At 71.5% G+C, this 53,067-nt stretch carries 63 protein-coding genes and 1 riboswitch (2 of these 64 cut by a window edge); of the genes, 21 read left to right on the top strand and 42 right to left on the bottom strand.

The genetic code is table 11. From position 1 onward, the window contains the following. The 3 genes in view from DEJ01_RS08515 to DEJ01_RS17900 are tightly spaced (at most 31 nt apart) and all read right to left on the bottom strand, a layout consistent with a single transcriptional unit that may run on beyond the window. Positions 1–489 carry the beginning of an AMP-binding protein gene (locus tag DEJ01_RS08515; RefSeq protein WP_111092725.1) on the bottom strand. The gene continues 651 nt to the left of window position 1, outside the view, so the window shows 489 of its 1,140 coding nt (coding positions 1–489); its start codon is at positions 487–489; its stop codon lies off the left edge, out of view. After that, complete coding sequence (locus DEJ01_RS08510; protein WP_111029377.1) at positions 489–1,418, bottom strand: 1,4-dihydroxy-2-naphthoyl-CoA synthase; 930 nt, start codon at positions 1,416–1,418, stop codon at positions 489–491. The genes DEJ01_RS08515 and DEJ01_RS08510 overlap by 1 nt, the downstream gene beginning before the upstream one ends. A 31-nt stretch (positions 1,419–1,449) precedes the next feature. Next, entirely contained in the window at positions 1,450–1,995 is a 546-nt protein-coding gene (locus DEJ01_RS17900; RefSeq protein ID WP_146245060.1) for a hypothetical protein, read from the bottom strand. 118 nt (positions 1,996–2,113) lie between these two features. On the opposite strand from DEJ01_RS17900, the gene DEJ01_RS08500 reads away from it, so the two are divergent. Then, positions 2,114–3,106: an o-succinylbenzoate synthase gene (locus DEJ01_RS08500; RefSeq protein ID WP_111092724.1), complete on the top strand. Its 993-nt coding sequence runs from the start codon at positions 2,114–2,116 to the stop codon at positions 3,104–3,106. Positions 3,107–3,383: 277 nt separating this feature from the next. On the opposite strand, the gene ccsB is transcribed toward DEJ01_RS08500, so the two are convergent. The 6 genes from ccsB to DEJ01_RS08470 form a co-directional block, all read right to left on the bottom strand. Continuing rightward, positions 3,384–4,403 (bottom strand): c-type cytochrome biogenesis protein CcsB, encoded by a 1,020-nt coding sequence (gene ccsB / locus DEJ01_RS08495; RefSeq protein ID WP_111092753.1) that lies wholly within the window; start codon positions 4,401–4,403, stop codon positions 3,384–3,386. 5 nt (positions 4,404–4,408) lie between these two features. Further along, positions 4,409–6,133 (bottom strand): cytochrome c biogenesis protein ResB, encoded by a 1,725-nt coding sequence (locus tag DEJ01_RS08490; RefSeq protein ID WP_258375665.1) that lies wholly within the window; start codon positions 6,131–6,133, stop codon positions 4,409–4,411. After that, on the bottom strand, positions 6,117–6,815 hold the full coding sequence (locus tag DEJ01_RS08485; protein WP_111092751.1) for a cytochrome c biogenesis CcdA family protein: 699 nt from the start codon (positions 6,813–6,815) through the stop codon (positions 6,117–6,119). The genes DEJ01_RS08490 and DEJ01_RS08485 overlap by 17 nt, the downstream gene beginning before the upstream one ends. A gap of 45 nt (positions 6,816–6,860) precedes the next feature. Continuing rightward, positions 6,861–7,499 (bottom strand): TlpA disulfide reductase family protein, encoded by a 639-nt coding sequence (locus DEJ01_RS08480; RefSeq protein WP_111038112.1) that lies wholly within the window; start codon positions 7,497–7,499, stop codon positions 6,861–6,863. Continuing rightward, complete coding sequence (locus tag DEJ01_RS08475; RefSeq protein ID WP_111038113.1) at positions 7,496–8,152, bottom strand: histidine phosphatase family protein; 657 nt, start codon at positions 8,150–8,152, stop codon at positions 7,496–7,498. Before DEJ01_RS08475 ends, DEJ01_RS08480 begins: the two co-directional genes overlap by 4 nt. Positions 8,153–8,219: 67 nt before the next feature. Further along, positions 8,220–9,713, bottom strand: coding sequence for a SulP family inorganic anion transporter (locus tag DEJ01_RS08470; RefSeq protein WP_111029374.1), 1,494 nt, complete (start codon positions 9,711–9,713; stop codon positions 8,220–8,222). A gap of 69 nt (positions 9,714–9,782) precedes the next feature. On the opposite strand from DEJ01_RS08470, the gene DEJ01_RS08465 reads away from it, so the two are divergent. After that, on the top strand, positions 9,783–10,157 hold the full coding sequence (locus DEJ01_RS08465; RefSeq protein WP_071406340.1) for a MerR family transcriptional regulator: 375 nt from the start codon (positions 9,783–9,785) through the stop codon (positions 10,155–10,157). Here DEJ01_RS08465 and DEJ01_RS08460 read toward each other — a convergent pair. Together DEJ01_RS08460 and DEJ01_RS08455 are read right to left on the bottom strand one after the other, a co-directional pair. Then, positions 10,134–10,379, bottom strand: coding sequence for a hypothetical protein (locus DEJ01_RS08460; RefSeq protein ID WP_111233288.1), 246 nt, complete (start codon positions 10,377–10,379; stop codon positions 10,134–10,136). The two genes, DEJ01_RS08465 and DEJ01_RS08460, sit on opposite strands and share 24 nt — an antisense overlap. Beyond that, complete coding sequence (locus tag DEJ01_RS08455) at positions 10,379–10,717, bottom strand: hypothetical protein (RefSeq protein WP_111092723.1); 339 nt, start codon at positions 10,715–10,717, stop codon at positions 10,379–10,381. The genes DEJ01_RS08460 and DEJ01_RS08455 overlap by 1 nt, the downstream gene beginning before the upstream one ends. Positions 10,718–10,888: 171 nt before the next feature. On the opposite strand from DEJ01_RS08455, the gene aspS reads away from it, so the two are divergent. Next, positions 10,889–12,229 (top strand): aspartate--tRNA(Asn) ligase, encoded by a 1,341-nt coding sequence (aspS, locus tag DEJ01_RS08450; protein WP_111092722.1) that lies wholly within the window; start codon positions 10,889–10,891, stop codon positions 12,227–12,229. Positions 12,230–12,344: 115 nt separating this feature from the next. On the opposite strand, the gene DEJ01_RS08445 is transcribed toward aspS, so the two are convergent. The 5 genes from DEJ01_RS08445 to DEJ01_RS08425 form a co-directional block, all read right to left on the bottom strand. After that, a complete protein-coding gene (locus DEJ01_RS08445; protein ID WP_111038117.1) occupies positions 12,345–12,638 on the bottom strand; it encodes a Dabb family protein in 294 nt (97 codons plus the stop codon). Continuing rightward, the gene (locus DEJ01_RS08440; protein ID WP_071247435.1) at positions 12,635–12,889 is read right to left on the bottom strand and encodes a glutaredoxin family protein; all 255 of its coding nucleotides are present in this window, start codon (positions 12,887–12,889) and stop codon (positions 12,635–12,637) included. The genes DEJ01_RS08445 and DEJ01_RS08440 overlap by 4 nt, the downstream gene beginning before the upstream one ends. A gap of 87 nt (positions 12,890–12,976) precedes the next feature. Next, the gene (locus DEJ01_RS08435) at positions 12,977–13,075 is read right to left on the bottom strand and encodes a 30S ribosomal protein bS22 (protein WP_003792170.1); all 99 of its coding nucleotides are present in this window, start codon (positions 13,073–13,075) and stop codon (positions 12,977–12,979) included. Positions 13,076–13,184: 109 nt separating this feature from the next. Next, positions 13,185–13,379, bottom strand: coding sequence for a helix-turn-helix domain-containing protein (locus DEJ01_RS08430; protein ID WP_017888579.1), 195 nt, complete (start codon positions 13,377–13,379; stop codon positions 13,185–13,187). Between the two features lie 157 nt (positions 13,380–13,536). Then, positions 13,537–14,052, bottom strand: coding sequence for a helix-turn-helix transcriptional regulator (locus tag DEJ01_RS08425; RefSeq protein WP_051596885.1), 516 nt, complete (start codon positions 14,050–14,052; stop codon positions 13,537–13,539). A 74-nt stretch (positions 14,053–14,126) separates the two neighbouring features. Between DEJ01_RS08425 and DEJ01_RS08420 the strand changes: the two genes are divergently transcribed. Both DEJ01_RS08420 and DEJ01_RS08415 read left to right on the top strand, forming a co-directional pair. After that, positions 14,127–15,560, top strand: coding sequence for a TrkH family potassium uptake protein (locus DEJ01_RS08420; RefSeq protein ID WP_071406293.1), 1,434 nt, complete (start codon positions 14,127–14,129; stop codon positions 15,558–15,560). Then, positions 15,553–16,248 (top strand): TrkA family potassium uptake protein, encoded by a 696-nt coding sequence (locus DEJ01_RS08415; protein WP_217499818.1) that lies wholly within the window; start codon positions 15,553–15,555, stop codon positions 16,246–16,248. Before DEJ01_RS08420 ends, DEJ01_RS08415 begins: the two co-directional genes overlap by 8 nt. A gap of 69 nt (positions 16,249–16,317) precedes the next feature. Here DEJ01_RS08415 and proC read toward each other — a convergent pair whose 3' ends face one another. Next, entirely contained in the window at positions 16,318–17,148 is an 831-nt protein-coding gene (proC, locus tag DEJ01_RS08410; RefSeq protein WP_111092721.1) for a pyrroline-5-carboxylate reductase, read from the bottom strand. A gap of 64 nt (positions 17,149–17,212) precedes the next feature. Between proC and DEJ01_RS08405 the strand changes: the two genes are divergently transcribed. Continuing rightward, the gene (locus tag DEJ01_RS08405; protein ID WP_111092720.1) at positions 17,213–18,169 is read left to right on the top strand and encodes a cation diffusion facilitator family transporter; all 957 of its coding nucleotides are present in this window, start codon (positions 17,213–17,215) and stop codon (positions 18,167–18,169) included. On the opposite strand, the gene DEJ01_RS08400 is transcribed toward DEJ01_RS08405, so the two are convergent. Continuing rightward, positions 18,150–18,584 carry a nucleoside deaminase gene (locus tag DEJ01_RS08400; protein ID WP_071247896.1) on the bottom strand — a complete coding sequence of 145 codons (435 nt, stop codon included), beginning with the start codon at positions 18,582–18,584 and terminating at the stop codon, positions 18,150–18,152. The two genes, DEJ01_RS08405 and DEJ01_RS08400, sit on opposite strands and share 20 nt — an antisense overlap. 76 nt (positions 18,585–18,660) lie before the next feature. Here DEJ01_RS08400 and upp point away from each other — a divergent pair, with 76 nt between their 5' ends. The 5 genes from upp (at position 18,661) to DEJ01_RS08375 (ending at position 24,350) form a co-directional block, all read left to right on the top strand. Then, positions 18,661–19,296 (top strand): uracil phosphoribosyltransferase, encoded by a 636-nt coding sequence (gene upp / locus DEJ01_RS08395; RefSeq protein ID WP_071406290.1) that lies wholly within the window; start codon positions 18,661–18,663, stop codon positions 19,294–19,296. Positions 19,297–19,996: 700 nt separating this feature from the next. Further along, positions 19,997–20,764: a winged helix-turn-helix domain-containing protein gene (locus DEJ01_RS08390; protein WP_111092719.1), complete on the top strand. Its 768-nt coding sequence runs from the start codon at positions 19,997–19,999 to the stop codon at positions 20,762–20,764. A gap of 258 nt (positions 20,765–21,022) precedes the next feature. Next, entirely contained in the window at positions 21,023–21,535 is a 513-nt protein-coding gene (locus tag DEJ01_RS08385; RefSeq protein ID WP_171907864.1) for a MarR family winged helix-turn-helix transcriptional regulator, read from the top strand. Next, positions 21,532–22,881, top strand: coding sequence for a deoxyribodipyrimidine photo-lyase (locus DEJ01_RS08380; RefSeq protein WP_111092718.1), 1,350 nt, complete (start codon positions 21,532–21,534; stop codon positions 22,879–22,881). The genes DEJ01_RS08385 and DEJ01_RS08380 overlap by 4 nt, the downstream gene beginning before the upstream one ends. Continuing rightward, positions 22,878–24,350 (top strand): serine hydrolase, encoded by a 1,473-nt coding sequence (locus tag DEJ01_RS08375; protein WP_181438394.1) that lies wholly within the window; start codon positions 22,878–22,880, stop codon positions 24,348–24,350. Before DEJ01_RS08380 ends, DEJ01_RS08375 begins: the two co-directional genes overlap by 4 nt. Before the next feature lie 30 nt (positions 24,351–24,380). Here DEJ01_RS08375 and DEJ01_RS08370 read toward each other — a convergent pair whose 3' ends face one another. After that, the gene (locus DEJ01_RS08370; RefSeq protein WP_111032020.1) at positions 24,381–25,352 is read right to left on the bottom strand and encodes a carbohydrate kinase family protein; all 972 of its coding nucleotides are present in this window, start codon (positions 25,350–25,352) and stop codon (positions 24,381–24,383) included. 158 nt (positions 25,353–25,510) lie between these two features. On the opposite strand from DEJ01_RS08370, the gene DEJ01_RS08365 reads away from it, so the two are divergent. Next, positions 25,511–26,092, top strand: coding sequence for a TetR/AcrR family transcriptional regulator (locus DEJ01_RS08365; protein ID WP_111092716.1), 582 nt, complete (start codon positions 25,511–25,513; stop codon positions 26,090–26,092). 166 nt (positions 26,093–26,258) lie between these two features. On the opposite strand, the gene DEJ01_RS08360 is transcribed toward DEJ01_RS08365, so the two are convergent. The 5 genes from DEJ01_RS08360 to DEJ01_RS08340 all read right to left on the bottom strand — a co-directional run bounded on the left by DEJ01_RS08360 (position 26,259) and on the right by DEJ01_RS08340 (position 32,426). Beyond that, a complete protein-coding gene (locus DEJ01_RS08360; RefSeq protein WP_027466323.1) occupies positions 26,259–26,873 on the bottom strand; it encodes a superoxide dismutase in 615 nt (204 codons plus the stop codon). A gap of 44 nt (positions 26,874–26,917) precedes the next feature. Continuing rightward, on the bottom strand, positions 26,918–27,427 hold the full coding sequence (locus DEJ01_RS08355; protein WP_027466322.1) for a flavin reductase family protein: 510 nt from the start codon (positions 27,425–27,427) through the stop codon (positions 26,918–26,920). A gap of 239 nt (positions 27,428–27,666) precedes the next feature. After that, positions 27,667–29,190 (bottom strand): MFS transporter, encoded by a 1,524-nt coding sequence (locus DEJ01_RS08350; RefSeq protein WP_027466321.1) that lies wholly within the window; start codon positions 29,188–29,190, stop codon positions 27,667–27,669. Positions 29,191–29,403: 213 nt separating this feature from the next. Continuing rightward, positions 29,404–30,411: a LacI family DNA-binding transcriptional regulator gene (locus DEJ01_RS08345; RefSeq protein ID WP_111092715.1), complete on the bottom strand. Its 1,008-nt coding sequence runs from the start codon at positions 30,409–30,411 to the stop codon at positions 29,404–29,406. After that, a complete protein-coding gene (locus DEJ01_RS08340; protein ID WP_111092714.1) occupies positions 30,390–32,426 on the bottom strand; it encodes an aldo/keto reductase in 2,037 nt (678 codons plus the stop codon). The genes DEJ01_RS08345 and DEJ01_RS08340 overlap by 22 nt, the downstream gene beginning before the upstream one ends. 155 nt (positions 32,427–32,581) lie before the next feature. Here DEJ01_RS08340 and DEJ01_RS08335 point away from each other — a divergent pair, with 155 nt between their 5' ends. Continuing rightward, a complete protein-coding gene (locus tag DEJ01_RS08335; RefSeq protein WP_071406283.1) occupies positions 32,582–33,130 on the top strand; it encodes a TetR/AcrR family transcriptional regulator in 549 nt (182 codons plus the stop codon). Between the two features lie 66 nt (positions 33,131–33,196). After that, a complete protein-coding gene (locus DEJ01_RS18110) occupies positions 33,197–33,367 on the top strand; it encodes a hypothetical protein (RefSeq protein WP_017888559.1) in 171 nt (56 codons plus the stop codon). A gap of 88 nt (positions 33,368–33,455) precedes the next feature. Here DEJ01_RS18110 and ribH read toward each other — a convergent pair whose 3' ends face one another. The 5 genes from ribH to DEJ01_RS18100 form a co-directional block, all read right to left on the bottom strand. Then, the gene (gene ribH / locus DEJ01_RS08330) at positions 33,456–33,935 is read right to left on the bottom strand and encodes a 6,7-dimethyl-8-ribityllumazine synthase (protein ID WP_071406282.1); all 480 of its coding nucleotides are present in this window, start codon (positions 33,933–33,935) and stop codon (positions 33,456–33,458) included. Continuing rightward, entirely contained in the window at positions 33,932–34,621 is a 690-nt protein-coding gene (gene ribB / locus DEJ01_RS08325) for a 3,4-dihydroxy-2-butanone-4-phosphate synthase (RefSeq protein ID WP_111029361.1), read from the bottom strand. Before ribB ends, ribH begins: the two co-directional genes overlap by 4 nt. Then, positions 34,621–35,274 carry a riboflavin synthase gene (locus DEJ01_RS08320; protein ID WP_111092713.1) on the bottom strand — a complete coding sequence of 218 codons (654 nt, stop codon included), beginning with the start codon at positions 35,272–35,274 and terminating at the stop codon, positions 34,621–34,623. The genes ribB and DEJ01_RS08320 overlap by 1 nt, the downstream gene beginning before the upstream one ends. A gap of 94 nt (positions 35,275–35,368) precedes the next feature. Continuing rightward, positions 35,369–35,503, bottom strand: a riboswitch (FMN riboswitch). 318 nt (positions 35,504–35,821) lie between these two features. Continuing rightward, complete coding sequence (locus tag DEJ01_RS18105) at positions 35,822–37,663, bottom strand: cell wall anchor protein (protein WP_181438393.1); 1,842 nt, start codon at positions 37,661–37,663, stop codon at positions 35,822–35,824. An 87-nt stretch (positions 37,664–37,750) separates the two neighbouring features. Beyond that, entirely contained in the window at positions 37,751–39,085 is a 1,335-nt protein-coding gene (locus DEJ01_RS18100; protein WP_181438400.1) for a hypothetical protein, read from the bottom strand. A gap of 111 nt (positions 39,086–39,196) precedes the next feature. Here DEJ01_RS18100 and DEJ01_RS08305 point away from each other — a divergent pair, with 111 nt between their 5' ends. After that, on the top strand, positions 39,197–39,628 hold the full coding sequence (locus tag DEJ01_RS08305) for a GNAT family N-acetyltransferase (protein WP_027466313.1): 432 nt from the start codon (positions 39,197–39,199) through the stop codon (positions 39,626–39,628). A 16-nt stretch (positions 39,629–39,644) separates the two neighbouring features. Here the strand turns inward: DEJ01_RS08305 and DEJ01_RS08300 are convergent, their stop codons facing one another. Then, positions 39,645–40,172, bottom strand: coding sequence for an Lrp/AsnC family transcriptional regulator (locus DEJ01_RS08300; protein WP_027466312.1), 528 nt, complete (start codon positions 40,170–40,172; stop codon positions 39,645–39,647). A 9-nt stretch (positions 40,173–40,181) separates the two neighbouring features. After that, entirely contained in the window at positions 40,182–40,748 is a 567-nt protein-coding gene (locus DEJ01_RS08295; RefSeq protein WP_071405114.1) for a TetR/AcrR family transcriptional regulator, read from the bottom strand. Positions 40,749–40,867: 119 nt separating this feature from the next. Between DEJ01_RS08295 and DEJ01_RS08290 the strand changes: the two genes are divergently transcribed. Together DEJ01_RS08290 and DEJ01_RS08285 are read left to right on the top strand one after the other, a co-directional pair. Further along, entirely contained in the window at positions 40,868–42,343 is a 1,476-nt protein-coding gene (locus tag DEJ01_RS08290; protein ID WP_111092712.1) for an MFS transporter, read from the top strand. A 174-nt stretch (positions 42,344–42,517) separates the two neighbouring features. Continuing rightward, positions 42,518–42,967 (top strand): phage holin family protein, encoded by a 450-nt coding sequence (locus tag DEJ01_RS08285; protein ID WP_111092711.1) that lies wholly within the window; start codon positions 42,518–42,520, stop codon positions 42,965–42,967. A 56-nt stretch (positions 42,968–43,023) separates the two neighbouring features. Here the strand turns inward: DEJ01_RS08285 and DEJ01_RS08280 are convergent, their stop codons facing one another. Further along, a complete protein-coding gene (locus DEJ01_RS08280; RefSeq protein WP_017888550.1) occupies positions 43,024–43,530 on the bottom strand; it encodes a hypothetical protein in 507 nt (168 codons plus the stop codon). A gap of 40 nt (positions 43,531–43,570) precedes the next feature. Beyond that, a complete protein-coding gene (locus DEJ01_RS08275; protein ID WP_111092710.1) occupies positions 43,571–43,960 on the bottom strand; it encodes a DUF5997 family protein in 390 nt (129 codons plus the stop codon). A 33-nt stretch (positions 43,961–43,993) separates the two neighbouring features. Here DEJ01_RS08275 and DEJ01_RS08270 point away from each other — a divergent pair, with 33 nt between their 5' ends. Further along, a complete protein-coding gene (locus DEJ01_RS08270; RefSeq protein ID WP_220038672.1) occupies positions 43,994–44,815 on the top strand; it encodes a LysR family transcriptional regulator substrate-binding protein in 822 nt (273 codons plus the stop codon). Further along, complete coding sequence (locus DEJ01_RS08265; protein WP_111092708.1) at positions 44,812–45,282, top strand: GNAT family N-acetyltransferase; 471 nt, start codon at positions 44,812–44,814, stop codon at positions 45,280–45,282. The genes DEJ01_RS08270 and DEJ01_RS08265 overlap by 4 nt, the downstream gene beginning before the upstream one ends. Before the next feature lie 213 nt (positions 45,283–45,495). Here DEJ01_RS08265 and DEJ01_RS08260 read toward each other — a convergent pair whose 3' ends face one another. The 5 genes from DEJ01_RS08260 to DEJ01_RS08240 form a co-directional block, all read right to left on the bottom strand. After that, the gene (locus DEJ01_RS08260) at positions 45,496–46,176 is read right to left on the bottom strand and encodes a DJ-1/PfpI family protein (protein WP_111092707.1); all 681 of its coding nucleotides are present in this window, start codon (positions 46,174–46,176) and stop codon (positions 45,496–45,498) included. A gap of 51 nt (positions 46,177–46,227) precedes the next feature. Continuing rightward, a complete protein-coding gene (locus DEJ01_RS08255; protein WP_111092706.1) occupies positions 46,228–46,848 on the bottom strand; it encodes a DNA-3-methyladenine glycosylase I in 621 nt (206 codons plus the stop codon). A 37-nt stretch (positions 46,849–46,885) separates the two neighbouring features. Beyond that, positions 46,886–47,302, bottom strand: coding sequence for a VOC family protein (locus tag DEJ01_RS08250; RefSeq protein WP_111092705.1), 417 nt, complete (start codon positions 47,300–47,302; stop codon positions 46,886–46,888). A 391-nt stretch (positions 47,303–47,693) separates the two neighbouring features. After that, positions 47,694–48,029, bottom strand: coding sequence for a hypothetical protein (locus DEJ01_RS08245; RefSeq protein ID WP_027466303.1), 336 nt, complete (start codon positions 48,027–48,029; stop codon positions 47,694–47,696). A 22-nt stretch (positions 48,030–48,051) separates the two neighbouring features. Further along, entirely contained in the window at positions 48,052–49,722 is a 1,671-nt protein-coding gene (locus tag DEJ01_RS08240) for a sodium:solute symporter family protein (protein ID WP_071405106.1), read from the bottom strand. A 142-nt stretch (positions 49,723–49,864) separates the two neighbouring features. Here DEJ01_RS08240 and aroQ point away from each other — a divergent pair, with 142 nt between their 5' ends. Next, positions 49,865–50,308 carry a type II 3-dehydroquinate dehydratase gene (aroQ, locus tag DEJ01_RS08235; RefSeq protein WP_111092704.1) on the top strand — a complete coding sequence of 148 codons (444 nt, stop codon included), beginning with the start codon at positions 49,865–49,867 and terminating at the stop codon, positions 50,306–50,308. A 257-nt stretch (positions 50,309–50,565) separates the two neighbouring features. Here aroQ and DEJ01_RS08230 read toward each other — a convergent pair whose 3' ends face one another. Next, on the bottom strand, positions 50,566–51,162 hold the full coding sequence (locus tag DEJ01_RS08230; protein WP_042538253.1) for an NAD(P)H-dependent oxidoreductase: 597 nt from the start codon (positions 51,160–51,162) through the stop codon (positions 50,566–50,568). Between the two features lie 88 nt (positions 51,163–51,250). Here DEJ01_RS08230 and DEJ01_RS08225 point away from each other — a divergent pair, with 88 nt between their 5' ends. After that, positions 51,251–51,718 (top strand): MSMEG_6728 family protein, encoded by a 468-nt coding sequence (locus DEJ01_RS08225; RefSeq protein ID WP_111092703.1) that lies wholly within the window; start codon positions 51,251–51,253, stop codon positions 51,716–51,718. 22 nt (positions 51,719–51,740) lie between these two features. Here the strand turns inward: DEJ01_RS08225 and DEJ01_RS08220 are convergent, their stop codons facing one another. From DEJ01_RS08220 to DEJ01_RS08210, 3 genes are all read right to left on the bottom strand, one after another. Continuing rightward, complete coding sequence (locus tag DEJ01_RS08220) at positions 51,741–52,031, bottom strand: hypothetical protein (RefSeq protein WP_110863438.1); 291 nt, start codon at positions 52,029–52,031, stop codon at positions 51,741–51,743. Between the two features lie 218 nt (positions 52,032–52,249). Beyond that, positions 52,250–52,516 carry a hypothetical protein gene (locus DEJ01_RS08215; RefSeq protein ID WP_111233264.1) on the bottom strand — a complete coding sequence of 89 codons (267 nt, stop codon included), beginning with the start codon at positions 52,514–52,516 and terminating at the stop codon, positions 52,250–52,252. 79 nt (positions 52,517–52,595) lie between these two features. Continuing rightward, a protein-coding gene (locus tag DEJ01_RS08210) for a cysteine desulfurase family protein (RefSeq protein WP_111092702.1) crosses the window boundary here: on the bottom strand, positions 52,596–53,067 show its end. Its footprint extends 668 nt past the window's final position; the window shows 472 of its 1,140 coding nt (coding positions 669–1,140); its start codon lies off the right edge, out of view — the gene reads right to left on this strand; the stop codon is at positions 52,596–52,598.

Genomic DNA, 53,067 nt, shown 5'->3' with positions numbered 1-53,067 from the left:
GTCCGGGTCGTCGAGGACCCGGGCGAGCTGCACCGGCACCAGCGAGGTGTAGCGACGCGGCGCGGCCGGACCGGTGACGAGCCGTTCTGCGGCCTCGGTGAACGCGGCGGCCGCGAAGTGCCCGGGTGGCACGACGACGGGTTCGGTGCCCGCGGTGATCGAGCGGGTCAGGACGTTGATGCCCGCGATGTAGTGCGTCGGCAGCGCGAGGACCCAGCGCCCGGGCCCACCCAGTGCCGCGTCCGCCGCGGCGGCACCGGCGAGGAGCGCCTCGGACGAGAGCGCCACGCGCTTGCCGGTGCCGGTGGACCCGCTCGTCTCGACCACCAGGGCGACCGCCTGCCGGACCTCGGCCGGAGGTGGCGTCGGCAGGGCCGGTGCCCCCTCGGCGACGGGGAGCAGTGCGGGGCCGCCGGCGAGTGCTGCCTCCAGGCCGCGCAGCACGGCCGTCGGGTCCGACGTGCCGGTCGCGACCAGCGGACGGGGCATCAGTAGTGCCAGGGGAACGCGGTCCACTCGGGAGCGCGCTTCTCGAGGAACGAGTCGCGGCCCTCGACGGCCTCGTCGGTGCCGTAGGCCAACCGCGTCGCCTCGCCCGCGAACACCTGCTGGCCGACCATGCCGTCGTCCACGGCGTTGAACGCGTACTTGAGCATCCGGATCGCCGTCGGCGACTTGCCGAGCACGATCTCGCCCCAGCGGATCGCCTCACGCTCCAGGTCCTCGTGCGGCACCACGGCGTTCACCGCACCCATCTCGTACGCGCGCTGGGCGGAGTACTCCTGGGCGAGGAAGAAGACCTCGCGGGCGAACTTCTGCCCGATCTGCTTGGCGTAGTAGGCGCTGCCGTATCCACCGTCGAACGAGCCGACGTCGGCATCGGTCTGCTTGAACTTCCCGTGCTCGGCGCTCGCGATGGTGAGGTCGCAGATCGCGTGCAGCGAGTGCCCACCGCCCGCAGCCCAGCCCGGGACGACCGCGATGACGACCTTGGGCATCATCCGGATCAGGCGCTGGACCTCGAGGATGTGCAGCCGCCCCATCGATGCCTGGGCGGCCGCGGGGTCCACACCCTCGGGCGGTGCACCCTCGTCGCCGACGTACTGGTAGCCGCTCCGCCCCCGGATGCGCTGGTCGCCGCCGGAGCAGAACGCCCACCCGCCGTCCTTCGGGCTCGGGCCGTTGCCGGTGAGCAGCACGACGCCGACACGGGGGTCCTGCCGCGCATCGTCGAGGGCACGGTAGAGCTCGTCGACCGTGCGCGGGCGGAAGGCGTTGCGGACCTCGGGACGGTCGAAGGCGACCCGGACGATGCCCTTGGAGACGTGCTTGTGGTACGTGATGTCGGTGAACTGCTCCGCGATCGGAGCGGTGGTCCAGACGTCGGGGTCGAACAGGTCGGAGACGGGAGCAGCCATGCTCCCAACGTACCGCCGGGCGTCTGGCGGGTCAGGCGCCCATGTCGGTCAGGATCTCCGGCGCGACGAACACCATGATCACGATGAGGATCACGGGGTTCGCGAAGAACGCCAGGACGACCCCGACAGCGCCGTACCAGCGTCCGAACGAGCCGACGGCGGCGACGAACCCGAGCACGGCGGCGACGAGCGTCAGGAACACGACGACGAAGCAGATCCCGAAGGCGAAGTTCGTGTCACCGCCCATGAACACGGCGAAGGCACTGGCGTCCACAGCGGCGGACACCACGGCCAGGCCGAGGGCGATCTTGCCGACGACGGGGTTGCGGCGCTTGGTGCCACCCGTCTGCCGGACGTCGACGGTGTTGCGCTGCATGAGGCGGGCGAAGTCGTCGGAGTCGCGCCCGGGAGCCGCCGCGGATCGAGCGCCCGCTGCCGGGCGGGTCGCCGCCGAGGGTCGCGCTGCAGCTGCCGGACGAGCCGAGGCCGCCGGGCGTGCTGCTCCGGCGCTCGACGGGTCGGACGGGCGCTGCGATGCACGCTGCTGTGCTGCGCGCTGCCGCGGATCCACCGCCACCGAGCCTCCCTCGTTCCGGGTCGTTCCCCTGCCGACCGAGGCCGACCGATGCATGCTAGTGCCCTGCCCTGGCGGTCCCCTCCGAGGAACCGGCAGGGCCCCTGGGTGCGGTGGGAGGATGGCGGACGTGCTCCCCGACCTCGCCGACCTCCTCGCCGACGCCCACGTGGTGGCCCTGCCCATGCGGGTGCGGTTCCGCGGCATCACCACGCGCGAGGCGCTCGTGCTGCGCGGTCCCGCAGGCTGGACCGAGTTCTCGCCGTTCGTCGAGTACGACGACGCCGAGGCCGCCGCCTGGCTACGGGCCACCGTCGACTTCGGGTGGACGGACCACGAACCCGCCGCCGACTCCGTGCCGGTCAACGCCACCGTCCCGGCGATCGCCGCCGACGACGTCGCCGACCTGCTCGCGCGGTACCCCGGGTGCACCACCGCCAAGGTCAAGGTCGCCGAACCCGGCACGACCGTCGACGACGACGTCGCCCGGGTCGCCGCGGTCCGCCGGGTGATGGGGCCCGAGGCCGCGGTCCGGATCGACGCCAACGGGCTGTGGAGCGTGGAGCAGGCCGCCGCGGCACTCGAGCGGCTCGCACCGTTCGACCTGCAGTACGCCGAGCAGCCCTGCGCGACGGTGCCCGAGCTCGCGGAGCTCCGGTCGCGGATCGCCGGCCTCGGCGTCCGGGTCGCCGCGGACGAGAGCGTCCGGAAGGCGAGCGACCCCCTCGCCGTCGCCCGGGCCGGCGCCGCCGACGTCCTGGTCGTGAAGGCCCAGCCGCTCGGGGGGATCACCGCGGCCCGTGCCGTCATCGCCGACGCCGGGTTGCCGTGCGTCGTCTCCAGTGCGCTCGACACCTCGGTCGGGCTCGGGATGGGAGCGTTCCTGGCCGCCGCGGCGATGACGCCCGGGTACGCCGCCGGGCTCGGGACGGCGGCCATGTTCGCCGGGGACGTCACGACCGATCCCCTGCTGCCGGTCGGCGGTCGGGTGCCGGTGCGCCGCGTCGACGTCGCGCCGGAGCTGGTGGACCGGTACGCCGCGTCTCCGGAGCGCACGGCGTGGTGGCGCGAGCGGGTGACGCGCGTGCACGACCTGCTCGCAGCCGCCGGGTAGCGCGACCGCCGCTCGGTCGGGTCCGTCGAGGATGCACGACACGCCACTCGCGTTCGCCGAGGTCACCCGTTCCGTCGTTCGAACGGCCCCGGAACGACGGTTCGTGCGACCACGCCGCTCCGCACACGGCATGTCGTGACCGCTGGCGGGGTCCCGCCGGACCGGTCTCGGCTCTCGACGCACCCCGGACGACGGACGGGAGGCACGGTGCCAGCTGGCACCGTGCCTCCCGTCCGGTCGTGGTCGCGACCAGGGCCGCGTCAGCGACCCGCGTGACTCACAGACCCGAGTAGCTGTGCAGGCCCTTGAAGAAGACGTTCACGACCGAGAAGTTGAACATCACCGCAGCGAAGCCGATGAGGGCCAGCCAGGACGACCGCGCACCGCGCCAGCCGCGGGTCGCACGGGCGTGGATGTAGCCCGCGTAGACGACCCAGATGATGAAAGTCCAAACCTCCTTGGTGTCCCAGCCCCAGTAGCGACCCCAGGCGCGCTCGGCCCAGATCGCACCGGCGATGAGCGTGAACGTCCAGAGGACGAAGCCGACGAGCAGGACGCGGTAGGTCAGGACCTCGAGCCGGTCGGCGTCGGGCAGCGTCGCCATGAAGCGGAGCTTGCCGGAGGCCGTGCGGCCCTGGCGGTACGTCTGCACGAGCTGCGCCACCGCGAGCCCCGCGCCGAGCGCGAAGAACCCGGTGCCGGCGATCGCCACGAAGACGTGGATGACCAGCCAGTACGACTGCAGGGCCGGCTGCAGCGGGACGACGGGGACCCAGTAGTTCACGGTTGCGATGCCGAGCAGGATGATCGTCAGGCCCGTGATGAAGACACCGAGGAACTTCAGGTTCTGCCAGAACTGCACGAGCAGGAAGATCAGGGTGATCAGCGCCGTGCCGGTCAGCGAGAACTCGAACATGTTGCCCCACGGCACACGGTCGGCCGCGATGCCGCGGAGGACGACCGACGCGACGTGCAGGACGAGCGCGAGGATCGTCATCGCCATGCCGACGCGCTCGAACTTCGTGCCGCGGCCGGCCGAACCGCCCGACGGCGGTGCGGCGACCTGCTCGAGCACGACGGTGCCGCCGCGGACGGTCGCGACCGTCTTCGCGCCGGGTGCTGCCGCAGCGCTGGCCGCGTCGGCCGAGCTGTCGTCGGCGCGCGCGTTCTTCGCGGCGGCCGTGACGTCGCCGGAGCGTTTGGCCATGTCGAGGGCGAACGAGATGAACGCGACCACGTACACCGCCATCGCGGAGTACGTGAGCACGACCGAGTAGGTCGCGAGGTTCGTGGTCATGTCGTTCACTGGGGCATCCTAACTCCGAGGTCCGACGTGTGGCGCTGTGCGATGTCCGCGACGGCCCGTTCGAGGTTCGGGTCCTCGCCGCGTGCGAGTCCGGCGTACTCGAGGTCGTACTCGCCGCCCGCCGTGTCCGTGCGCGGGACGACCTTCACCCAGACGCGGCGGCGCGGGACGAACAGCGAGGTGAGCAGGCCGAGGGTGGAGAGCAGGGCGAACCCGCCCACCCAGAGCTGCGAGGGGTCGTGGTGCACGTCGAGGGAGACGTACCGCTTGACGCCGTCGAACGTGATCGACCCGGCGCCCTCCGGGAGCTTCTTCGTCTGGCCGGGCTTCAGCGCGATGCTCGCGGTGTCCGACTGCCGACCGGCGATCTGGTCGAGCCCCTTGGTGCTGAGCGTGTACACGCTCTGCGGGACTCCGCTGTCGAGCCCGAGGTCACCCGTGTAGACCTGCAGCGTCAGCAGCGGGTTCTGGGTGTCCGGGTAGGCACTCGAGTAGGCGCCGCTCGCGAGCTTCGATGCGGTGGGGTAGAAGAACCCGACCATGCCGAGCTGGTCCGGCTTCGCGTCCGGCACCTTGATGACGCCGGTGGAGGTGTAGTTCGCATCCTCCGGCAGGAACGGCACGACGTCCTTGAAGGCCACGTTGCCGTCGCCGTCGCGCACCGTGACCTGCATCGCGTAGCCGTTGCCGAGCAGGTAGACGTTGGTGCCGCCGACGTGCAGCGGATCGTTCACGCCGAGGCGGCTCGTCTTCGGCTCGCCGCCCTTCTCGGTGCTCGTGACCGTGGCCGAGTAGTCGAGCGCCTGCCCGAGGGCGTCGAGGTTGCGCTCCTCGTACTTCGTCACGAACTTGTCAAGGGTCAGGTTGTAGCCCTTGAGGTCGGTCTGCTGGAACCAGCGACCGGGGTTGAACGAGTCGTACGAGCCGAGCACGTTCGAGAACGTCTGGCCCTCGACCAGCAGGCGCTGACCGGTGAAGCCGAAGCCACCGCCGACCCCGACCGCCAGGAGCACCCCGACGAGGGCGGCGTGGAACACCAGGTTGCCGGTCTCGCGCAGGTAGCCGCGCTCCGCGCTCACCGAGTCGCCGAACCGCTCGACGCGGTACCCGGACCGCTTCAGGATCGCCATCGCGCGCGTCACCGCGTGCTCGGCGGACGGGAGGCCCGTGGTCGCGTCGATCCCGGTCGTCCCGTCGATCATCGCGTCCGGCTGCACCGCCACCGTGCGGAAGCCCGCCAGTCGCGTCAGGCGCGCGGGGGTCTTCGGCGGACGGGTCCGCAGTGCCTGCCAGTGGTGCTTCGTGCGGGGCACGATGCAGCCGATGAGCGAGATGAAGAGCAGCAGGTAGATCGCGGAGAACCACACCGAGGTGTAGGTGTCGAACACCTGCAGCTTGTCGAGGACCGGGTAGAGCTGCGGGTGGTCCGCCTTGTACTGCACGACGCCGTTCGGGTCGGCGGTGCGCTGTGGGACAAGGGAGCCCGGGATCGCCGCGAGGGCGAGCAGCATGAGCAGGAACAGCGCCGTGCGCATGCTCGTCAGCTGCCGCCAGAAGAAGCGGAGGTACCCGACGAAGCCGAGCTTCGGCTGGTTGATGCCACCGTCGGTGGGGCCGGAGCCGTCGACGTGGTCGGACGGTCGCTGCGGGTCGGAGGCGCTGTCGGCCCCGTCGCCTGCGCCCGTCGGGATGTGCTCGTTCAGGTCAGACCGCGGGGACAAAGCTCTGGATCACCGCCCCGACGCTCGACATGACGGCCGACCAGATACCGGTGACCATGAGCAGACCGATGACGATCAGGATCGCTCCTCCGATGATGTTGACGGTGCGCATGTGACGCTTCACCGCCGCGATGGCCCCCGTGGCCCAGCCGGCGCCGAGGGCGACGAGGACGAACGGGATGCCGAGCCCGAGGCAGTACGCCACCCCGAGCCACATGCCCTGCCAGGCGCTGCCCGACTGGACGCTGAGCAGGTTGATGGCCGCCAGGGTCGGGCCGAGGCACGGGGTCCAGCCGAGGCCGAACACGATGCCGAGCAGGGGAGCGCCGAGGAGCCCGGTGGCCGGGGTCCAGCCGGGCTTGATGGTGCGCTGCAGGAAGGTGAACCGACCGACGAACACCAGGCCCATCGCGATCACGACGACCCCGAGGATCTGCGTGATGAGGTCACGCCACCGCACGAGCCAGAAGCCGAGCGCGCCGAACACCGTCGTGTACGCCACGAACACCGCGGTGAACCCGGCGATGAACAGCAGCACGCCGAGCACCACACGACCCCGACGCTGCCCGCCCTCGGCGACACCGCCGACGTACCCGAGGTACCCCGGCACGAGCGGCAGCACGCAGGGGGACAGGAACGACACGAGCCCGGCGAGCGCCGCCACGGGCAGCGCGACGGCCATCTGGCCGCTCAGGATCGCGTCGGCGAAGGGGTTGGAGGTCACGGGTCAGGAGGCCTTGCCGGCGTCGAGCTCGTCGCTGACCAGGGTCTGCAGGATGCTCGTGCCGTCGATCGCGCCGAGGACCCGGGCGGCCACGCGACCCTTGGTGTCGAGGACGATCGTGGCCGGCACCGCGTTCGGTGCGATCTGCCCGGACATCGCGAGCTGCATCGTGCCCGTGCGCTGGTCGAGGACCGTCGGGTACTGCACGTCGAAGGTGCGCTCGAAGGCGGCCGCGGTCGCTGCTTCGTCGCGGACGTTGACACCGACGAACGCGACGTCGTCGGCGTCGGCGTACTCGTCGTGCACCTGGTTGAGGTACTTCGCCTCGGCACGGCACGGGGGGCAGCTGGCGTACCAGAAGTTCAGGACGACGACCTTGCCGCGGAGGTCCTTCGACGAGACCGTGTCACCGTTCGAGTCCTCGGCCCGGAAGGTGACCGGGTCGGTGCGGTCCTTCGCGGAGACCTCGGTCACGGCACCGTCACCGGAGATGTAGTTCTGCGTCGTGCCGTTGCCGTACTGCTTCGCGATGCCGCCGCTGTCCGACGAGCAGCCGGACAGGACGAGCACGGCGGCGACGGCCGTCGCTGCGAGGACCGCGAACCGCTTGCTGATGACGCGCGCACGCTTCGTGCTGTTCACACTGCTCCTTCGTCGACGGCGGTCGCGCGCAGTTCCTGCGCGGGGTCCGCGTACCCGACCTCGGTGAACCGACCGGTCGACGTGGCGGGCACACGTTCGACGGTGGTGATGCTCGACAGGTCACAGCGGCGCTTGCGCGGGTCGTGCCACAGGGGCTCCCCCGCGAGCTTCCGGTGGACCATCCAGATCGGCAGCTGGTGGCTGACCAGGACGACGTCGCCCTCGTCCACGCTCTCCCACGCCGTGGTCATCGCCGCGAGCATGCGGTTGGCGATCGACTCGTACGCCTCGCCCCAGCTGGGACGCAGCGGGTTCGCGATCCACGGCCACTCCGCCGGGCGGCCGAGCGAGCGCTTCGTGAACCCGGGGGGCTGCCCCTCGTAGCGGTTCGTCGGTTCGATCAGGCGCTCGTCGAGCGTCACGTCGAGCCCGTAGGCGGCCGACCAGGGTGCGGCGGACTCCTGCGTGCGCTGCAGCGGGGACGCGACGATCCGACGCACGTCGACGCCGGCGTCCTTCCAGGCGGTCGCGGAGGCCTGCGCCATCCGCGTGCCGAGGTCACTCAGCCCGAAGCCCGGGAGCCGGCCGTAGAGGACGCGGCCCGGGTTGTGCACCTCTCCGTGCCGGACGAGGTGGAGACGGGTCGCGGGCATGGGTTCCAGTGTAGGTCGCCCGCGGTTCCCACCGCCCCCTCAGGTGATTCACCGGATGCGGAAGCACTCAGCCGCCGAGCTCACCGGAGAGCCGCCCGTGCAGCGCGATCGACCCCGTGTCGAGGTTCACCACCTCGACGGTCGACCCGTGCTTCGCGAACCGCTGTTCGACCCCGTCGAGCGCCGCGACCGTGGACGCGTCGAACACGTGGGCGTCGGCCAGGTCGATGATCACGTGTTCCGGGTCCTCGGCGTACGAGAACCGTGTGACGAGGTCGTTCGACGAGGCGAAGAACAACGCCCCGCGGACCCGGTACCGCACGGTGCGGTCGTCGACCGGCTCGCGCACCACGGTCACCACGTGCGCCACCCGTCGGGCGAAGACCAGGGCCGCCACGACCACACCGACGAGCACCCCGGTCGCGAGGTTCTCGGTCACGACGACCACCACGACGGTGACGAGCATGACCGCGGTCTCGCCGAGCGGCATCCGTCGGAGGGTGCGCGGTCGGATGCTGTGCCAGTCGAAGGTCGCGACGCAGACCATGAGCATGACCGCCGTCAGTGCCGCCATCGGGATCTGGGCCACGAGGTCGTGGAGCACGATCGTCAGGACCAGCACCGAGACCCCGGCCGCGAAGGTCGAGACGCGGGTCCGGGCACCCGCGGTCTTCACGTTGATCACCGTCTGGCCGATCATCGCGCAGCCGCCGGTCCCACCGAAGAAGGCGGACGCGATGTTCGCGACGCCCTGACCCCACGACTCGCGCCACTTGCTCGAGCCCGTCTCCGTGATGGAGTCGACGAGCTGCGCGGTGAGCAGGGTCTCGATCAGCCCGACGATCGCGACACCGAACGCGTACGGGGCGATGATCTGCAGCGTCTCGAACGTGAACGGCGTCGTGATGCCGCCGAAGCCCGGGAGCGCCGTCGGCAGTTCGCCCTCGTCGCCGACCGTCGGCACGGCGACGCTGAACACCATCGTGATGCCGGTGACGACGACGACCGCGATGAGCGGTGCGGGGATCGCCTTCGTGAGGAACGGGAAGCCGACGATGATCGCGATGCCGAGCGCCGTCAGCGGCCAGACGATGAACGGCACGTCGTCGCCGAGCAGGTTCGGCAGCTGGGCGGTGAAGATGAGGATGGCCAGGGCGTTCACGAACGCGACGTTGACGCTGCGCGGGATGAAGCGCATCAGCCGTGCCACCCCGAGGAACCCGAGCACGAGCTGGAACACGCCGCCCAGGACGATCGCGGGCACCAGGTACTCGATCCCGTGCTCCCGGACGAGCGGGGCGATGACGAGCGCCACCGAGCCGGCTGCGGCGGAGATCATCGCGGGGCGACCGCCGACGATCGAGATCACGATCGCGATGACGACGCTCGAGAACAGGCCGACCGCGGGATCGACCCCGGCGACGACGGAGAACGAGATCGCCTCGGGGATGAGGGCCAGCGCGGTGACGATGCCGGCCAGGACCTCTCGGGTGAGCATGCGGGGCGAGCGGAGGGCGGCGAGGACGCTCGGGGCCGTCGGCGCGTGTGTGATCACGGACATCGATCGGAACTCTACCCTCACGTGAGGGTAGAGTCGTACGCCGTGAGCACCAGCGACGCCCCCGACACGATGCACATCGGCGAGCTCGCCGACCGCGCCGGCATGTCCCTGCGCACGATCCGGCACTACGACGAGGTCGGGCTGCTCGTGCCGAGCGGCCGCACCACCGGCGGCTTCCGGGTCTACACGGCGCAGGACCTCGAACGGTTGCTCGTGATCCGCCGGATGAAGCCGCTCGGGTTCACGCTCGACGAGATGGCCGAGCTGCTCCGCGTAGTCGACGCCCTCGCGACGAAGGACCCCGATGACGAACCAGCGCTGGCAGCCCGCCTCGACGCGTACCTCGAGGACGCCCGTGCCCGGCACGCCAAGCTCGTCGAGCGGGCCGGCATGGCCGAGGAGTTCATCGGCACGCTCGGATCACTCCGCGCGTCGCTCCCCTGATGTCGCGGTGTCCTCGGCGAGCACCCTGGCGCGCATGCGCTGCCGCTCGAGTTCGAGCTTGAGCTCCCCCTCTTCCACGTGGAGCTGCCAGTCGATCGCCCCACGTTGCGCCCAGTCCCACATGCTCTCGCCGGGCGCAGGACCGATGTACGGCCGCTCCGCGGGAACCGTGTCTTCCTTCCGCACCAGCTCTCGCCAGGCACGGCGCAGACGAGTCGTCATCACTGTCTCCTCTTCTCGATGAACAGTTCCGCCAACACCCTTGCAGCGGGTTCTTCTCCGGCAGGCACTTTCTGCATGTCGTACATCGCCTGCGCCAGGTTCCGGCCGATCTCGCGACGCCCGACCTCCGCCGCGGTGATCAGGTCGACCACCCAGACGAATCGTGACCAAGCCCGGTCGCGCTGTTCACGCGCGACGTCCCGCCGCCACCGGATGACCGCCCACAGCCCACCGACGACCGCCACGAGCAGCGTGAACGCCGCCGTGCAGAGCGCAGCCACCACCACCGCAACCGCCGCAGGCGGCCAGGCCGCGAGCTCCCCCGTCTCCGTCCCCACCCGGTCCCCCTCTCGTCCCGCGACCCGGCCACGTCGAGAACGCTACGGAGTCCACGCACGCCGCCACAGGCCTCCCGACCATCGGTGGAGAACGCCGGACGCAGGCGGCCCTGTGGAGGGAAGAACCCTGCCGCCCACGCCCCCGGACGCAGGCGGTTAGACTCGACCACCGTGATCGAACGCACCCGCATCGCCGACCTGGCAGCCCTCCCCGACGGTCCCGTCTCCGTGGCCGGATGGGTCGAGACCGTCCGAGACCAGAAGAAGGTGCAGTTCGTCGTGCTGCGCGACGAGACCGGCGCCGTCCAGCTCGTGAACCCGGCGACGCGCGAGGCCGAGGACGGCGACGACGCCGCACAGTCCGCCCTCGCGACCACCAACGAGATCTCCGGCCTGGCGCACGGCACCTTCGTGCACGTCACCGGCACGCTGAAGCACGACGAGCGCGTGAAGCTCGGCGGGCTCGAGGTCAAGATCGGTGCGCTGCAGGTGGTGAGCGCCGCGATCCCGGAGACCCCGATCGCCGACGACTCGTCGCTCGACAAGCGCCTCGACTGGCGCTTCCTCGACCTGCGCAACCGCAAGCAGAACCTGATCTTCCGCATCCAGACGACGCTGGAGCACGCGTTCCGCACGTACTGGATCGACCGCGACTACATCGAGATCCACACCCCGAAGCTCATGGCGTCGGCGTCCGAGTCGCGCGCCGAGCTGTTCCAGCTCGAGTACTTCGAGACGACCGCCTACCTGGCCCAGTCGCCGCAGAACTTCAAGCAGATGGCGCAGCCGGCCGGCTTCGGTGCCGTGTTCGAGATCGCGGACGCCTTCCGCGCCGACCCGTCCTTCACGAGCCGCCACGCCACCGAGTTCACCAGCGTCGACGCCGAGTTCTCGTGGATCGAGTCCCACGAGGACGTCATGGCGATGCACGAAGAGGTCCTGGTCGCCGGCATCACCGCCGTCAAGGAGAAGTACGGCAAGGACATCGACGAGGTCTTCGGCTTCGAGCTGCAGGTCCCCGCGACGCCGTTCCCCCGCGTGACCCTGGCCGACGCGCGCAAGATCGTCGCCGACAGCGGCTACGACGTCGTCCGCGCCGACGGTGACCTGGACCCCGAGGGCGAGCGCCGCGTCGCCGCCTGGGCGAAGGAGCACCACGGCTCCGAGTTCGTGTTCGTCACGGAGTACGACGCCTCGATCCGGCCGTACTACCACATGCGGAAGCCCGGCGACCCGTCGGTCACCAACAGCTACGACCTCATCTTCAACGGCGCCGAGATCTCCACGGGTGCACAGCGTGAGCACCGCGTCGACGTGCTCGAGGCGCAGGCAGTCGAGAAGGGTCTCGACCCGGAGGAGCTCGGCTGGTACCTCGACTTCTTCCGCTACGGCGTCCCGCCGCACGGCGGCTTCGGCATGGGCCTCGCACGCGTGCTGATGCTGATGCTCGGTGAGCCGTCGATCCGCGAGGTCACCTACCTGTTCCGTGGCCCGACGCGCCTGACCCCGTAGTCACCAGCGAGTGAGCAGAAAAGGTCGCCTCCGGAAATCGGAGGCGACCTTTTCTGCTCACTGGACGCACGCAGCGCACGCAGCGCACGCAGCGCCGCGGGACGGGAGGCTCGGCTCAGCTCTGCCAGTCGATGGCGGCCCGCGCCGTGACCAGTTCGCGGATCTCCGCTGCCGCGGCCTGGTGCTCCGGGTGCACCTGGTACGCGTCGAGTCCGGCGAGGTCGTCGAAGCTGGCGACCACGGCGACGTCGTGGTTCTTGTCCGGGTAGGCGACGTTCTCGACGACCTCGAGCGAGCGGATCGACTCGACGGTGCCGACCAGACCGGTCAGGAGTTCGCGGATGCGGGCGATCGACGCGGTGCGGTCGAGGTCGGTCCGCAGGGACCAGGAGACGACGTGGGAGATCATGCGCGGGCCTCGGCCTTCTCGAGCGCACGTGCGAGCCGGTCGGCGTCGACGTGCCAGTTGCTGTGGACGCGCCCGTCGATCAGCACGACGGGGATGTCCTCCGCGTACTCCTGGCGGAGGGCGTCGTCGTCGAGGATCGAGCGTTCCTGCAGGGTGACCCCCGGGTGGTCGGCGACGACGCGTTCGACCACGGGTCGGGCGTCGTCGCAGAGGTGGCATCCGGGCTTCGTCAGGAACGTCACTGCGGGCATGGTCCCAGCGTAGTCCGGGAACGCGAAAGCCCCGGCGAACCGGGGCTTCTCGTGCAGGTCCTCCGACCTGCGCAGACCTGTGAGGGTCTACTTCTTGTTGCGTCGCTGGTGACGCGTCTTGCGAAGGAGCTTGCGGTGCTTCTTCTTCGCCATGCGCTTACGACGCTTCTTGATGACAGAACCCATGTGGACCTCGCTCGGACTGATGCTGATGTACGGACACCGGGCCGAAGAGACCGCGGAAAATCAACCTGCCCGAGTCTACCGGCTGCCCGCTGGGATGTCGAACGCGCGCTCAGCCGACGTCCGCCACGCCACCGCGCAGCACGTCGGCGACGGCTGACTCGGGGACGCGGAAGGAACGGCCGAAGCGGATGGCGGGGAGCTCACCGGCGTGCACCATCCGGTACACGGTCATCTTCGAGACGCGCATCATCTCGGCGACCTCAGCGACGGTGAGGAAGCGCACGTCGTCGAAACTGCCGGTCATGGTCCGCCTTCGGGGCTCGCACGCGCGCTGCGCACGGGAGTGGTGTGACCTGTGTGGTCAGTGGCAACTGTAGAGGCGTGTGCGACCCGGTGTCCAGGATCAGTCCGCGCCGCGTGTACCGGCGCCGCCCCGTGCTCGGAAGCCCGAGCGGCGGGGCTCAGTCCTCGTCGCCCCGGCGGGTGAAGCGCTTGCGGCTGCGGTCGACGACGCGCTCCCAGCCCTGCTGCGCGCCGGAGATCGCCGCGGTCGCCCGGTACGACGCCTCGGCCATCACACGACCGAGCTCGGTGCCCACCTCCACCGTCGCCTTGCCGGCCGTGCCGTTCCGGCGGATCGACACCGGCTGGCCGTCCGGCGTCCACGCGGTGGTGGCCGGGGTGCCGTCGGCGTCGACCGCGCCCGTGAACGGCAGGACCCAGTCCTCGAGGTGCACGAGCGGCTCCGGGTCGAGCCGGTAGTAGCGGTGCTGCCCCTCTTCGCGACTGGTGACGAGCCCGATGTCGCGCAGGACGCGCAGGTGCTTCGACACCGTGGGCTGGCTGACCCCGAGGCGTTCGACGAGCTGGCCGACGCTGAGCTCCCCGCCGGTGACGTCCGAACCGTAGGCGGACAACAGCGTGCCGAGCAGCTCGCGCCGGGTCGGGTCCGCCACGACGGAGAAGATGTCGGCCATGGGGCAAGGCTAGCCGGGGCACCACGGACGTACCATGACGAACCGTCCCGGCCCATGTCCTCGGAGGCATACGCATGCTCGACCGAACCGAGCCGATCCCGCACCACGTGAGTGTCGGCCGACGGCGAGCGAGCCGGATCGCGACGGTGCTGCGCTCGTCGCCGTCCCGACTGGCGATCGTCGTGTTCATCGCGCTGATCTTCCTGTTCACGGTGCTCTTCATGACGCCGTGGGCCACCGCGGACCGCAGCAGCACCCACTTCGCGGACGCCCTGTTCACCGCGGCGTCGGTGGTCTGCGTCACCGGGCTGTCCACGGTCGACATGGCGACGCACTGGTCGGTGTTCGGCAAGGTCCTGGTGGTCATCGGCACCCAGATCGGCGCCGTCGGTGTCCTGACCTTCGCGTCGATCCTCGGCCTGTTCGTCACCCGCAAGCTCGGCCTGCGCGCCAAGCTCATGGCGGCCGGCGACTCGAACCCGCTCCGCACCCACCACGGCGCGGTGCCCGAGGGGCAGGCCGTCCGGCTCGGCGAGGTCGGCACCCTGCTCGCGACCGTGGCGGTGAGCACGCTGTCGATCGAGATCGTCCTCGGTCTGCTGCTCCTGCCGTCGGTGCTCATCGCCGGCATCCCGTTCTGGACCGCGGTCGGCGACTCCTTCTACTACGCGGCGATGGCCTTCACGAACACCGGGTTCTCACCGAACGCCGACGGCCTCGACCCGTTCGCCCACGACTACTGGTTCCTGACGCTGCTGATGATCGGTGTCGTGGCGGGGTCCATCGGGTTCCCGGTGATCCGTGCCCTGACGAAGCAGCTGCGCACCCCGCGGCGCTGGCCGATCCACGTCAAGCTCACCCTGGCGACGAGCGCGATCCTGCTCCTCGGCGGTGCGGTCGTCTACACCGCCCTCGAGGCGTCGAACCCGACGACCTTCGGCGAAGAAGGAGCCGGGCGCACCGCGTTCCAGGCACTCTTCCTGTCGACGATGACCCGCTCGGGAGGCTTCTCGCTCGTCGACTTCGACCAGCTCAACGGCTCGAGCCTGCTCGTCACGGACATGCTCATGTTCATCGGTGGCGGATCCGCCTCGACGGCCGGCGGCATCAAGGTGACGACCCTCGCGGTGCTGTTCCTGGCCGCGGTCGCTGAGGCCCGCGGTCGCCAGAGCATGGAGGCCTTCGGTCGCCGGATCCCGAGCGACGTCCTGCGGGTCGCCGTGGCCATCGTGCTCTGGGGAGCGACGATCGTGGCCGTCGCGACCGTGGTGCTCCTGCAGATCACCGACGACTCGCTCGACCGGGTGCTGTTCGAGGTGATCTCGGCCTTCTCGACCAGTGGGCTGTCCTCCGGCGTGTCCGCGGACCTGCCGGAACCGGGCAAGTACGTGCTCGCCGCCACCATGTTCCTCGGCCGGGTCGGTACAGTGACCATCGCCGCTGCCCTGGCCGCCAGCCAGAGCCGGCAACTGTTCCGCCGTCCCGAGGAGAGGCCGATCGTTGGCTGACCGCACCCGTTCGTCGCACCAGCACGGTGCCATCAGTCACGACGCCCCCGTCCTGGTCATCGGGCTCGGGCGCTTCGGGGCCGCCACCGCCGGCCAGCTCGAGCGCCAGGACCGCGAGGTGCTCGTCGTCGACACCGACGCCGGACTGGTGCAGAAGTGGTCCGACCGGGTCACCCACGCGGTGCAGGCGGACGCGACCGACATCGACGCGCTCCGGCAGATCGGCGCGCAGGACTTCGCCATCGCCGTCGTCGGCACGGGCAGCGACCTGGAGTCGAGCGTGCTCATCACGGCGAACCTGGTCGACCTCGGCGTCCCCCAGATCTGGGCGAAGGCGATCAGCCGCTCGCACGGCACGATCCTGTCCCGCATCGGCGCCAACCACGTCGTCTACCCCGAGCGCGAGGCCGGCGAGCGCACGGCGCACCTGGTCTCCGGCCGGATGCTCGACTTCATCGAGTTCGACGACGACTTCGCCGTGGTCAAGATGTTCCCGCCGCGCGCGGTCCGCGGCAAGGACCTCGCCACCACCGTGATCCGCACCCGCTTCGGCCTGACCGTGCTCGGCATCAAGCCGCCCGGCAGCCCGTTCGTGCCGGCGACGCCGGACAGCGTCATCGGTGAGGACGACGTCATCATCGTCTCGGGTTCCGAGACCGACCTGGAGCGCTTCGCCGCGTACGAGTAACGACCACCGGACGGACGGGAGGCCCGTGGCGGCGTCGCCACGGGCCTCCCGTCCGCACAGCGGTTGCGTCTACGACGCGGCGATCTCCTCGGCACGCGCGATCGCGGCACGCGACGCGCGCAGCAGCGTGTCCGCCAGGTCGGCGTCCTGCAGCACCGCGACGGCCCGCTCCGTCGTGCCCTTCGGGCTCGTCACCGCGCGGCGCAGGTCGGCGGGCTCACGGCCCGACCGCTCGAGCAGCTCGACGGCGCCGCGGACGGTGCCCTGCACCATCGTCGCCGCCTGCTCGTGGGTGAACCCGAGCTCCTCGGCGGCACGCTGCCACTGCTCGACCAGCAGGAAGACGTAGGCGGGACCGGAACCGGACACGGCGGACAGCGCGTCGAGCTGCGACTCCGGCACCTCGATGACCTCGCCCGAGGCGGTGAACACCGACGACGCCAGTGCGACGGCCTCGGCGTCGGCCGAGGTGCCCGCGCTGATGCCGGTGACGCCGTGGCCGACGCCGATCGGGGTGTTCGGCAGGGCACGGACGACGCGGACGCCGGCGGGGACCCGTGCCTCCATGCTCGCGGTGGTGGTGCCGACGGCGACGCTGACCAGGACGGCGCCGGGCTCCAGGTCGTCGGCGACCTCGTCGAGCAGGTCCGCGATCATGTACGGCTTCACGCCGACCACGACGAGGGCCGCACCACGGACGGCCGACCGGTTGGCGTCGGGGTCGGTGTCGCTCGCGGTGGCGTCGAGACCGCGCTCCCGGTGGGCAGCAGCGGACGCCTCGGACTTCGTGGTGAGGGTCACGGTGGCCGGGTCGAGTCCCGCGGCGAGCAGGCCGTCGAGGACCGCGCCGGACATGGAGCCGACGCCGAGCAGGGCGGTGCGGGGCAGGTCGATCGTCATGCTCCCGACCCTACCGACGCCACCCGCCTAGGATCGTGTCGCAGACCACGAGAAGGGGACAGCTGTGAGCGCTTCCGGAGGCACGAAGGCGATCTTCGCCGCACTCGGTGCCAACATCGGCATCGCGATCGTGAAGTTCATCGCGGCGGCGATCAGCGGATCGGCGTCGATGCTGGCCGAGGGCGTGCACTCCCTGGCCGACTCCGCGAACCAGCTCCTCCTGCTGCTCGGTGGCCGGAAGGCCCGGCGAGCGGCGGACCAGGAACACCCGTTCGGCTACGGGCGTGAACGCTACGTCTACGCGTTCGTCGTCTCCATCATCCTGTTCTCGGTCGGCGGTGTGTTCTCGCTCTACGAGGGCATCGAGAAGCTCGCCCACCCGCACCCGCTCGAGAACCGGTGGCTCCCCCTGGTGGTGCTCGTCATCGCCATCGGGCTCGAGGGCTTCTCGCTCCGCACCGCCCTGCACGAGGCCCGACCGCAGAAGGGCTCGCAGAGCTGGGTGCAGTTCGTCCGCCGTGCGAAGGCCCCCGAGCTGCCCGTCGTGATGCTCGAGGACACCGCGGCGCTGCTCGGCCTGGTCTTCGCCCTGTTCGGCGTGGGTCTGACCGCGATCACCGGCAACGGGGTGTTCGATGCGATCGGCACCATGCTCATCGCGGCGCTGCTCATCGCGGTCGCCGTGGTGCTCGGCATCGAGACGAAGAGCCTGCTCGTCGGCGAGGGCGCGACCGCCGCCGACGTCGAGCGCATCAAGCAGGCGGTGCTCGACGGCCCCGAGGTCGACGCGATCATCCACCTGAAGACCCTGTACCTCGGGCCGGACGAGCTGATGGTCGGCGTGAAGGTCGCCGTCGACGGGGACCGCCGACTCGGTGACGTCGCCGCCGGCATCGACACCGTCGAGCAGCGGGTCCGGAGCGCCGTGCCGATCGCCCGGGTGATCTACGTCGAACCGGACGTGCTGCGCACCGGGCCGCAGCCGCCGACCGAAGCGATCGTCATCCTCGCCGCGGACTGAAGAAGTCGTCGAGCAGCTCGGCACACGCCTGCTCGAGCACGCCCCCGATGACCTCGGAGCGGTGCGGCAGCCGGCGGTCCCTGGCGATGTCGTAGACGCTGCCGCTGGCGCCCGCCTTCGGGTCCCACGCGCCGAACACGACCCGGGGCACCCGTGCGGCCATGACGGCGCCGGCGCACATCGGGCAGGGCTCGAGCGTCACCACGAGCGTGTGCTCCTCGAGGTGCCAGTCCCCCGTCACCGCCGCTGCAGCACGCAGCGCGAGGACCTCGGCGTGGGCCGTCGGGTCCTGTCGTGCCTCGCGCTCGTTGCGGCCGGTGGCGACCACGACGCCGTCGCGGTCGAGCACCACCGCGCCGACCGGGACGTCGTCGGTCTCCAGGCACCGTCGAGCCTCGTCGAGCGCGCGCTCCATCGCCGGGACGAACGGGCGGGCTGCGGGCTCCTCCACGGGACCTCCTGACGGTCGACGGCACGCTAGGCTCGACCCTATGCGAGTCCACGTCGCCGACCACCCGCTCATCACCCACAAGCTCTCGGTGCTCCGCGACCGTACGACACCCTCCCCCACGTTCCGCGCCCTGACCGAGGAGCTCGTCACGCTCCTCGCGTACGAGGCCACGCGGGGCGTCCGGGTCACGGCGACGCCGATCGACACGCCGGTGGCGCACACCATGGGCGTCGCGATCGCCAAGCCGCGGCCGCTCGTCGTCCCGATCCTCCGCGCCGGGCTCGGCATGCTCGAGGGCATGGTCAAGCTCGTGCCGACGGCCGAGGTCGGCTTCCTCGGCATGGCCCGCAACGAGGAGACGCTCGAGCCGCAGACCTACGCCGAGCGCCTGCCCGACGACCTGTCCGGGCGGCAGTGCTTCGTGCTCGACCCGATGCTCGCCACCGGTGGCACCCTCGCCGCCGCGATCGACTTCCTGTTCGCCCGCGGTGCGCAGGAGATCACGTGCGTGTGCATCCTCGGTGCCCCCGAGGGGCTCGCCATGGTCGAGCAGGCCGTCGGCGACCGCAACGTCTCGATCGTCCTCGGTGCGCTCGACGAGAAGCTCGACGAGAACGGGTACATCGTCCCGGGCCTCGGCGACGCCGGCGACCGGCTCTACGGCCTGGCCGAGTAGCGCAGACCCGCCACTTCTCGGACTGGAGGCGCGGTGCCAGCTGGCACCGCGCCTCCTGTCGTCCGTGCGGTCGCGCCCACCGCACCCGCCCGTTCCGGGCGTACCCGGTCGATCCGGGCGTACCCGGTCGATTCGGGCGTACCAGGTCGATTCGGGCGTACCAGGTCGGTTCGGGCGTACCCGGTCGGTTCTTTCCACCCGGTACGCCCGATTCCACTTTCCATCGCGGGCGCAATGGGAAAGAACGGGCGTGGCGCTCGACGTCCGTGCGGTCGCGCCACCGCACCGTCCGCGCGGACGGTTGACACCGCGTTGGTATACCGCAGATACTCGTCACATGACTGCAACCGTGTCCACCCGCGTCCTCTCCGAGGCGTGCTCCTCCGCAGGGGCAGTGGGGACCGTCGGCGCGATGATGCCGACCATGCCGGTCATGCGTTGTCGAATGTGTGCCTGATCGGCACCCGTTCCAGCCGGATCCCCCGCGACACCACCCCCGTCGCGAGCGCGTGATCCCCGGGTGACGGACACCGTCGGCGACGCGCACCACGCCACGAGGTCTGTCTCCCGTTCCCCCGGGTCGGCCCCGGTCCGCAGCAGGACCGCAGGGCACATCGGCGTACCGCCGTACCCGGGATGACGCATTCGACACCGGCCGCCGCGCCACCCGCGCACCGGCCACACCGCCCGGAGAACCACCATGTCGCTCACCATCGCCCAGCCCCGCACCGCGCTCCGCTCCGCACCGGCCCCGACCGACCTCGGCACCGTGACGCCGATCCGTCCGCGCCCGGCCTCCCCGGTGGCGACCGGACCGACCACCGTGCCGACGAGCCCCGTGGTCGCACCGCAGCGGAACCGCGCACTCCCCGAGGGCACCGAGGCCCGCGGCTTCGCCCTGTACGTCGGCATCGACGAAGCGAAGGCTGCCGCCGCCGGCACGACCCTGGCCGCGGTGGTCGAGCAGCTCAAGGCCCTCACCGCGCAGCTCGTCCCGTCGTCCGAGACGTACGCGGCCGTCGCTGTCGCCGCCGAGCACTCCGGTGGCCGGGACGTCGACGTCGTCCGGCTCGCCCTGCAGGACCGCTCCGCGGTGGCCGCCCGCAAGCAGGCCGAGAGGCCCGAGCCCGAGGAGACCGGTGTCGTCATCGACATCTCGCGGAAGCGCGTGACCCTCGACGGCGAAGCGGCACCACTGACCTACAAGGAGTTCGAGCTCCTGCAGTTCCTGGTCCTCCGCGAGGGCCAGACGGTCGACCGGTCCGCGATCATCGACGGCCTCTGGTCGGACGGCGAGGACGAGACCCCGAACGAGCGCACCATCGACGTGCACGTGCGTCGGCTCCGCTCCAAGCTCGGCGCGTTCGAGGAGATCGTCCGCACCGTGCGCGGCGTCGGCTACCGCTTCGACCGGCACGCTGACGTCGCCGTGCGGTACGCGTCGACCCCGTCGCCCGACCTCTTCTGAGCCTGATCGGCTGCTCTTGGTGAACTCGCAGCGAACCGGCCCCGGAGAGGCTGGCGCGCCGTTACCGCTTCGTTATACAGTCGGTGGTGCAGACGGTGTTTGCTGTGGCACCGCCTGTGGAATGTGATTGCAGGAAACTCTTGGTGCAAGGGAGAGGGCCGGTCGCCGACAGGCGGCCGGCCCTCGTGCATGTCGCCCGGCTCCTGTCGGACCCCGTCGGTAGTGTGGTCAGACCGTACGACCGGAGGGAACGCGAACGTGAGCGAGACACGCCGCAGTGAGAAGGCGACCGCGGTCGCCGCCTGGGAAGCGCTCTTCCGCGCCCAGGTCGCCGTGATGCGGAGTCTCAACGCGGACTTCCCCGGCGACGAGATCTCGTTCAACGAGTACGACGTCTGCTTCAACCTGTCGACCCAACCCGGCCGCCGCTGCCGCATGCGCGACCTCACCGGGCACCTGCTCCTCACCCAGCCGAGCGTCAGCCGCCTGGTCGACCGGCTGCTCGCCCGCGGCATCGTCGAGAAGCAGCCGGACCCCACGGACGCCCGCGGCGTGATCGTGGCACTGACCCCGCACGGCTTCGACGTCTACCGCCAGGTCGCCGTGCAGCACGCGGCAAGCATCGCGCAGCAGGTCGGCGCCGGACTGTCCGACCCCGAGCTCCGCACCCTCACCGAACTCTGCACGAAGCTCCGGCTGGCGGTCGGCACGGCACCGAGCCGGCGGTCGACGGCCCGCCCGGTGGCCGCTGCGGATGCGGCAACGGTGTGACCGGCGCGATCGTCTGGCTCCGTGACGACCTGCGGCTGTCGGACAACCCGGCGCTCCGTGCGGCGATCGACCACGGTGGCGACGTCACGGTGGTGGTCGTCCTCGACGAGCAGTCCCCCGGGCTCCGTCCGATCGGTGCCGCGAGCCGCTGGTGGCTGCACCACTCCCTGACCGCCCTCGATGCCGACCTACGCGAACGGGGTTCCCGGCTGGTCCTCCGGCGCGGTGCCGCGGCGACGGCGATCGACCAGCTCGTCGCCGACACCGGGGCGGACGCCGTGTACTGGAACCGTCGGTACGGCGCCGTCGAGCGGGACATCGACGCCGGCATCAAGACGGCCCTGCACGACCGTGGCGCCGAGGCGCACAGCTTCGCCGCGAACCTGCTCTGGGAACCGTGGACCGTGCTCACCGGGCAGGGCGAGCCGTACAAGGTCTTCACCCCGTTCTGGAACGCCGTCCAGGCGCTGCCCGAACCGCGCCACCCCCTGCCCGACCCCGACGACCTGCCCGCTCCGGCCGACGTCACGAGTGATGCGCTGGCCGACTGGGCACTGCTGCCGACGAAGCCCGACTGGGCCGGCGGCCTCCGTGACGCCTGGACCCCGGGCGAGCACGGCGCGCAGCAGCAGCTCGAGCACTTCGTCGAGCACGCGCTCGAGGACTACGACCAGCGCGACGAGCCCGCGATGGAGGCCACCAGCAGCCTCTCGCCGTTCCTGCGGTGGGGCGAGATCAGCCCGTACCAGGTGTGGCACCGCCTGCACGAGCGGCTCGAGCCCGCGCAGCGCCAGAACGCCGCCGCGTTCCTCCGGCAGCTGGCGTGGCGCGAGTTCAACTGGAACGAGTACTTCCACTGCGACGACATCGCCACCGTCAACGTCCGTCGGAACTTCGACGCGTTCCCGTGGCGTGACCCGGAAGCGGCCGAGCTCGACCGCTGGCGGCAGGGTCTCACGGGCTTCGACCTGGTCGACGCGGGCATGCGCGAGCTCTGGCACAGCGGCGCCATGCACAACCGGGTGCGGCTGGCCGCCGGCAGCTTCCTCGTGAAGAACCTGCTCGTCGACTGGCGCGTCGGGGAGCAGTGGTTCTGGGACACCCTGGTCGATGCCGACCCCGCCAACAACGCGGCGAACTGGCAGTGGGTCGCGGGCTCCGGCTTCGACGCCGCCCCGTACTTCCGCGTCTTCAACCCCGATCGGCAACTCGAGCGCTTCGACCCGCACCGCGAGTACGTCCGCCGCTGGATCCCCTCCGACGAGCTGCGGCCCGAACCGATGGTCGACCTGAAGGCCTCGCGGCAGCGGGCGCTCGACGCCTACGAACGGATGCGGCGCTCGTGACCGGGTCGCACCCCGCGATCGCTGCGGTCGTCGACCAGGTCGACGAGCTGTTCCGTGCTCGCGTCGAACAGGGCATCGCGCCGAGCAGCGCGTGGGGCGTGTTCGACCGCTCCGGCCTCGTCGCGTCCGGCGGGCACGGTGACCGCGGTGACGGCCGGAGCCCGGACGCCGACACCGTGTACCGCATCGCCTCCTGCACCAAGAGCGTCACCGCCGCGACCCTGCTGACCCTCGTCGCCCGGGGCGCGCTCGACCTCGACGCACCGATCACCGACTTCGTGCCGGCCTTCGGCGCCGTCACCCTGCCGACCCCGGACTCCCCCGTCCCCACGGTGCGGATGCTGCTGACGATGTCCGCCGGGTTCCCCACCGACGACCCCTGGGCCGACCGGCAGGAGTCGATCTCGGACGCCGAGCTCGACGAGGTCCTGCGCGGCGGCCTGCTGTTCGACTCGCTGCCCGGCACCCGCTTCGCCTACTCGAACCTCGGCTACGCGCTGCTCGGCCGGGTCGTCGCCGTCGTGTCGGGGCAGCCCTTCACCGCTGCCGCCAGTGAGATCGTGCTCCGTCCCCTCGGCCTCACCGACACGGTGTTCAGCGCCGCCGAGTCGACCGGCTTCGTGGTCACCGGTGTCCGCGGACACGAGGGCGACTGGGAACCCCTGCCGATGACCGGCCCCGGCGCCTTCTCGTCGATCGGCGGGCTCTTCTCGACCGTGCGTGACCTGGCGTGCTGGGCGACACACCTCGGTTCGGCGTTCTCCGCCGCACCGGAACCCGGCCCGGTCTCCCCCGCAGACCGCCGGCTCATGCAGCAGGCGATGCGGGTCGTCCCGTCGTCCGTCGTCCCGGGTTCGGCCCGCGCGACGGCGTACGGCTTCGGGCTGTTCGTCGAGCAGGACGACCGCTTCGGCGAGCTCGTCTCGCACTCTGGCGGCTACCCGGGCTTCTCCGCGCACATGCGGTGGTCCGTGCGCGACGGCCTCGGGGTCGTCGCGTTCGAGAACGCCACGCAGGCCAAGGTCTCCGCGGCCGCCCAGCAGGCGCACGACCTCGTGCTCGACGCGGCGCTGACGGCTCGGACACCCGACCCGGCGGAAGCCGGCACCGACGTGGCCGGAGCGACCAGCGGGGTGGCGGCGACCACCCGCGCGACGCGAGCCGCCCAGGCCGCCGTGACGCGCCTCCTGGCCGACTGGAGCGACGACCTGGCGGACGCCGTCTGCACGCCAAACGTGGCCATGGACGTGCCCTACGACCGCCGACGCCGGGCGGTGGCGCAGGCCGTCGCGGACGTCGGCGCCGACCTCGGTGCCGCACCGGTGTCCGAGTACTCGGCGGCGCCGTCGCACCTGCGCTGGTGGCTCCCCGGCACCTGCGGGCGACTGCGCGTCGAGATCCGGCTCGCGCCCGCCGCCGCGGGGCGCGTCCAGACCCTGAACGTCGTCCCCGAACCGTCGGAGCGCTGACCCGGGGGCACCGACCGAGAACCCGTCGGCTCAGACCGGTGGTCGACCGCCCACGAAGCCGAGTGCCCGCGCGGCGACCCGGGTGCCCTCGCGGGCTGCCGCACCGACGCGGACCGGATCCGTCGCCCACGCACGGACGAACCCGGCGACGAAGGCATCCCCTGCGCCGATGGTGTCGACGACGGTCGCCGGTGTCGCGGGGACCCGGTGGACGCTGCGGCCCCGGCGTCCGATGAGCGCGCCGTCGGCCCCGGCCGTGACGACGACCAGCGGGACGTGCTCGGTCAGCCGCCGCACCGCGGCGTCGAGGTCGTCACCCCCGGCGAGGGCGAGCGCCTCGTGCTGGTCGGGGAAGAGCACGTCGACGCCCCGGAGGGCCTCGAGGAACCGGTCGGCACCGATCGTCTCGATCACCGCCACCGACGAGGGGTCCACCGCCACGCGCGCTGGGCCGGTCCGGGCGCACGCCACGAGGTCAGCGAGCCGGTCGGCTCCGCCGCCGAGCATGGCCGCGCCGGTCAGGTGCACGATGTCGGCGCGGGCGACCACCGACGGCGGGACGTCGGCGGCGCTGATCTTCCCGCTCGCGGCGGGGTCGGACATCGCGGTGCGACCGTGGTCGTTGCGGACCGAGACCACGACCCCGGTGGACGTCATCGCGTCGTAGCGCAGGTGGGCGCGGACCCCGGCGTCCTCGAGCGCGCGCTCGTGGCGGTACACGTCGTCGACTCCGACCCGGGCGACGACGTCGACCTCGGCCCCGAGCCAGCCGAGCCACGTGGCCGTGTTGCCACCGGCACCGGTCGGCCGGTGGCGGATCTCCGCAGCGGGGTCGTGCACTCCGATCCGGTGCGCGGTGGTGTGCACGAGGACGCCGTCCAGGACGTCGCCGACGACCAGGAAGCGTTTTCCGGCGCCGCGACGACGGCCCGCGACCACCCGTCCGGCGCGGGTCCCCTCGGGCCGTGACGGCGGCAGAGCGCCCTCGTACGGCATGGACATCCGCAACAGTCTACCCGGAGCCGAGTTTTTCTCCGTTTCTATCGGTGAAAACGGAGGTTTCGCGGAGAGATCGCACACAACGACCAATGGTGTCACTGATATACCGGCTGCTAGTATGTGGGCGGTCGCGCGACCACCGCCCCGACGACGGAGATGCCATGCCCAGGAAGCCCGACCCCACCCGCAAACCCGCGATCCTCGAGAAGGTCGTCGACCACTTCGTCGAGACCAAGATCGAGGACGTCACGGTCCGGGGTATCGGCCGCGTACTCGGCACGAGCGCCTACCCGGTCGTCTACCACTTCGGCTCCCGCGACGCCCTGATCGACTCCGTCGTCGAACACCTCGCGACCTCGCACAGAGCGCCCGCACTCGACCCGGCCGCCGACACCGACGCCCTCGCCGACCACCTGGTCGCGACCTTCGGCGGGCTCGACGACCCGCACCGTGCGCTGGCCGCACGGCTCACCTTCGAGCTCGGGTCGGTCGAGTCCCTCGACGGGCGTGACCGGCAGCGCCGCGCGCACCGCTGCCAGGTCGCCGCCGTCCGGGCCTGGTGCCGAGCACACGGCGCAGACCCCGTCCTCGCCGAACGTGCGGCCCAGCACACGGTCATGGCTGCCCGCGGAGCCCAGTGGGGCGCGCTCGTCGACTGCGCGCACACCGATGCCGACGCCGCACTGCGTCGCATCGCCCACGACCTGGCAGCCAGCACGGCCGCCGCAGACCGCGCGCGCTGAGCGCACGCACCCACGCGATCGCGGACCGCTCGCGTAGCCGGCGACGGGACACGGCGACGGCGCACGGCCCGGAACGTGACCCGGACCACGAACGGGAGGCACGGTGCCAGCTGGCACCGTGCCTCCCGTTCGTCAGGTGGTCACCGTGGTGACCCGCCGACGCGGATCAGAGCGTGACGAACCGCTGCGACTTCGCGTTCTCGAAACGAGCGGCGACGTTCTCCCAGTCGACGATGTTCCAGACGGCCTTGACGTAGTCCGCCTTGACGTTCAGGTAGTCGAGGTAGAAGGCGTGCTCCCACATGTCGAGCATGAAGATCGGGACGAGGCCGAACGGGATGTTGCCCTGCTGGTCGAAGAGCTGGAACGTGGTGAGCTTCTGGCCCACGGTGTCCCAGGCCAGCACGGACCAGCCGGAGCCCTGGATGCCGTTCGCGACGGCGGCGAACTGCGCCTGGAACTTCTCGAACGAACCGAAGAACTCGTCGATCGCCGCGGCGAGCTCGCCCTCGGGGACCTTCGTGTCCGGGCCGAGGTTGGTCCAGAAGATCGAGTGGTTCACGTGGCCACCGAGGTGGAACGCGAGGTCCTTCTCGAGCTTGTTGATCGCGCCGAAGTTGCCGGACTCACGGGCCTCACCGAGCTGCTGCAGCGCGGTGTTGGCACCGGTCACGTAGGCCTGGTGGTGCTTGTCGTGGTGCAGCTGCATGATCTTGCCGCTGATGTGCGGCTCGAGCGCGGCGTAGTCGTACGGCAGTTCCGGCAGGGTGTACTCAGCCATGTGAGGTCCTTTCGATCAGTGGGTTGTGGACGCGGCTCCGCGGCTCACGAGAGCCGGGAACGATCGGTGAGGGAGTGGAATTCCCGGTTGTGGTAGACCAGCGGCTCGCCGCGGTCGGCGCCGACGATGATGTCGAGCACCTCGGCCACGACGACGGTCGAGCTGCCGATGGGCGTCGTCGACAGCGGTCGGCAGCGGAGCGCACTCGCCGCACTCGGCAGGTAGCGATCGCCGGACGGCAGGGTGCCCCAGATGGGGTCGTCGGCGGCCGGGCTGCCGGTCGAGGCGAAGCGCTTCGCGAGTGCGACCCCGAGGGAGTCGACCAGGTGCACGACGAACAGCGGCGCACCGAGCACGACCCCGGCCGAGCCGGAGTTCGTCGAGAGCGAGAAGACCAGCACGGGCGGGTCGACGGCGACGCTCGCGACGCTCGAGGCGGTGAGGCCGGTCGGTCCGTCGGGGCCTTCGGCCGTGATGACGGCGACGCCGGCAGGGTGCCCGCGGAAGGCGGACTTGTACGCGTCGGCGATGGTTGCCGGTGCTTCGTCGGGCATGGTGATCGTGGTCGTTCCTTCGGGAGGGGCTGCCGTCACTCGGCGGCTGTCACCCAACGTATGACCTGAACCCTGGTTGAGGTCAACGATTCACAGGTTCGGGCGTGGCCGGGCGCGCCGTTGCGGGCGCTTCGTGAGCAGGAATGGTCGGGTCACGCATGGCGACCCGACCATTCCTGCTCACCAAGCGCAGCGACGCTCGCGGCGCAGCGAAGTGCGCGCGGCGGCCGCGCGGCCGCTCAGCGGCGCTTGAGCATGACGAGCGCGCCCGCGGCCGCCACCACCATGAGCACCGCGGCGACGCCCGCCGTGATCGTCACGCCGGAGTCGAAGGCCGCCCGCGCCGATTCGAGCAGCACCTGCCCGGCGCTGCCGCCGAGCTGCCCCGCCGCGGCGACCGCGCCGCCGAGGGTCTCCTGCGCCGCGACGTGCGCCGCCGAGGACAACCCGTCGGGCACCACGACGTGCGCCCGGTAGGTCGTCGCCAGGATCGTCCCGAGCACCGCGGTCCCGAGCACGGCGCCGATCTCGTACGCCGTCTCGGACATGGCCGACGCCGCACCCGCCTTGTCCGCCGGTGCCGTCGAGATGATGAGGTCGTTCGTCACCGTCTCGGACGCCCCGATCCCGATGCCGAGCAGCACGAACGCGAACGCCAGGGCGGCGATGGAGGCGTGGTGTCCGAGGACCGCGACGAGGGCGTACGCCGCCGCCGAGAACAGCAGCGCGACCGACACGACCCAGCGCGGGGCGACACGCGCCACGATCGGCACGACCGCGAGCCCGGCGACGATGGTCAGGACCGACCCCGGGATGAGGACGACGCCGGATGCGAACGGGTCGAGCCCGGCCACGAGCTGCAGGTGCTGGGCGATGAAGAACAGGAACCCGGTGAGCGAGAACATCGCCGCCAGGTTCATCAGCACGCTGCCGGTGAAGGCCGTGCTGCGGAACAGCCGCAGGTCGAGCATCGGCGTGCGGGACCGCAGCTGGCGACGGACGAACGCGATGCCGCACACGACACCGACGGCGAGCATGGCGATCGCGAGGCCGCGCTCCTCGGGGTGCACGACCGACTTGATGGCCCAGGCGATCGGTGCGAGCGCGCCGAGGGACAGGAACATGCTCGGCAGGTCGACCGGCCCGGGCATCGGGTCGCGGGACTCCGGCACGCAGAACGGCACGCCGACGAGCATGAGCACGAGGATCGGCACCGCGACCAGGAACACGCTGCCCCAGTGGAAGTGTGCGAGCAGCGCGCCGCCGACGAGCGGGCCGAGGGCGTTGCCGGCCGCGAACATGGTCGACCAGACGGCGAGCGCCATCCGCCGCTCCCCCGCGTCCACGAACACGTTGCGGATGATCGAGAGCGTGGCGGGCATGAGCATCGCGCCGAACACGCCCATCGCGATCCGGGCCGCGACGAGCATCCAGGCGTCGGTCGCGAAGGCCGCGGCCACCGAGAACAGTGCGAACCCGGTCGCCCCGATCACCAGGATCCGCCGGCGGCCGATGCGGTCACCGATGCTGCCCATCACGACGAGTAGGCCGGCGAGCACCAGCGGGTACGCGTCCACGATCCAGAGCTGCGTGGTCGCGTCCGGGTTCAGCGCGCGGCTGATCGACGGCAGCGCGAAGCTCAGGATGGTGTTGTCGACCGAGATGAGCAGGACCGGCAGCATGAGCACGGCGAGCGCGAGGAACCGTCGGGCGCGGCTCCCGGTGACGCGGGTGGCGACGGGGCTGGTGAGCAGTGCGGACACGGCGGACTCCTGGGACTTCGAGCCGGACCAGGTCGACGGCGGGTGGTACGTGGGGCAGACGAGACGGGACGCGGGATGGACACGCGCCCCGTCAGGACTCCGTTAGTGTACCGTCCGGACGGTTTTGGTTGCAAATGCAACTGACGGCGGCCGGGAGGCCCGTGCCGGTCCCGCCACGGGCCTTGCGTCGGTCCACTGGTCGCGTCGTCGGGCCTACGCCGATTCGCGGAGCAGCAACCGGTGTCGCACCGTGCGCTGGACGGCCGCGCCCGAGCGCGGCAGCTCGCCCGCGAGCATGCCGAGCGCCAGGTCGAGGGCCTGGCCGGCGACCTCGTCGAGGTCGACGGCCAGCGTGGTGAGCGTCGGCGCGACGAGCGTCCCGAGCGGCAGGCCGTCGACGCCGACCACGCGGACGTCCCCGGGGACGTCGACGCCGGCACGACGGCATGCCGACAGCACGCCGAGGGCCAACACGTCGTTGAACGCCAGGACCGCGTCCACCCGGCGGTGCTCGGCGAGGATCCGTTCGGTCCGTTCGGCACCGGCCTCTGCCGTGGGCGCGGACGCGACGACGAGGTCGGGCAGGTACCCGCGACGCCGGAGTGCCGCGACCATGTGCTCCCCGCGCTGGCTCGGTACGCCGTCGGCGGCGGCGTCGAGCACGACGGGGTGCTTCACCCCGACGTCGACGAGGTGGTCGGCGAGGTCCTCGATCGCGGCGGTCGGGTCGATCCGGACCGCGGCGCGGGTCACCGGCCCCGAGGGGTCGAGCTCGACGACCGGGACCGAGCCGAGCCGTTCGATCCACTCCGGGGCGCGGGACCCGAGGTAGCCGATCACGACGTCGGTCTGGGCACCGAGGGACTCCACCATCCGGTCCGAGTCGCTCGCGAGCCCGACGTCGGCGAGCATGACGTTCCACCCGCGGGCGGCGGCCAGGCCGAGCACCGCGGATGCGAGTGCCGGTGCGTAGGGGTTCCGCAGGTCGTTGACGACGAGCCCGAGCTGGTGGTCGCCACCCGTGACGAGCCCGCGGCCGAACCGTGACGGACGGTAGTCGAGCGCCGCCGCGGCCTGGAGCACGCGGTCCTTGGTCGCCGCGCTGATGCCGGACATGCCGTTCATCGCGCGGGTGACGGTCTGCCGGGACACCCCGGCGGCCGCGGCGACGTCGATGATCGTCGCGCGGCCGCCCGGGGTCAGGCGCGGAGGTCCAGCCATGCCACCTGTTCCGGGGAGAGGTCGACGGAGAGGCCGGTCATGGACGACCGGGCCTCCGCGATCGTACGGGGTCCGAAGAGCGGGAACGTCGGGAACGGCTGGTTGAGCACGTACGCCAGGGCGATCGCCGTCGCGGGGACGCCGAACTGCTCGCCGAGCTCCCGCGCACGCCGGAGCCGCTCGAAGTTGTCGTCCGAGTAGTAGCAGCGGACGAGTTCGGCGTCGCTGGTGTCCTCGGGCGTCGCGCGGCCGGTGAAGAACCCGCGGGCCTGCGACGACCACGGCAGCAGCGGGACCTGGCGTTCCTCCAGCCACGCCTTCGATGCCGCATCGGTCGCGTGTTCGCAGCCGTCCCACGGCACGTCGTACGCCTCGGCGAGACCGAAGTGGTTGCTGAGCACCTCGAACCCGTGCTTGCCGTTGGCCCGTGCGTAGGCGTTCGCCTCGTCGAACCGCGCAGGGGTCCAGTTCGAGCCGCCGTAGACGCGGATGCGGCCGGCCCGGCGGTGCTCGTCGAGCACGTCGACGAACTCCCCCACCGGGATGTCGGGGTTGTCGCGGTGCATCATGTAGATGTCCGCGTAGTCGGTGCCCTGGCGCTCGAGGCTCTCGAGCAGCTGCCGGGTGATCGACTCCGGGTCACAGTGCGGGGTGTGGGCGCCCTTCGTGATGACGACCACGTCCTCGCGGATCCCCCGGTTCTGGATCCACCTGCCGAGCCGTCCTTCGAGCACACCGCCGCCGTAGATGTAGCCGGTGTCGAAGACGTTGCCGCCCTGCTCGACGAACAGGTCGAAGATCGCGCTGGCGTGTGCCAGGTCGGGCTGGTTGTCGACGCCCATCACCAGGCGGGACATCCGCTTGCCGACGCCCGGCACCTCGCCGTAGCGCATCGGGGTGCCGTCCTGCACGGTGAGCGGCCGGCCGGACACCGTCGGGATGTCGGCGGTCTCGGCCTCGAACGGGTAGCGCAGGCCGATCGCCGCGCGCCACCTGTCGAGCGTGCGGGCGGTGGCGAGGGTCTCGTCGATGGTCATCTGCGCCGCTTCGACCCCGCCGGCACGCAGGGCGTCGGTGGTGGCGTCGGCTTCTCGGGCGTAGGGGTGCTCACCCGCGAACGACAGCGAGCGAGGGGGTTCGTCGACGGTGTGGATCTCGATGGTGGGGTCGTCGCCCAGGGTCCACGGGTCGGTGAGCACGATGCGACCGCGCGAGCCGTACACCGACACCGCGTTGTCGTCCTGCACGAAGACGCCGGTCCGGACCGTCGCCGTGATCCCGCCCTTGTAGGTGAGCTGCGCGACCGTCCACTCGTCGACACCGGTCGGCCCGAGGGTGCCCGTGGCGGTGAGGTCCACGGGCTCGGCGACGGCGACCCCGGTCGCGGCCTGCACGATCGCCGCGGCCATCGTCACCGGGTACCCGCCGACGTCGAGGATCCCGCCGCCGGCGGTGCCGACGTCGAACAGTCGACCGGTGCGCTCGCCCGTCCGGAACGCGAACGAGGCGTCGACGTGGGTCACGTCGCCGATCACGCCGTCGCGGATCAGGTCGAGCAGTGCCGCGGTCTGCGGATGGAAGCGGTACATGAACGCCTCGACGAGCGGCAGGCCGGCCTGGCGTGCGGCGTCGGTGAGCGCCATCGCGGTGCCGTGGTTCACGGCGAGGGGCTTCTCGCAGAGGACGGCCTTGCCAGCCTCGAGTGCGGCGAGCACGAGTCGGGCGTGCCCGGTGTGCACGGTCGACACGTAGACGGCGTCCACCCGCGGGTCGGCGAGGACCTCGTCGTAGGTCCCGGCGGTCACGTCCGCGAACCCGAACCCGGCGGCCTCGTCGGCGAAGCCCTGCGCCCGCTCGGCGGACGAACTGCCGGCCGCGACCAGGACACCCCCGCTGGCGGGCAGCTGCGAGAGGAAGCGTCGGGCGATGCCGCCGGGGCCGAGGACGGCCCACCCGGGGCGGTCGGTGGTGGTCGAGGTCGGGGTGGTGGCGGTGTTCGCCGTCTGCGCTGACATGCGGATCCTTGTCGTCTCGTGAACCTTCACGGTCGGCTCGACGCTAGCCGGTGCTGGAACGATGAGCAACGGTCCCGCGGCATTTCGTGAGCGTTCACGGCGACCACGGAGGAGCTGGCGTCCGCGCCCCCCGGAACTGCTCCTAGACTCTCGGCATGGCCAGTGCCCGCGACCGTGTCCTCGACAGCTTCGTCGCCATCGTGTGCGAGGAGGGCGAGCGTCCCGCCACGCTCGACGCCGTCGCCGCGCGCGCCGGCGTCTCGAAGGGCGGGCTGCTCTACCACTTCGGCTCGAAGGCCGCCCTGGTCGAGGGGCTCTGCGAACGCCTGTCCGACCTGTCCGCGATCGACGTCGAGCGCATGCAGGACGCCGAGGACGGTGCCGCGCGCTACTTCGTCCGCAACTGCCTGTTCGTCGGCAGCGAGCTGGACCTCGCCCTGCTCGCCGCGAGCCGCCTGCAGCAGGCCGGCTACGAAGAGGCCGGACGCACCCTCGACGACACCGAGAACGCCTGGCTCGCCACCCTCGTCGACGCCCTCGGCGACGAGCCGACCGCGCAGGCCGTCAAGCTCCTCGGCGACGGGCTGTACCACCAGGCCTCACTCGGTGCCGCGAGCGAGGTGCGACCGAAGCGGGGCAGCGTCGACATGGAGACCCTGCTCACCGTCGTCGACCGTCTGATCGCGACGCGACCCGGAGCGTGAACCGGCACACCCCCGGCTGGGGATAGACTGGGGAACGATCCACTCGTCGACACCCGGAGGTATCCCGTGGGCCGCGTCATCGCCGCTGTTTTCTCGATCCTGCTGCTGCTGGTGTCGATGTACCTGTTCGGGTTCGCCTTCCAGGTCGAGTCGGGCCAGGCCTTCGTCTTCATGGCCGGCGTGCTCCTGATGAGCCTCTCCTTCTTCCTGCCGATCCACGTGTTCGGCAAGCGCTGACCAGCAAGCGCTGACCCGCTAGCGCAAAACGGCCCCGCACCTCACCGGTGCGGGGCCGTTCTGCTTGGAGCGTCAGATCACGAGCCGATCAGACCGGGAGGCGCAGGGACCGCAGCGTCACCGCGGTGCTGATCGCCGCGTGTGCGGCCTCGGCGCCCTTGTCCTCCTTGGAGTCGGGCAGCCCGGCTCGGTCGAGCCCCTGCTGCTCGTCGTCCAGCGTGAGCACGCCGAACCCGACGGGCTTGCCGGTGTCGATCGCGACCTGCGTCAGACCGCTCGTCGCAGCACCCGAGACGTACTCGAAGTGCGGGGTGCCGCCGCGGATGATGACGCCGAGCGCGACCGCCGCGTCGAAACCGGCCTCGAGCGCGGTCTTCGCGACCACGGGCAGCTCGAAGCTGCCGGGGACGGGGATGACCTCGGCCGTCGCCCCGAGCCGCTCGACCTCGCGCTGTGCCCCGGCCAGCAGGCCCGCGGCGATGGTGTCGTGCCACTGTCCGGCGATGACGGCCACCCGGATCCCGGTGCCGTCGACCTGGTCGCGGTCTGCCGCGCCTGCTCCGCTCATCGTGTCGTTCCTTCCGTGGGCGCTGCGGTCGCTGCCGCCGCCCGGTCTGCCGCGTCCAGCCACTCGGCGAGCGCGGCGATGGTGATGACGGGCACGCCCTCGCGTGCCCCGAGTCCGACGAGCGCCGGCAGCCGCATCATGCTGCCGTCCTCGTCGACGATCTCGCAGATCGCCGCAGCGGGCCGGAGTCCGGCCGCCGTGACGAGCTCGATCGCTGCTTCGGTGTGCCCGGCGCGCTCCCGGACCCCGCCCGGTCGTGCGCGCAGGGGCACCACGTGTCCGGGTCGGTGCAGGTCGTCGCGCACCGAGGTCGGGTCGGCGAGGACCCGCAGCGTACGGGCACGGTCGTGGGCGCTGATGCCGGTGGTCACGCCGACGGCGGCGTCGACGGTGACCGTGTAGGCCGTGCCGCGGACGTCCTCGTTGTGCGCCACCATCGGCGGCAGGTCGAGGGCGTCGGCGATCTCGGTGCTGAGCGGCGCGCAGATGAACCCGGACGAGTGCGCGACGGTCCACGCGATCCACTCCGGCGAGGCGAGCTCGGCGGACAGGATGACGTCACCCTCGTTCTCGCGGTCCTCGTCGTCGACGACGATCACCGGACGACCGGCGGCGATCGACGCGATCGCGGCCTCGATGCTCGACAACCCGAGTGCCTGCGGGACGGCACCGGCCTCGGCGACCATCACCGGGCCTCCGATCCGACGGTCTCGAGCGACTGCGCCGCGGCGTCGAGCCGCAGCATGCGGCGGACGTGCCGTGCCAGGACGTCGGTCTCGACGTTCACCCGGTCACCCGGCACGCGGAGCCCGAGCGTCGTCGCCTCGAGCGTCTCGGGGATCAGGCTCACCTCGAACCAGGCCGCGTCGGGCGCGGTGGCCTCGGGCGAGACCGCGCTGACCGTGAGCGAGACGCCGTCGAGCGCGATCGAGCCCTTGTCGACCACGAGCGGGCTGAGTGCGGGCACGAGCGAGAACCGCACGCGTCGCCAGCCGTCACCGTCTGCCGTCTCGAGCACCGTGGCGGTGCCGTCGATGTGGCCCTGCACGATGTGCCCGCCCAGGCGGTCGCCCACCGAGGCGGCGCGCTCGAGGTTCAGGCGGTCCCCCACCCGGAGTGCACCGTGGGCGCTCATGTCGAGGGTCTGCTTCATGACGAAGGCGGTGAAGGTCTCGGGGGTCTGCTCGACGACGGTCAGGCAGACACCACTCGTCGCGATCGAGTCGCCGTGCCGGGCGTCCTGCACGACGACGGGGCCGTGGACGGTGAGCGCGACGGAGTCGCCCTGCTGCTCGACGGCGGTGACGGTGCCGAGTTCCTCGATGATGCCGGTGAACACTGGTGTCCTCTCAACGGGACTCCGGGGGCGTTCGACGATCGTCGGCATCGACGGACGGGTCGCGCCCCACGGGTCGTGGGGTCGTCCTGTCCGCCCAGCGCGCCTCCCATCCGGACTTTCACCGTCGGTCCCGGAATCCCACCGGGTCAACCTCTGTCGGGTTCGCACCCGTCATCAGTTCGTGGACTGTCACCACCGGCTCGGAATTACACCGACCCCGGAGCGCTTGCGTAGTCGGAACGATACCCCAGGCCGCTGACGGCCGCGCCACGGTGGCAGCGCCGTCGTAACCGGGCGTCTCCCCGGGCACGGTGAGCACGTGGCACCCGCGGTGTCCGGCGTCCGCGTCCGGCGGCGGACGTCCGCACTGCGACGATGCACGAGTCGATCGACGAGCGTTCCGTCGGAACATGCACACGCATCCGATGCGCCGACATGTTCCGACAGGACATCCGTCGATCCTCCGGTGTTCTGTCGTGGAACGCGCACGCCCCTGGGCACGGTGACGAGGGGCGCCACGGTGTGACGCCCCTCGATCACCCGCCGGTCAGTGCCGGCGACGGAGCACGAGCGTGCCCGCTCCGGCGAGGAGCAGCAGGAGCGCGAACCCGGCGGGCAGGACCGGCGAGCCGGCTCCCGTGTAGGCGAGCTCCGGCTGGCCGTCACCGGCCGCGGCTGCTGCCGCGACGGTCCCGGCGCTGGTGCGGACCCCGCTGGTGGCAGCGGTCGTGGTGGTCACCACACCCGCCGTGGAGGCCCGGGTCGGCTCGACGACGTCGACCGTGCCCACCGGGATGGTCGCCGTGCCGGGCGTGGTACCGGTGTCGGTGCCCGTCCCGTCGGTGGGGACGGTGCCCGGGTCGGTACCGGGGTCGGTGCCCGGGTCGGTGCCGGGGTCCGTACCGGGGTCGGTGCCCGGGTCGGTGCCCGGGTCCGTCCCCGGGTCGGTCCCGGGGTTCGTGCCGGTGCCGGGGGTGGTGCTGGTGCCGTCACCGACGATGCCGATCCCGTTGCCGCCGATCGTGATCGGCAGGCTGATCACCGGGGTGACCTGGGTGCCGGAGAGCAGGCCGCCGTCGCCGGAGGTCGAACCGCCGGTCGTCGGGGTCGTGGTGCCGGTGGCCGGAGCCGTGGCGCCGCCGGTGCTCGTGCCGTCACCGAGGACACCGATGCCGTTGCCACCGATCGTCACCGGGACGTCGACGACCGGGGACACCTGCGTACCCGAAGCCGTGCCGTCCGAACCAGAGGTCGAACCACCGGCCGCCGGGGTCGTGGTACCGGTGGCCGGAGCCGTGGCGCCGCCGGTGCTCGTGCCGTCACCGAGGACACCGATGCCGTTGCCACCGATCGTCACCGGGACGTCGATGACCGGGGACACCTGCGTACCCGAGGCCGTGCCGTCCGAACCAGAGGTCGAACCACCGGCCGCCGGAGCGGTCCCGGTGCCCGAGCCCGCAGCGGGCGCGGTGCCCGTCGAGGTGCCCGTCCCGAGCAGCCCGATGCCGTTGTCCGCCACCGTGACCGGGATCGAGACGACCGGGGACACCTGCGTACCCGAAGCCGTGCCGTCCGAACCCGAGGTCGAACCACCGGCCGCCGGGGTCGTCGTGCCGGTGGCCGGAGCCGTCGTGCCGCCGGTGCTCGTGCCGTCACCGAGGACACCGATGCCGTTGCCACCGATCGTCACCGGGACGTCGACCAGACCGGTCACCTGGGTGCCGGAGAGCAGTCCGTCGGTGCCCGAGGTGGTGGGCGCCGACGGGGCTTCGGCAGCCGGCGCCGGTGTCGCCGCCGCCGGGGCGGTCGACGTCGCGGTGCCGTCGCCGAGGACGCCGATCCCGTTGCCGGACACCGTCACGGGGACGGTCACGGCCGGAGCGACCTGGGTGCCGGAAGCGGTGCCGTCCTCGCCCGAGGTGCTCGGAGCGGGAGCGGCAGGAGCGGCAGGAGCCGGTGCCGGTGCCGGTGCTGCAGGCACCGGAGCTGCCGCGGGTGCGGGTGCGGCGGCCGAGACCGCGTCACCGGCGACGGCAACGGCGTTGCCGCCGACCGTCACCGGTGCCGCGACGTCCGGCACCACCTGGGTGCCCGAGAGCGTGCCGTCCTCGCCCGAGGTGCTGGGGGCAGGAGCGGTCGTGGCCGGAGCCGGAGCAGGCGCCGGAGCGGCGGGCGTGGACCCGGTCGCCGTCGACACCGCGTCGCCGAGCACGGCGATCGCGTTGCCGCCGAGGGACACCGGGGCGTCGACGGCGGGGGCCACCTGGGTGCCCGAGACGGTGCCGTCGGCACCGGATGTCGTGGCCGCGTTCGCCGCAGCCGTGCCGCCGAGCGTGAGCCCGCCGACGAAGAGGGCGAACCAGAGCCCTCTGGAGACGTACTTGTTCATGGTCGTACTCCCTGATCGAGATCGTCACCGACCGCGGACGCAGCCGGGATGTGTGCGTGCCTGCCGTGGAGGACAGGCGCACCGATCTCAGTCAGGGGCGACGTCGTGCTCGCCGACGACCGATGCGGGGACCGCGTCGTCGGAGAGCGTGCCGCGAGACCCCGCGGCGAGGGAGACGATGTCGTCGGTCGAGCCGACGATGCCGACGGCTGCTGCGCCGCCGGAGGTCGAGGAGGCACTGCCACCGAGCACGCCGGCGTCGGCTCCGTCGAACGGGAGCCCGTGGCCCTCGCCGTCCGCGGGGACGAGCAGCGCGTGTCCGCCGAGGGTCGCGTCCTGCACATCGACGGCCGAGTCGACCGGGCCGACCGTTGCCGTCGTGGCGGCTACGTCGACGGGCTCCGACGGGCGGAGTCCGGCTGCGCGGTCGCCCACGGCATCGGCGGCGACGACGCGTACGGATGCGGGTGCGGTGAGCACCGTGGCGCCCTGCGTGGCGACGGTTCCGGGCCGGACGGGTGCGTTCGCGACCGGCACCGACGGGACGGGCCCGGCGGACGGGTTCGAGCCGCCGCCCACCGGGAGCGCGGGGACGTCGACGACGGGGTCCGTGCCTCCTGGCAGGGTGCCGCCGACGGACGGGACGACGCCCTCGACCACGTCGGGGACGGTGCCGACGGTCGTGCCGACCGAGCCGAGCGTGTCGTCGACCAGGCCCGTGACCGGACCGGTGACGGTGACGAGGGTGTCGTCGCCGAGGACCGTGCCGACCACCGGGACGCTGCCGACGACGTCGTCGACGGTGTCGACGACGGTGGTCACCGGGCGCGCGTCGGTGACGCGTTCCACGGTGCCGGTGACGGGGCGCAGGACGTTCGCGACGGTGTCGGTGGCCGGCCGGGAGGCACTGGTCACCTGGTCGACGACCTGTCGCACCGGGCGCGTGGCCGGGTGGGCCGCAGGGGCGGTCGTGGTCGGCTGGGCAGCCGGTGTGGTCGCGACCGGAGCGGGGCTCGACGGCGCGGGGGCTGCGGGAGCAGGTGCGGGCGCTGCGGGTGCCGGTGCGGGAGCCGGTGCGGGCGCTGCGGGCACCGGAGCAGGTGCGGGCGCGGGGGCCGGAGCGGGCGCTGCAGGTGCAGGTGCAGCTGCAGGTGCAGGTGACACGGCCTTGCGGACGGGATCCGTCACGCCGCCGACGACCTTGCCGACCTCACCGGTCACGCCCTGCACGGTGCCACCGACGCCGTCGACGACGCTGCCGACGAGTCCGCGCTGCTCGATCGGTGCGGCGGAGGTCGTCGCGGCGGAGGCCGGTCGCGCGCCGAGCAGCAGGGACAGCAGCACGAGGGCGGCGAGGGTCCCGACGCCCAGCAGGACGATGCGGAGTGCGGCGCGCCAGGGTGCGCGCAACGGGTGGTCCATGCGCTCACCTCCTGATCTCGGCTGCGCACGTAGAGTGGTTGACCGGCAATGTACGCCGATCCGGTCCGGAACACACCCTGTTTCGGAAGAAATTCTCAGGAAGGGCCGTCCGTGGTCTCGATCTTCAACGCTCCGACCCGCAACCTGGACATCGTCACGCTGCACGAGATCCTGCGGCTCCGCCAGGACGTCTTCGTCGTCGAGCAGGAAGCCGCGTACGGCGACATCGACGGCCGTGACCTCGAGCCGGGCACGGTGCAGTTCTGGGCCGGCAACGGTTCGGTGGACGCGACGCTCCGCCTGCTCCGCGAGCCCGACGGCACCGAGCGCATCGGCCGGGTCGCCACCGCGAAGCACGCCCGCGGCCAGGGCCTCGGCGCGCAGCTCATGGAGGCTGCGATCGCCGAGTCGCGCTCGCCGAGCATCGCCCTCGGTGCCCAGTCGCACCTGGAGCAGTGGTACGGCCGCTTCGGCTTCGTGCGCTCGGGCGACGAGTACCTCGAGGACCGCATCCCGCACATCCCGATGACCCGGAAGCGCTGATCAGGGGTTCCGCGCGTCAGGCCCGCCAGCGCCGGAGTTCGTCGAAGGAGCGGCCCTGGGTGGCCCGGTCGGCGACGAGGCGTTCGAACACGATGTTCGTCTGCGTCGTCGCCACCGAGGGGTCACCGCTGAGCTCGTCGGCGACGAAGTCCCGGAGCTGCTCGGTCGACTCGCACGCGATGTGCACGAGGAAGTCCTTGTCCCCCGCCAGGAACGACACGTCCTGCACGACGGGCACCCGCAGCAGGCGCTTGGCGAAGTCCCGCAGTTCGTGGCGGGCTGCGGCGTGCACCCGGACGGACACCATCGCCTCGATCGAGAACCCGAGCCGGGCGACGTCCACCTCGGCTCGGTAGCCGCGGATCACCCCGGCGTCCTCGAGCGCACGGACCCGTGCCAGGCAGGTCGACGGCGCGATGCCGACGGCGGCCGCGAGCCGGTTGTTCGGGATCCGAGCGTCGGCCGACAGGGTCCAGAGGATGCGCTCGTCGACCTCGTCGAGGCGCGGAGCGGGGTCGGGGCGACGTGCGGGACGGTCGGACACGCCTCGACGCTACCGCGACGGCGCGAGCAGGGCGCGGAGGGCGTCCTCGAGCGCGGCCGACACGACGGCGTCGTCGGCGGATGCCAGCGGTTCCACCGCGGTGGACTGCCGGAGCATCGACATCCCGAGCACCACCGCCAGCGCGATCTCGGCACGGACGAGCAGTTCCTCGGACCCCGCGCCGCCGACCGTGCCCGCGAGCCGTTCGGCGTACCGTCGCAGCGTCTCACGGCGGATGGCATCGGCGCCGTCGTCGCCGGAGGACCGGAGCAGGAGCATCAGCTGCAGGGAGTCGTCGTCGGTCGGGGCGCGCACGATGTGCGTGATGATGCCCGTCAGCGCCCGTTCGAGGCCCTGCTGGCTCGTCTCCTCGGCTCCGAGGTCGCGGACGACACGGTCGAGGCAGGCGCGGAAGAGCCCCTCCTTCGAACCGAAGTACCGGTTGATCAGGGCGACGTTCACCCCGGCGTCCCCGGCGATGTCGCGCACCGTCGTCGCGCGGTACCCGTCGAAGGCGAACCGACGCCGGGCGGCCTGCACGAGCAGGAGTCGGGTGGCCGCGGCGTCCTTGCTCATGGAGCGCAGCCTAGCGGTCCTCACAGGGATGTAAGCAAGCGTTGACATGCCCTCTCGAACGCGTACGCTCGTCATGTCAGCAATTGTTTACATCGACGACCACGACGACACGGAGCACGATGACCGACACCATGCAGAGCCCACGGACCGGCTCGCACCCCACCACCGACGGACGCCGTCCGAACAGCACGGCGATCATCGTCTACCTGTCCCTCGGCGGCCTGTCCTTCGCGGTCCTGCAGTCGCTGGTCGCCCCGGCGCTCTCGACCATCGGGCAGGACCTCGGCGCCTCCACCAGCGCGACGAGCTGGGTGCTCACCGCCTACCTGCTCTCCGCCTCGGTGCTCACGCCGATCCTCGGTCGCCTCGGCGACATGATCGGCAAGCGCAAGGTCCTGATCGTCGTGCTGTCGATCCTGCTCGTCGGCGCCGTGCTCGCCGCCCTCGCACCGAACCTCGGCGTGCTGATCGTCGGGCGGGCACTGCAGGGCGCCGCCGGAGCCGTGATGCCGCTGTCGATCGGCATCGTGCGTGACGAGCTGCCGAAGGAGAAGGTCAGCGTCACGATCGGTCTGCTGTCGGCGATCTTCGGCATCGGTGCCGGTGTCGGCATCGTCGCGGCCGGGCCCATCGTCGAGCACCTGTCGTGGCACTGGCTGTTCTGGCTCCCCGCCGTGCTCGTCGTCATCGCACTGCTCGGCGCGGTCTTCGGCATGCCGGAGTCCCCGGTCCGGAAGCCCGGCCGCCTGGACATGGCCGGCACGTTCGTCCTCGCGGTGTCACTCGTCGCCATCCTGCTCGCCGTCAGCGAGGGCGAGACCTGGGGCTGGGGCGACGGCAAGACCATCGGCCTGCTGGTCCTCGGCGCCGTCGCACTGGTCGTGTTCGTCCTGGTCGAGCTCCGGGTCGCCGAGCCGCTCATCGACGTCCGGCTCTTCGCGGTCCGCGGGGTCTGGACCGCCCACGTCGTCGCACTCGTCTTCGGGTTCGCGATGTTCGGCACCTTCGTCCTCGTGCCGACGCTGCTGCAGCTCCCGACGGCGCTCGGCTACGGCTTCGGCAAGGACGTCACCCAGGCCGGTCTCTTCCTGCTGCCGACCGTCGTGATGATGGTCGTCGCCGGGCCGATCGCGGGCATCCTGGTACGCAAGGTCGGCCCGAAGCCGCCGATGCTCATCGGCGGGTTCGCCATCGTCGCCGCGTTCGTGCTGCCGGCGATCGCACACGCCGAGCTGTGGCAGGTGGTGGCCTCCGGCGTCCTGACCGGCATCGGCATCGGCATGGCCCTCGCCGCCTGCTCGAACGCGATCATCGAGAGCGTCCCCGCGAACCAGACCGGTGAGGCGATCAGCGCCAACACGGTCGTCCGCACCATCGGCTCGAGCGTCGGCACCGCCGTCATCGCAGCGCTGATCACCTCGCACAGCACGCCGCAGGGGCTGCCGACCGACGACGCCTTCACCATCGGCTTCTGGGCGTGCACCGGTGTGGCGGTCGTGGCCGTGCTCGCCGCGCTCGCCGCGCCGTCGATGCGCGCCCGCCGCGCAGCGGCCGCCGCCCGTGGGATCGACGACCTCGAGGAGGTCGCCGAGTAGGGCATCAGGCCCGACCGCCCGGGAGGCCCGCCCAGCGTCGTCGACGCGGGGCGGGCCTCCCGTCCGTTGCACAACCTGGGAACGCACCGGGCACACGCGAGTCAGCGTGACGATCATCGGACCGGTCGCGTCCCGTCAGGGGACGCGGACCGCCGCGCCCGGACAGGAGACCCCATGAGCAGCACCGACCACGACGACACCACCGCTCCCGGACGGCCGTCGTTCCGCGACACCGTGACCGCCGGACTCGTGCAGAAGGCCCTCGAGCCGGTGCTGCGCGCCGTGCGCGAGGAGGTCGCCTCGGCGCGGCGCGAGATCGGCGAGCGTGCGAGCGGTGCGAAGACCGGGCTGGTGCTCACCGGGGTGGCCGTCGGGTTCGCCCTGACGACCCTGGTCGCGCTGGCCGGCTTCGCGGTGGCGCTGCTCACCCTGGCGCTGCCGCTGTGGGCGGCGACCGGGATCACCTTCGTCGTGTTCGCGATCGTGACCGCGATCCTGTTCGTCGTCGGCCTGCGCGGGATCCGGCGGGGTGTGCCGCCGGTGCCGAAGGACACGATCCAGGCGGCGAAGCAGCGGGTGACGCACGCGGCGGACGCCCCGACGGACGGTGCCGCGCGCGACTGACGCAACCGCTCTCGCCGTCGCTGCCGCCGCCGCCGCCGCCGCCGGCACGGTCTGGGCTACATCGCCAGGGTCATGCCGACCACGGCGACGGTCATCGCGAAGACCTCGCCGCTGCGGACGGCCCGCCGGTCCTCGCGGCCCCACTCGTACCGGAGCAGCCAGCCGCTGAACGCGCAGTAGCCGATCACGCCGGCGCCGAGCACCGCGGACAGGGCGATGCCGTGCCCCGCGTGGTCGCCGGCGACACCCGAGGCGTGGCCCATCAGCAGCATCCCCGCCATCACGACGGCGGAGAGCGCGCGGTGGACGTCCATCGGCTCCGCGCGGCGACCGTCGGCGCGGCGGCGACGCATCACGGGCAACGGCGCGAGCAGGAGCAGGAGGGTCGCGGCGAACAGGGTCCACACCGCACCGGCGTCGACGACGGGCATCAGCATCGCGACGAGCATCACGCCCGCGGGCACGATCACGCCCGGGCGCGGTCGGTAGCGGTCACCGACGATGCAGCACACCGACGCGAACTGCGGCACGACGAGCATGGCGTCGGCGACGGTCTCGTGCACGTGGGGCGTCCTCGGTGCGGCGGAGTGGTGCGGGGTGGGGTCAGTCCTCGGCGCGGGCAGCGGCCTTGGCGGCGCGCTCCTGCTTCACGCGGGCGTTCTCGGCGTGCACGGCGGCCTGCGTCGCACGCTCGCGGACGAGCCACTCGGGCTTCTGCTCGAGCAGCGTCTTGATGTCCGCCGTCGTCAGTGTGTCGTCGATCCCCGCACGGCTCAGGCCGGAGATGGAGATGCCGAGCTTCTGCGCCACGACGGGTCGCGGGTGCGGGCCGTCGCGTCGGAGGTCCTCGAGCCAGGTCGGGGGTTCGGTGCGGAGCTCGTCGAAGGCGGTCCGCGTGAGGGGAGCGCTCTGGAAGGACTCCGGAGCCGCCGTCAGCAAGATGCCGAGCTTCTTCGCAGCCGTCTCGGGCTTCATGGTCTGTTCCTGCGCCATGAGGACAAGGGTACGGCCCCTATGCTCGTCTGCATGACCGCGGCTCTCACCATCGCCTTCGTGCCGGGGGTCTCCCCCGCAAAGTGGGCCCGTGTCTGGCGGGAACGCTTCCCCTCCATCGAGCTCCGGCTGCGGCCGATCGGCGCCGACGACGTCGACGACACGCTGGCCGGCGAGGCCGACATGGTCTTCGCACGCATGCCCGTGTCCGAGCAGCACAACGCCATCCCGCTCTGGACCGAGACGGCCGTCGTCGCGATGCCCAAGGACTCCCCCCTCGCCGAACTCGCCGAGGTCGACCTCGCCGACGCCGAGGTCCACGTGATCGACGCCGGCCCGGTGCCGGCCGACATCGACGGATCGCTCGACCTGGTCGAGGCGAACGTCGGCGTCGTCGTGCTCCCCCAGTCGCTGTTCCGCGCCGCCAGCCGCAAGGACCTGGTGGGTCGTCCGCTCATGAACGCCGAGGGCACGCGCATCGCGCTGGTCTGGCGGGACGAGGACGCCACCGAGACCACCGAGGAGTTCATCGGCGTGGTGCGCGGGCGGACCGCCAACAGTTCGCGCCAGCCAGGAGGCCCGGATCGCGACGCCGACGACGACTCGCGTCCGGCTCGTGCCGGCACCAAGGCCGGGTCAGGTGCCAAGGGTGCGTCCAGCGGGTCGGGTGGGTCCGGCGGGTCGGGTGCGTCGGGGCCCAAGGGCGCCGGCGGCGCCGGCGGCAAGGCCAAGGCCAAGTCGCCCGGCAGCGGCAAGTCCGGCGCCGGCAAGAAGTCGAACACCGGCAAGGGCCCGACACCCGGACGCGGCAAGATGCGCGGCAAGCCGAGCCGGGGTTCCAAGGGCAACCGATGACGGACACGCGGCTGGCACTGATGCCGGCCACGCGCCTCCCGGCCTGGCTCCAGCGCACGATGGCCGAGTACGTCGAGTCCCGGATGCAGGCGGGCGAGACCCGCGAGCAGGCCGAGGCGAACGAGCAGCAGTCACGGGACCGCTGGTTCCCGGGCGGCTCCCCCGCCGACGGGCACCTCGTGTGGGACGTCACCGACCAGCACGACACCGTCATCGGGTACCTGTGGATCGGACCGCTCACGCCGGGCAGCACCGACTGGTGGGTGTTCAACGTCGAGATCGACGAGGCACACCGGCGCCGCGGGCACGCACGGCGGGCGCTCGAGCTCGGGCACCGCGCCGCTGCGGAGCACGGTGCGACGAGCATCGGGCTGAACGTGTTCGGCTACAACACCGGGGCGCAGGAGCTCTACGCGGCGCTCGGGTACCAGGTGACGTCGGCGCAGATGCGGAAGCCGCTGGTCTAGCGCAGGACGGCTGCGGCGGCGCGGGTGCGTGCTGCGGCTCCGCGGCTGCTGCGGCGGCCGCGGCTGCGACTGCTGCTGCGGCTGCTCGGGTCACAACACCCCGCGTGCATGGCCCCGAGCGGTCACGAAGTGTCGACTGGCCGCGCGCGGAACGACGTGTCGTGACCACTCAGCGGGCACCAGCGGGGATTCGTGACCGGCTGAAGGTCCGCGTCAGCGCAGGACGGCTGCGGCGGCGCGGGTCACCCTCGCGCCGCGCGACTCCTCGGCTGCTGCGCGGGCCCGGGTGACGACGACGGCGTCGGCGCGCTCGGCCGATCCGTGGTCGAACGGCGGTTGCGGGTCGTACTCGATCTGCAACTGGATCGCCTCGGCCGCGGGCTGTCCGGCGAGCTCGGCGGCGAGCCACAGCGCCATGTCGATGCCCGCGCTCACCCCGGCGGCGGTGACGACGGCACCGTCCCTTGCGATCCGGGCGTCCACCGGCTGCGCGCCGAAGGCCTCGAGCATCGGCTTCGAGGCCCAGTGGGTGGTCGAGCGTCTGCCGGCGAGCAGCCCGGCGGCGCCGAGCACGAAGGCGCCGGTGCACACCGAGGTGATCCACGTCGCGTGCTCGGCCTGGCGCCGCACGAAGGCCACCACATCCGGGTCGAGCATCGCGTCGAAGGCACCGTCACCACCGGGCACCACGAGCACGTCCGCGGGGCCTGCATCCCTGATCTTCACGGTGGGGACGAGCGCGAGGCCGCAGTCGCTCGGCACCGGGTCGAGTGTCGCCGCGACGTACTCGACGCGTGCGCCGGGCACGCGGCTGAGGACCTGCGCCGGACCGGTCAGGTCGAGCTGGGTCAGGTGCGGGAACAGCAGGAACGCGATCCGGATGTCGTCGGCCATGTCGCGACCATAGTCCCGGCGTTCCCGTTCCCGTTCTCGCTGGCTTGCCCGTCAGCTCCAGACGCCGGAGGTCCCGCGCCGGTGGCTGCCCATCAGGTGGGTGTCGACGATGCCGAGCGCTTCCATCAGGGCGTACATCGTGGTCGGTCCGACGAAGGCGAAGCCGCGCTTCCGCAGCGCCTTCGACAGGGCGAGGGACTCGTCCGACTTCGTCGGGACCTCGGCGGACGACCGCGGCTCGGGCGTGGTCGCCGGCCGGAACGACCACACGAAGTCGGCGATGCCGCCGTCCTGCCGCAGGGCGATGGTGGCGTTCGCGTTGGTGATCGTCGCCAGGATCTTCGCGCGGTTCCGGACGATCCCGGCGTCGGCCATGAGCCGTGCGACGTCGTCCTCGCCGAAGGCCGCGACGGTGTCGGCGTCAAAGTCGGCGAAGGCGGCCCGGAACGCCGGTCGTTTGGCGAGGATCGTGCGCCACGACAGGCCGGACTGGAACGCCTCGAGCGAGAGCCGCTCGAACACCCCGCGTTCGTCATGGACGGGCATGCCCCACTCGGTGTCGTAGTACTCGCGCAGGAGCTCGTCCGACGACGCCCAGACCGGCCGGGCCAGGCCGTCGTCACCGGTGACGAGGTCGGGCACGGGCGGGGCGTCGACGGGCTCGGTGCTCATGCGACCATCCTGGCGGGCGCCGCCGACAGCGCCTGACTCACTCGGCGGGCGGGCCGTCCTGCGTCGCCTGCTCGTCCATCCACACGTACTCCCAGCGGTGTCCGTCCGGGTCGGTGAAGCTCCGCTGGTACATGAAGCCGAGGTCCATCTCCGGGCGGTCTTCGGTACCGCCGGCAGCCACCGCGGCGTCAACGATGCGGTGGACGTCCTCCTTCGACGGGGCGCTGAGCGAGTTGATGACCTCGATCGTGTCGGTGTCGGCGATCGTCTTGTCCGTGAACTCGGCGAACTTCGCCGTCGTCAGGATCATGACGTAGATTGTGTCGGACACCACCACGCACGCCGCGGTGTCGTCGCTGAACGCCGGGTTGATCGAGTACCCGAGTGCCTCGTAGAACGCCTTCGAGCGCTCGAGGTCCGTGACGGGCAGGTTGATGAAGACCATCGTGTCCATGGCGGTTCCTTTCGTCACGCTCAACCTGGCCCCACCCGGTCCAGCGCGCAACCGTTTCGTGGGGGAACCAACCGGTACACAACATGCTGGTCGGATGCGGGCGTACGTGGACGAGTCAGAACCCGGTGGTGGACGGGACGAGCCGACGAGCCCGATCCTGGTTTCCTGACGCACGCCCCCGAAAGCGCAAAACCCCGGTCCCGCGCTGGCTGCAGGATGCTCCGGGGCTCACTTTCGACCGAGCAGCACCCGATCGACATATCAATGCTACCCGCAACGCTCGGCCCCGGTCAAGGCGCCGGCCGCCGCGGCCGGAAACGACGAAGTCGCTGTCGTCCGACAGCGACTTCGTCGTTCCGCGTCAGGCCGGGGACGCCCGACCCGAGCGACCTCAGGCCAGCTCGCGCCCCTCGCCCGCGGCACGCTGGTGCGACTCGGCCTCGGCCTGGCCGATGATGTCCTCGGCGGGCACCGGGTTCAGGCGGTCCCAGAGGAAGAACAGGCCGCCGCCGACGAGCAGCGAGATCCCGACCCACAGGTTGATGTGGATCCCGCCGGTCTTCTCGGGGTCGGTGTTCCAGTGCACGATCCCGACGATGGTCGTGATCACGCCGTACAGGACGAACAGGCCGCCGAGGATGCGGCGCAGGTCGAGTCGGCGGGTGGAGCGGACGAGGGCTGCCTTCTGCTCCTCGGTCATCGCGCCGGGGGTGGTGGTGTCACTCATGAGAAGTGGTCTCCTTCGCGGATCAGAGGAACGGGAGGTACAGGACGACGCACAGGACGAGCGCGACGGTGCCGAGCAGTGCGGGCGAGCGGTACCAGGCGGTGTCCGTCGCGACCGAGTCGCCGTGCAGGTCGATCTTGCCCACGCCGTAGACGAGTCCACCGAGCTCCTTCTCGTCCTTCGGCTTGGTGAGCATCGAGACGACGAAGCCGACGACCAGTACGGTGACGAACGAGATGATCGCGCCGTACAGGGTCTCCGCGGTGGCGGTGGCGAACAGGTCCGGGTTGACCAGGTAGGCGATCCAGGTGATCGTCGGGGTCACGATGCCGAGGACGTACCCCCAGAGCGCACCCTGCGTCGTCATGCGCTTCCACAGCAGGCCGAGGATGAACACGGCGAACAGCGGTGCGTTGAAGAACGAGAACAGCGTCTGCATGTACGTCATGATGTTCGACGCCTGGGCCGCGATGAACGCGGTCGCGATGCCGACCACGACGCCGACGACGGTGACCCAGCGGCCGGTCTTCAGGTAGTGCAGGTCGGGCATGTTCGGGCGGATGTAGCGCTGCCAGATGTCGTAGGTGAAGACGGTGTTGAACGACGAGACGTTCGCCGCCATGCCGGCCATGAAGGACGCCAGCAGACCGGTCACCGCGATGCCGAGCACACCGGTCGGCAGGTACATCTGGATGAGCTTCGGGATCGCGTCGTTGTAGGTCAGCGTGCCGTCGGCGAACTGGTTGCCCACGACGGCCGCGGCGATGAGGCCCGGGATCACGACGATGGCGGGGATGAAGAGCTTCGGGATCGCGGCGATGAGCGGGGTGCGGCGGGCCGCGGACATGTTCTTCGCCGAGAACGCACGCTGCACCTCGGTGAAGTTCGTGGTCCAGTAGCCGAAGCCGAGCACGAAGCCCAGGCCGAGCACGATGGCGAGCCAGTTGGCGCCGATCGGGTTGGTGACGTCACCGAAGCCGGTGCCGGCCCAGGCCTGCAGGTGCTGCACGCCCTGGGTCTCGGTGATGGCCTTCGACAGGCCGTCCCAGCCGCCGACGCGGTGCAGACCGACGATCGTCAGCGGGATGAGCCCGGCGATGATCACGAAGAACTGCATGACCTCGTTGTAGATCGCGCTCGAGAGCCCGCCGAGGGTGATGTAGACGAGCACGAAGCCTGCGGAGACGATGATCGCCAGCCACTCCGGCCAGCCGAGCATGGCCTCGATGACGATGGCCATCGCGTACAGGTTGATGCCCGCGATGAGCACGTTCGACACCGCGAACGCGATCGCGTTCACCAGGTGCGGCGCCTTGCCGAAGCGGCGCAGCATGAACTCCGGCACGGAGCGGACCTTCGAGCCGTAGTAGAACGGCATCATCACGAGGCCGAGGAACACCATCGCGGGCACGGCGCCGACGAGGTAGTAGTGCAGGGTGGCCATGCCGATCTGGGCACCGTTGGCCGCCATGCCGAGGATCTCGGTGGCACCGAGGTTCGCGGACACGAACGCCAGGCCCGTGATCCACGCCGGCATCGAGCGGCCGGACAGGAAGAAGTCCATGCTCGTCCGGACCTGCTTGCGGGCGGTGAACCCGATCCCGATGACGACCGCGAAGTACACGATGATCATCAGGTAGTCGACCCAGCCCAAGTCGAGCCGGATCCCTTCGTTCGCTGCAGCGAGAACCATTCACATCTCCACGTCAGTGTGTTGCAGTCGACAACTCTGCCGACCCGGACGGAGACGTTACACGGATTTGTGACCGTTCACATAGCCAGCGCATGCATCGTCCGAGCCGCGCAGCGCTCCCCCGGTTCGCTACGCTCGGCCCATGACCGACGCGTCGCGCATCCTCGTCCTCAACGGCCCGAACCTCGACATCCTCGGGCGCCGCGACCCGGAGCAGTACGGCGCCGTGACGCTCGCCGAGATCGAGGCGATCGTGCACACCGAGGCGGCCGTGCACGGGCTCGAGGCCGACTTCCGCCAGACGAACCGCGAGGGCGAGCTGGTCGAGTGGCTGCACGAGGCCCTCGACGACTTCGCCGCGGTCGTCATCAACCCCGCCGCCTACGCGCACACCTCGGTCGCGCTGCACGACGCGGTGGAGGCCCTGTGGGTCCCCGTCGTCGAGGTGCACCTGTCGAACACGTGGAAGCGCGAGCCGTTCCGCCACGTCGACCACGTCGCCACCGCCGCGACGGCGGTCATCGCCGGCGCGGGCGCCGACGGCTACCGCCTGGCGGTCGCGCACGTCGCGTCCCTGCTCGGCTGACCCAACGACGGACTGGGCCCACGCCGCCGGTACCGGGCGGACGCGCCAGCGGCCGACCGGCCGTGCCGGTGGGGAGAGGCCCGTGGCGGCGTCGCCACGGGCCTCCCGTCTGCCATCTGGTCACGCTGGGTCGCGCCCGTTCCTTCCCATGGCACGCGCGATGCCTGGTGGTTCCGGGCATACCTGGTGAGAACTTTCGACCAGGGACGCCCGGAACCACCAGGTAAGCCCGGAAGAGCCGGGCGCGCGCACGCTGATCAGAACTCGGCGGGGCGCCGCACGTCGTTCAGGCCGGCGGTGGCGAAGCCGCCGCGGATGAGCGGCACGGCCCGGCGCACGGCCTGGTCGATGCGGAGCTCCAGGTCGACGCTCGCGATGTCGTAGCCACCCTCGCGCTTGGTGAAGTCGCGCTCGTTGCCGAACACCCCGAGCGGCAGGGTCGTGGACTGGAAGAACCCGAACAGCGGGCGCATCTGGTGCTCGACGAGCAGGGCGTGCCGGTCGCTGCCGCCGGTGGCGGTCAGGAGCACCGGGGTGTCGACGAGGTCGTACTGGCCGACCCAGTCGAAGAAGAGCTTGAAGGCGCCGGAGTAGGCCGCCCGGAAGGCCGGGCTGCCCACGACGAGAACGTCCGCGGCCTCCACCGTCTCGAGTGCCCGGCGGGTGCGGTCGGACATGGTCTCGCGACCCGACGCCGCTCCGAGGTCGGCGAGCAGCGGACCGATCTCGATCGTCTCGGTCCGGGCACCGTCGATCTCCTCGGCCAACCGGGCCACCGTCGCCGCGACCAGGGTCGAGGTCCGCGAGGGGTCCGATGGGCTGCCACTGACGCCGACGACCAGTTCTCCGCTCATGCGGTCGATGCTCACACGCTGCCGGGGCGGGCGGCACGTTCGTGACGACATGTGTCGGGTGCCAGTCGGTCGGGGTAGCGTCCGCGCCATGCAGACCTTCCTGCCGTACGCCGACTTCCGGGCATCCGCCGAGGTCCTCGACGACCGGCGGCTCGGCAAGCAGCGGGTCGAGACCCTGCAGGTGATGCGCGCACTGACGCTCCCCGACTACGGCTGGCAGCACCACCCGGTGACGGCGATGTGGCGTGGCTACCGTCCGGCGCTGATGGCGTACCAGGAGGCCACGTGCCGCGTCTGGGCCGAGCGCGGGTACGCGGACACGTGTCTCGAGAAGACCCTGCTCGACCTGGGCCGCGTGCCGGAGGACCTGGCGGCGTACGAGCGCGGCGACGTGCCGGTCCCGCCGTGGAACGACGACGAGGCCCTGCACGTCTCGCACCGGTCGAAGCTCGTGCAGAAGGCGCCGGAGCACTACCGGGAGCTGTTCCCGGACGTGCCGGACGACCTGGACTACGTCTGGCCGGGGACCCCCGAACCGGCGACGCACAGCGCCTGACCGTCAGGCGACCGCCCGGCTGTCAGGCGACCGGGATCCAGCGACCGCCCTCGCGCCGCGTGACGACGTCGGAGCGGATCTCGACCACGTCCCGCAACCCGTCGACTGCGGCGTCGCGGACGGCCGCGGCGGCACGGTCGTCCTCGGCCTCGAAGCGCACGACGGCACAGGGGACACCACGGAGCAGCCGGACGTCCTCGGCCTCGACCACGGCGTGTTCGCGCACCAGGGCGGCAGCGGCGGGCAGGACGGCGTCCGGGGCGGTGCCGGGTGCGAGGGCACCGATCGCCAGGGTCGCGCGGTACGAGGGCATGCGACGACGCTACCGGGGAACCGGATCCCGCCGTGGGCTGCAGGGGAACCGACGCCGCTCAGGGGTGCGGACGTCGACCCACGGCGGGATCGCGGTGTACGGCGGGACACGACGACAGGGGGAACGTCGCGCCCCGCGCCGGACGTCGATCAGGGGGTCGACATCCGGTCTGGGTCCACCGCGCGGCTCGGTTCAGGGGAACCGCACGGTGGTGGACCTCAAGGGTGTTCGGTGTCCTCTCGGTACCGGTCCGTCTCGGTCGGTGCGGGCATCGACCGGTGGGCGGCGGCTGGCCGGACCATCGGGAGCAGGGCACTCCCGGCGGTCGCGAGCGCTCCGACCACGGCGATGATCCCGAGCGGGGCCGTGCCGAGGTCGTGCTGCGCTGCCAGGGCGAGCGCGACGAGGGTGGCCGGCGCCGGCAGGAGCTGCACCGCTCGGAAGCGGTCGTCCCGTCGTGTCCGGGTCATCATCGCGTTTGCCATGACGACACTCTGACGCAGATCGGTTGTCCGCAGAAGGGGGGACACGTACCCAGAGATGGAGTAGAACGTCTAGTACACCTCAGGCGAGGGCGCGGACGGTCGCCACGGCGTCGGCCACGGCCCCGACGACGACCGGGACGTCGTCGGCCGTCAGGGCCGCGTCGAAAGTCAGGCGCAGCGCGGTGCGCGCCACGTCCTCGGGGATCCCGAGCGCCGTGAGCACGTGCGAGGCCTCGGTGCTGCCCGCAGCGCAGGCGCTGCCCGACGACGACACCACGTCGCGCTGCTCGAGCTCGAGCAGGACGGTCTCGCCGTTGACGCCGGGGAAGCAGAACGACGCGTGCCCGGGCAGCCGGTGCTCCCGCGACCCGGTGACGAACGCGCCGGGGACCGCGGCGAGCACGCCGTCGAGCACCGCGTCGCGCACGGTGGTCGCCGTGCCCTCCCCCGACCGCACCGTCTCCGCCGCCAGCCCGAGGGCGGTCGCCACCGCCACGGCGCCGGCAACGTCCTCGGTGCCGGACCGCCGTCCCCGTTCCTGTCCCCCGCCG

It is taken from the genome of Curtobacterium sp. MCLR17_040, assembly GCF_003234735.1.
Lineage (GTDB): Bacteria > Actinomycetota > Actinomycetes > Actinomycetales > Microbacteriaceae > Curtobacterium > Curtobacterium flaccumfaciens.
Note: the sequence above shows the minus strand (reverse complement) of the source record. Positions and strands in the feature narration are given on the sequence as shown.

What these genes read in the sequence shown, in the direction of transcription:
- DEJ01_RS08510 (WP_111029377.1), bottom strand. Translation starts at nt 1,418, where the DNA reads ATGGCTGCTCCCGTCTCCGACCTGTTCGACCCCGACGTCTGGACCACC.
- DEJ01_RS08500 (WP_111092724.1), top strand. Translation starts at nt 2,114, where the DNA reads ATGGCGGACGTGCTCCCCGACCTCGCCGACCTCCTCGCCGACGCCCAC.
- ccsB (WP_111092753.1), bottom strand. Translation starts at nt 4,403, where the DNA reads ATGACCACGAACCTCGCGACCTACTCGGTCGTGCTCACGTACTCCGCG.
- DEJ01_RS08485 (WP_111092751.1), bottom strand. Translation starts at nt 6,815, where the DNA reads ATGGCCGTCGCGCTGCCCGTGGCGGCGCTCGCCGGGCTCGTGTCGTTC.
- DEJ01_RS08475 (WP_111038113.1), bottom strand. Translation starts at nt 8,152, where the DNA reads ATGCCCGCGACCCGTCTCCACCTCGTCCGGCACGGAGAGGTGCACAAC.
- DEJ01_RS08470 (WP_111029374.1), bottom strand. Translation starts at nt 9,713, where the DNA reads ATGTCCGTGATCACACACGCGCCGACGGCCCCGAGCGTCCTCGCCGCC.
- DEJ01_RS08465 (WP_071406340.1), top strand. Translation starts at nt 9,783, where the DNA reads ATGCACATCGGCGAGCTCGCCGACCGCGCCGGCATGTCCCTGCGCACG.
- DEJ01_RS08460 (WP_111233288.1), bottom strand. Translation starts at nt 10,379, where the DNA reads ATGACGACTCGTCTGCGCCGTGCCTGGCGAGAGCTGGTGCGGAAGGAA.
- DEJ01_RS08445 (WP_111038117.1), bottom strand. Translation starts at nt 12,638, where the DNA reads ATGATCTCCCACGTCGTCTCCTGGTCCCTGCGGACCGACCTCGACCGC.
- DEJ01_RS08440 (WP_071247435.1), bottom strand. Translation starts at nt 12,889, where the DNA reads ATGCCCGCAGTGACGTTCCTGACGAAGCCCGGATGCCACCTCTGCGAC.
- DEJ01_RS08435 (WP_003792170.1), bottom strand. Translation starts at nt 13,075, where the DNA reads ATGGGTTCTGTCATCAAGAAGCGTCGTAAGCGCATGGCGAAGAAGAAG.
- DEJ01_RS08430 (WP_017888579.1), bottom strand. Translation starts at nt 13,379, where the DNA reads ATGACCGGCAGTTTCGACGACGTGCGCTTCCTCACCGTCGCTGAGGTC.
- DEJ01_RS08425 (WP_051596885.1), bottom strand. Translation starts at nt 14,052, where the DNA reads ATGGCCGACATCTTCTCCGTCGTGGCGGACCCGACCCGGCGCGAGCTG.
- DEJ01_RS08420 (WP_071406293.1), top strand. Translation starts at nt 14,127, where the DNA reads ATGCTCGACCGAACCGAGCCGATCCCGCACCACGTGAGTGTCGGCCGA.
- proC (WP_111092721.1), bottom strand. Translation starts at nt 17,148, where the DNA reads ATGACGATCGACCTGCCCCGCACCGCCCTGCTCGGCGTCGGCTCCATG.
- DEJ01_RS08400 (WP_071247896.1), bottom strand. Translation starts at nt 18,584, where the DNA reads ATGGAGCGCGCGCTCGACGAGGCTCGACGGTGCCTGGAGACCGACGAC.
- upp (WP_071406290.1), top strand. Translation starts at nt 18,661, where the DNA reads ATGCGAGTCCACGTCGCCGACCACCCGCTCATCACCCACAAGCTCTCG.
- DEJ01_RS08390 (WP_111092719.1), top strand. Translation starts at nt 19,997, where the DNA reads ATGTCGCTCACCATCGCCCAGCCCCGCACCGCGCTCCGCTCCGCACCG.
- DEJ01_RS08370 (WP_111032020.1), bottom strand. Translation starts at nt 25,352, where the DNA reads ATGTCCATGCCGTACGAGGGCGCTCTGCCGCCGTCACGGCCCGAGGGG.
- DEJ01_RS08365 (WP_111092716.1), top strand. Translation starts at nt 25,511, where the DNA reads ATGCCCAGGAAGCCCGACCCCACCCGCAAACCCGCGATCCTCGAGAAG.
- DEJ01_RS08360 (WP_027466323.1), bottom strand. Translation starts at nt 26,873, where the DNA reads ATGGCTGAGTACACCCTGCCGGAACTGCCGTACGACTACGCCGCGCTC.
- DEJ01_RS08355 (WP_027466322.1), bottom strand. Translation starts at nt 27,427, where the DNA reads ATGCCCGACGAAGCACCGGCAACCATCGCCGACGCGTACAAGTCCGCC.
- DEJ01_RS08345 (WP_111092715.1), bottom strand. Translation starts at nt 30,411, where the DNA reads ATGGCTGGACCTCCGCGCCTGACCCCGGGCGGCCGCGCGACGATCATC.
- DEJ01_RS08340 (WP_111092714.1), bottom strand. Translation starts at nt 32,426, where the DNA reads ATGTCAGCGCAGACGGCGAACACCGCCACCACCCCGACCTCGACCACC.
- DEJ01_RS08335 (WP_071406283.1), top strand. Translation starts at nt 32,582, where the DNA reads ATGGCCAGTGCCCGCGACCGTGTCCTCGACAGCTTCGTCGCCATCGTG.
- ribH (WP_071406282.1), bottom strand. Translation starts at nt 33,935, where the DNA reads ATGAGCGGAGCAGGCGCGGCAGACCGCGACCAGGTCGACGGCACCGGG.
- ribB (WP_111029361.1), bottom strand. Translation starts at nt 34,621, where the DNA reads ATGGTCGCCGAGGCCGGTGCCGTCCCGCAGGCACTCGGGTTGTCGAGC.
- DEJ01_RS18105 (WP_181438393.1), bottom strand. Translation starts at nt 37,663, where the DNA reads ATGAACAAGTACGTCTCCAGAGGGCTCTGGTTCGCCCTCTTCGTCGGC.
- DEJ01_RS18100 (WP_181438400.1), bottom strand. Translation starts at nt 39,085, where the DNA reads ATGGACCACCCGTTGCGCGCACCCTGGCGCGCCGCACTCCGCATCGTC.
- DEJ01_RS08295 (WP_071405114.1), bottom strand. Translation starts at nt 40,748, where the DNA reads ATGAGCAAGGACGCCGCGGCCACCCGACTCCTGCTCGTGCAGGCCGCC.
- DEJ01_RS08290 (WP_111092712.1), top strand. Translation starts at nt 40,868, where the DNA reads ATGACCGACACCATGCAGAGCCCACGGACCGGCTCGCACCCCACCACC.
- DEJ01_RS08285 (WP_111092711.1), top strand. Translation starts at nt 42,518, where the DNA reads ATGAGCAGCACCGACCACGACGACACCACCGCTCCCGGACGGCCGTCG.
- DEJ01_RS08275 (WP_111092710.1), bottom strand. Translation starts at nt 43,960, where the DNA reads ATGGCGCAGGAACAGACCATGAAGCCCGAGACGGCTGCGAAGAAGCTC.
- DEJ01_RS08270 (WP_220038672.1), top strand. Translation starts at nt 43,994, where the DNA reads ATGACCGCGGCTCTCACCATCGCCTTCGTGCCGGGGGTCTCCCCCGCA.
- DEJ01_RS08265 (WP_111092708.1), top strand. Translation starts at nt 44,812, where the DNA reads ATGACGGACACGCGGCTGGCACTGATGCCGGCCACGCGCCTCCCGGCC.
- DEJ01_RS08260 (WP_111092707.1), bottom strand. Translation starts at nt 46,176, where the DNA reads ATGGCCGACGACATCCGGATCGCGTTCCTGCTGTTCCCGCACCTGACC.
- DEJ01_RS08255 (WP_111092706.1), bottom strand. Translation starts at nt 46,848, where the DNA reads ATGAGCACCGAGCCCGTCGACGCCCCGCCCGTGCCCGACCTCGTCACC.
- DEJ01_RS08250 (WP_111092705.1), bottom strand. Translation starts at nt 47,302, where the DNA reads ATGGACACGATGGTCTTCATCAACCTGCCCGTCACGGACCTCGAGCGC.
- DEJ01_RS08245 (WP_027466303.1), bottom strand. Translation starts at nt 48,029, where the DNA reads ATGAGTGACACCACCACCCCCGGCGCGATGACCGAGGAGCAGAAGGCA.
- DEJ01_RS08240 (WP_071405106.1), bottom strand. Translation starts at nt 49,722, where the DNA reads ATGGTTCTCGCTGCAGCGAACGAAGGGATCCGGCTCGACTTGGGCTGG.
- aroQ (WP_111092704.1), top strand. Translation starts at nt 49,865, where the DNA reads ATGACCGACGCGTCGCGCATCCTCGTCCTCAACGGCCCGAACCTCGAC.
- DEJ01_RS08230 (WP_042538253.1), bottom strand. Translation starts at nt 51,162, where the DNA reads ATGAGCGGAGAACTGGTCGTCGGCGTCAGTGGCAGCCCATCGGACCCC.
- DEJ01_RS08225 (WP_111092703.1), top strand. Translation starts at nt 51,251, where the DNA reads ATGCAGACCTTCCTGCCGTACGCCGACTTCCGGGCATCCGCCGAGGTC.
- DEJ01_RS08220 (WP_110863438.1), bottom strand. Translation starts at nt 52,031, where the DNA reads ATGCCCTCGTACCGCGCGACCCTGGCGATCGGTGCCCTCGCACCCGGC.
- DEJ01_RS08215 (WP_111233264.1), bottom strand. Translation starts at nt 52,516, where the DNA reads ATGGCAAACGCGATGATGACCCGGACACGACGGGACGACCGCTTCCGA.